Below are 57,547 nucleotides of genomic sequence, written 5' to 3'. Positions count from 1 at the left end.
ACTGACCGGCGAAACCGGTCACTCTGACGATCCCTTTCTTTCGACGCGACCCGGACAGCGACACGCTCGCCGGACGGGTCCGGGCGTGCGACGCACACGCCGCTCACACGGCCGACTGCCGGTACGGTTCACCGCTGCCGTGGTGTCCGTCGGCCCGCGCCCGTATCACGGCCGTCGACCCGCCGACGGCTGTCCGGCGTCGTCTCCAGAGACGACAAGAGCTATTGCCGTTCACGAGTACGTTCGACCGTGCCCGGGACACTCACCGACCTGTTCGCGTGGGGCGTGGTCGCGCTGTTCCTCCTCGCCGCCGTCGTCGAGTGGGTCGGCCGGAGCCGTGGCGGCCGCCGCGAACTGGCGCGTCGCCTCGCGGCCGCCGCGTGGGTCGGCTTCGGTGGGTTCTGGTTGGTCCTGTTCCCGCACTTCGCGTTCACACAGAAGAGCTACGTCGAGGGCGTACTCTCGGCGGTCGCGGTCCCGGCGTGTGTGTACGTCGGCTACCTGCTGTGGCAGGGCCGCGACTCACTGTTCGTGCTCTCGCGTGCCGTCGCGGTGATGGGACTCGTCTACCTGCCGTTCGAGACGATCCCGGCGATCACCCTGCTGGGACTCGACCTCCCGGCACCGCGACGGGTGTTGATCGAGGTCGTCGCCGCACAGACGGGTGCGGCGATGGGGTGGCTCGGCTACCACCCGGAACTGCTCCGCGGACCCGAGGGCTACTGGAGCACCTACCAGTTCGTCACCGACGGGGGCCACCAACTGCGGTTCACCGTCCTCTTGGCGTGTACGGGCCTCGGGAGTATGGCGATCTTCGTCGGGCTCGCGGCCGCGGTGCGGGCGCCACTGCGGCGGAAACTGACGGCCGTCGCGATCGCGGTGCCGATCATCTGGGCGCTCAACATCGTCCGGACGACGTTCATCGGGATCGCGTTCGGGAAACAGTACCTCCACGTGTTCCCGGACGTGGTGTTGCTGCTGTTCGGTGCCTCCGACCCGTACAAGGTGTCGTTCTTCCTGTCGGACCGGGTGATCAGTCAGGTGCTGGCCGTGGTCGCGTTGATCGGCGTGACGTACCTCGTCGTCAGACGACTGCCGGAGCTACTCACCGTGATCGAGGACGTGCTGTACGTCGTCACCAACGAAGAGTACGACCTGCGCCGCGAGTTGGACCTACCGCGTGACCCGGCGACGGAGCCGCCCGGGCGTGGATCGGCGGACGACTGACTCGCGTTGCGTCAGTGGACGACTGACCCACGTCGAGAACCGGCGGACGACGAGCTTCCGTCGCGTTCCGGCGGATCACGACGGTCGTCCGCTCGGAGTCTCCCGACGACCTAGCGTTCGCGTCGCGCGACCGCGTCGGCGGGGGCGTCGGCGAGTGTCCGGAGTGCGTCCGCCTCGACGGCGTGGAGGTCGCCGGGAACGACCAGCGCGTGTAGCGGTGGCCCGAACTCGCGATCGGCGAGTCCGGCGAGCGTGTCGGCGACGACGACGGGGTCGGGCCCGCCGGCACGGGCGACGGCGACGGCGAGCGTGTCCGCGTTCCAGTCGTCGACGAGGAGTCCGGCGGCGGTGTCCGCGGTCATGAACTGGTCGCCGTCCGGCCCGGCCGGCGAGGAGCCGGCGGCCTTGATGTCGAGGAAGACGAGCGTGTGGAGCCCACGCTCGCGGTTGTCCTCGATCCCCTCGACCACGCTGTCCGGGACGCCGTCGGCGCCGTGTGCGTACGGGAACGGGAGCGTCACCGACCGTCCGAAGCGGTAGTTCTGGAGGCCGGTGAGCGACGCGACCGCGGCGGCCGCGGTGACGCCGTGGACCACGTGGGTGTCGATCCCGCGATCTTCGGCGCGGAGCCGGAGGTCCGTGTGGGTGGTGGCGATCAGCGGGTCGCCGGGGGTACAGAAGACGACGTCGTCCGACTCGGCGGCCGCGAGGATCGGCTCCGGGTCGCGTTCGACGCCGGCGCGGTCGCGTGTCTCGATCTCGACGCCGTGAGCGTCGGCCACCTCGTCGAGCGTCGCGCCGACGAGACGGCTGGTGTACGTCTCGGCGAAGACGCGATCCGCCTCGCGGAGCCGGTCGCGGCCTTCGACGGTGATCGACCGCTCGTCGTACAGTCCGAGTCCGACGAAAGTGAGCACGCTCCGTCTCGCCGCCGCCGGCAGTTAGCGGTGTCGTTCGGCGTCGGGCGCCGACGACGGAGGGAGTCGACGACGCCGACTACGGGGCGACGGTCTTCGACACCCAGCCGGTCGCGCCGCTCGGGAACGGGCCGGTCCGTTCCTTCGTCTGCAGGTTCCCGTTCTGGTCGGTCGCACGGATGACGACCTCGTGTTCGACGCCGGGGCTGTCGTAGGTGTACTCCCACTGTCGCCACACGTCGTCGCCCGGCAACTGCTCGCTGAGACGCGCGTCCGTCCACGAGTCGCCGCCGTCGGTCGACACCTCGACGCGCGAGATCCCGCGTGTGCCAGCGTAGGCGTGGCCGCCGACCTGGATTCGACCGTCGCCGGGACGGTTCACCGTCTTCAGTTTGGCGACGGTGTTGACCGGCCCGGTTCCCTGCCAGTTGCGCTTCTCCCAGTACCCCGGCTTCTCCGTGTTCATGAACTCGATCTCGTCGATCCACTTCACGTTCACCTCGCCCCAGTGCCCGGGGACGAGGATACGGACGGGGTAGCCGTGCCGGCGCGGCAACACCTCGCCGTTCATCCCGTACGCCAACAGCCCACCGCGGATCTCGTCCAGCTCGATCTCCTCGTAGAACCCGTCCGTCGACCGCAGCATCACGCAGTCGCAGTCGCCGTCCGGATCGACCTCGGCGAGTACGTCGTCGACCGGTACGCCGGTCCACAGGGCGGTGTCCATCTTCTTGCCGTTGCGGCCCTCGCCGACACACCGCAGCGTGACGAACCGGTGGTCGACGGCCATCGACGTGAGGTCCTCGTAGGAGAAGGTGACCGTCTCGTCGACCTGTCCGGTGAGCGAGAGGCTCCACTCGTTCGCCGAGAGGTCCGGGTCCACGCCCGCGGTGTCGACGACGTAGTGTTTCTGCGAGACGAGCGGCTCGATGCCGTCTACGTCGAGCGTCTTTCGGTCGGCCTCGTTCAACAGCCGCGTGATCTCCGAGGTCGGTGTGGGTGTCGCGGTCGGCGTCGCCGTCTCGGCGCTCTCACCGGCGTCGCTGCCCGCGTCTGCGTCGCCGCTCTCACCACCGCCGGCACCACCCGCCGCGGTTCCAGCCGCGCCGGTCCCGGGTGCGGGCGTCCGCGTCGTCTCCGTCGGTGTGTGGGTCTTCGTCGCGGCGGAGCCACCGCCACCGTTCGCGTCCCGGCCACCCGCGAGGGCGTCCGGTTCGGCGGGTTCGGTGCTGCCACCGCCGCCGCTGCGCGCCGCGACCGTCGCCGCCGCGCCGACGCCGACGAGTCCCGGGAGCCCCCCGAGCACCCGTCGCCGTCCGGTGTCGGTCGCGTCCGTCGTGTCGGCCGCTCGCCCCCCGAGGTCCCCACCCAGGAGCACCGCCGCGACGCCGGCACCGGTCGCCAGACTCGGGAGCCCGACGCCGACGAGGCCGACGGAGGCGAGCGTCCCGAGGACGCCGCCGACGACGGCACCCGCGCCGGGTACGTCGAGTTCCGCGCCGATCTGGTCGGCCAGCAGTGCGAGGCCGGCGAGTCCCGCCGCCGCGAGTCCGGCTGCACTGAGCACGTTGAGCTGCTGCCCAAGATCGCCCAACACGAGGATGGCGAAGGTGATGATCTCACCCGGGAGGATCACCGCCATCGTGTTCGCGATGGGCGCGGCGACGAACCCGGGTGTCACCCCGGCGACTGCGAACGAGCCCGTCAGCCCGGCGAGACCCGCGACCGCGGCGAGCAGGATGTCCGACGGCCGGAGGCCGGCCGGGAGCGACGGGAGCGTGTCTCTGAGCACACGTCGACGGAGGGACCTGTGCTCGTTAAGTGTTGGCCGGAGACTCACCCAAATTCGTTCCAACTGTCTCGGCGATACGGTCGACACTCACCGTGTTGGGGTGGCTCGGCGCCCCGCGACGACGGCCGACTCGCGGAACCACAGCCTACAGGTGAGACGCCGCCTACGAACGACACGTGAAGGGACTCCAGTCTGCCGCCCCGGACGCGCCGGCGGTGTATGGCGTCGGCTCCCCACAGTGGGTGTTCCGCACTGCGGCCGACCCCGTCGCCCGGTGGTGTGACGCCGTCGCGGACCACGGGATCGACCGAGTGTGTTGTCTCCTGAGCGAGCGCCAGGTCGCCGCCTACGACGGACTGCTCGACCGGTACCGCGAGCGGTTCGGTGCCGACGCGGTCCGGCACGCCCCGGTGACGGACCACGAACTCCCGTCCGTCGACACGCTCGTCGACGAGGTGCTCCCGTTCCTCGCAGAGGCGAGTGCCGACAGCCCGGCGGTCGTCCACTGCCACGCCGGGATCGGCCGCACCGGCGTCGCGCTGGCGGCGTACCTCGTCGCCGAGTGTGACTACACCGTCGACGACGCCGTGGTGACCGTCTCTGACCGCGGCCGCGACCCGGCCGACGCCGTCCGCTCTGGCAACGCGACGAGCGAAGAGTTGGACGCGACGCTGGCGGCCGTTGGGCGGGAGTGGTGAATCAGCCTGGCTCGTCGCCCACCACGAGGATCACGACCCGTCCCCACTCACGAGGGTCACGACCCGTCCCCAGTCACGACCCACTCGCGTGCGGCCGCGACGCCCGCGTCCACGTCCGTCTCGACGCCCACCTGATCGAGCGCCTCGCCGACGGCACGCACCCCGCGCACCACGGCCTCGCCCGCGAGCGACCCCATGTTGGAGACGCGGAAGATCTGGCCGCCGAGGTGCGCCTGTCCGCCGGAGATGGAGACGTTCCGTTCCTCGACGGCGGCGAAGAAGTCGGCGGCGTCCTCGTAGATCGGGTCCGGCAACTGGATCGCCGTGACGGTGTTCGAGCGGACCGTGTGGTCCGTCGCGTCCGGGAACGGCTCCAGTCCCAGCGCGTCGAAGCCGGCGCGGAACGCCCGCGCCTGGCGGTAGTGGCGCGCGATCCGGGCGGGCATCCCCTCCGCCTCGATCGCCGCGACCGCCTCGGCCATCGCCCGGAACAGCGGTACCGCGGAGGTGAACGGCGTCTGGTGGCTCTCGGCCTTCCGGAGGTGCCAGTCGAGGTCCTCGTAGAACGGCGCCGACTCCCCGTCGAAGGCGTCGCGAACGTCGTCGGTCACGTACACCGCCGAGATCCCCGGCGGTGTCTCCAGCGCCTTCTGGGCGTCCGTGATCGCCACGTCGACGTGCCAGTCGTCGACACAGAACACGTCGCCGCCGACACTGGTGACGCCGTCGACGACGAACCGCGCGTCGTGGTCCGCCAGCAGGTCCCCGACACCCCAGACGGGGTTCTGGAGCCCGGTCGAGGTCTCGTTGTGGACCATCGTCACCAGTGCGGTGTCGGGTTCGATCGCCGCCTCGACGGCCGACAGCGGGATCGACTCTCCCCACGGCACGTCGACGCGAGTCACGTCCTCGGAGTGGCGTTCCGCGATCCGAGCGAACCGCCGGCCGAACTTCCCGTTGACGAGTGCGACGACGTGGTCCTCTGGACCGACGAGGTTGGCGACGGCCGCCTCCATCCCCATCGTCGCCGTCCCGTTGAGCAGGAGTGCCGTCCCGCCGTCGCTCGTGGCCGCGCCGGCGGGTGTCGACCGCTCGAACACGTACTCGACGCCGGCCTGTGCGCGCTCGTAGACGGCCTCGAAGTCCGCAGACCGGTGGGACACCATCGGCTCGTTCATCGCGTCGAGCACCGACTGGCGCACCGGCACCGGACCGGGGTTCAACAGGAGGAAGTCGTCGTCGGTCACGTCACCGGTCACGCGCGGCGGAGAGATAAACTCGGCGGGGGGCGCGATTCTCGCGATCTCCCCACGTCGCCGTCACCTCGTCGCACCGGACCGGTCGGCCGCGCCGCGCGAGGAGTCAGTCGTCGACGGCCGCCGCACGGATCAGCGCCGCGAGCCCCTCCTCGTCGGCGAGTCGGCGGTACTCGTCGGTGAGCAGGAGCCGCTGGCGCGGTCGCCCCGTCTCGACGGGCACCTTCTCCGTCTCGATCACGCCGCGTTCCTCCAGCGTCGACTTGTGTCGCGAGAACGAGGCCGTCGACGCGACCCCGGTCCGATCTCCCCACCGACTCACGTCGTAGTGGAGCAGTTCGTGCCGCGCCGCGATCGCCAACCCGGCCCGTACCGGGTGGTACGTGGAGGCGTCGTCCAACGCCGCGGCGACGGTGAGACTCTCCGCGAAGTCCGCACGGAACGCCTCGCCCAAGGTGCGCTCGCCAGTCGCCAGCGTCTCGCTCAACGGCGGGGTCCGCAGGGAGAACGACTCCGCGTCGGCCCACAACTGCTCGGCGCGCTCGTACACCTCGCCCGGCACGTCCGTCTCCGTCGTGCGCAGGGTCGCCGCCGCGTCTCCGACGAGCACCAGCGCCGAGAGCCGATTCGGCCCGACCAGCGCCGGCGTCTCGTCGGCCAACGGCGTCTCGCGGAGCCGCACCACGTCGTCTGCGATCAGATCCGCCACGCGGGTGGCGACGTGGTGACGCGTCCGGAGCCACACCAGCGTGTCGTGGGGTGCGAGGAGCCGCAGTGTGGGTGGGTTCTCGACCTGGTCGACGGCCGCCTCCAGCGCCTCGAGGAACGCCGGCGGCGGGTCCAGCAGGTACTGACGACCGCCCTCGGCCGACGCCAACAGCTCACGGAGCGTCTCCACGACCGACGCCGTCGTCGTCGCCGTCGCGGCGTGGTGACCCTCGCCTCCGTCCGCACGACGGCTCTCGCTCCCCGTCCGACTCGGTCGTTCCGGTGTCTCCTCGTGTCCGTCCGCACCGCCGCTCGTCGTCGTCTCTGTCATCTCGACACCCACTAGCGGTCACCCGATCAAAATTACGCCAGAAAGAGACAGTTCCGATACCGGTGTCGTTAAATCACGTGCGGCCCTCGGTGGTGTCGAACGGAGCGACGACCGTGAAGGTGACACCCGACGAGGACGGCGTGACGGCGATCGATCGCGCGCGGCGGTCCGTCTGTGTGGAGACGGGTCACGAGCCGACGCTGGAGCGTGGCGGCTACCTGTTCGCGGACAGGGAGACCGTGGCCTACGAGGCCGACGAGACCGTGCGCGTCGAGACGGACGGGCTCCGCACGTCGCCGGTGGGCGTCACGGTGATCGACCCGGACAGCGGCGAGCACAGTCGCCTGACCGACGACGAGCCGATGGCCGTCGGGCCGGACACGCTGGTGGTCGTCCGCACGCCGGTGTTGGTGCTCGTCCGGCCGGGCGCCTCGGGGACGGTCCGTCGCGACGCGGAGACAGTACTCGACCTCTCGGAGACGGCGACGGTGACGCTGGGGTTCCGGACGAAGGCGGACTTCCCGGAGGGGGAGATGTCGGTCCACCGCTCGCCGGCGGGTGTCGCGAACGCGATCACCGCCGCGGGGTGTGCGATCCCGGTCACGTCGCCGGACCGCACCTGGCCGAACGTCCGCAACTACCCGCCGGCCATCGAGTTGTGTGACGACCCGGCCGCGGACACGACCAACGAGTTCGACCCGCCGGAGACGGACGTGTCGCTGGTCGTCCCCGAACGGGACGCGCTGGCGTACCTGTTGCCGACCGCGCCGCTGGCGTACTACCTCGGCGCGTCGGTCCGCGTCGCCCCCGACGCCACGGCGCACCTCCGGGCCGGCGACCGACGGGTGTCGTTGGGAGGCAATCCCGAGACGGCGGACCACGAGGCGTCGCGGCTCCTGCGACGACTCTTCTACCTCGACTGTCTCGCGCGGAGTGCGGGGCCGCACGGCGAGCAGTTGGCGGAACACCACCTGTTGGTCGAGGCGGGGTTGGACGCGGCGTCGCTGTACGAGGCGCCCATCGCGGAGCGCGTCCGCCGGTACCTCGCGCTCTCGGCGGCGGACACGGAGCGACTCGACGCGGAACTGCCGACGTGGCACCTCGGCGTCCACGTCCAGCCGTCGATGGAGAACGTGCCGGCGCTGTCGCACCACCTCGCGGGGTTGAGCGACGTGTACTCCCCGGAGGCGGCGACGCTGGAGACGGTGAGCGAGCAGTTCGAGTGGGCCGAGGAGCGGAAGCTCCGCAGTTCCGCGCCGCGAGCGACGGACGACGAGGTGTGGGTCTCGCCGGCGGAACGCGCCGCCACCGTCGGCTGGCAGGCCCCGCGCCGTGCGCTCGGGGCGTTCAACCTCGTGGACGCGCCACGGCCCCGGCCGCGCGAGGAGGACGAGTTGTCGATCCGCGTGGCGTTGACGGCGCGGGACATGCCCGGTCGCGAGGTGGTCGAGCAGTACGGCGAGCGGGACCTCCCGCTGTCGGTGGAGCTGTTGGCGCGGCCGACGACGGCGGATCTCGCGCGACTGTTCGAGGCGGACCACGACCTGGTCCACGTCGTCGGCCACCACGAGCAGGGCCGGGGGATCGAGTGTCGCGACGGGTTCCTCTCGCACGGGTCGGTCGACGCGTGCGGTGCGGAGACGTTCTTCCTGAACGCCTGCGGCTCCTTCGAGTTCGGCGAGCGGCTGGTGCGCCGCGGTGCGGTCGCCGGCGCGGTGACGACCCGCGCCGTCAGCGACGAGAAGGCCGCCTCCGTCGGCCAGAACTGGGCGCGGCTGATCTCGCTGGGGTGGAGTGTCGAACGGGCGCTGTCGTTCGCGCGGCAGATCGATGATCCGAGTGGGTACGTGGCTGTGGGAGACGGGACGCACGCTGTCGCACAGTCAAATGCAAATATACCTCCAATGTATAAGATAGTGGAAGAAGAGTATCTGATAACAAATTATACAGGGCTGAATGACATTGGAGGGGTAGTTGAGGACCATGTTGCATCGAAGCGTCAAATGAGGCAGAATCCAATAAAGAAAAATATTGACAATAGCAAAGCTAGAAGAGAGCTAAGAATCCACCAGAGTCCAGTTATGTATAAAGGGGAGTTTTTGTGGGATGCCTACGATCGACTTTACTCAGACGACGGATCGGTTGGTCCGTCGTAGGAGTTCCCAGATTCCTCTGTTGTGAACTCTATTGCGGATTCTACTGACCTTACTACTGACTCACTCTCCACCGCAGCGGCGGTCCCGCTCGCGAGCAGGAACGTGGTCACGACGAGCAACGACACGACGAGGCGCGGGTGCGCCGCGGCGGCACACCGAACGCGCGTCAACAGTGAGCGCATACTCCGATACATTGCCTCTGACAACTTGATTTTAACGGGCTAGATAGTAAGAGACAACCTAATTTTTTGTGTCGTCATCCGGTTTCGGCGTCGGAGGCGAACGAATCCGACGCTCGACGACGGAATAGACGATCACGACGACGGAATCTGCTCCGCCGCCGCCACAGACTCGTGTGTAGATACTGCCACGTCGTGTGAAGAAACGTTCACGAGCCGCGGAACCTGTGGTTGCGGGCGAGGAACCCGAGACCACCCAGATTAGAAAATTATAACCCTTCTCGAATATTGGGTACACCCGATATGGATTCCATCGAGGGGCAAGCTAACAAAGTCTTCGCGGCTCTCCTCGACCGCGTGTCCGAACCGGTGGTGACACTGCCTGCGCGCGACGAGACGCGGGCGTTCCTGGCCGCGCTGGCGGACCGCGAGGGGAGTCGTGTGGACCTGGTGTTGGCGGAGGGCGTGCCCGACCGCCTGCGGTGGACGACGCGGATCCGCGCCGCGGCGTTGGTCGAGCAGGGGCGACTGTCCGTGCGTGTGGGGCCCGCCGCCGACGTGGTCGTCGTCGACCCGGAGACCGTCGGGACGTTCGACCCCTCCGTCGAACCGCCGGTGGGACTCGTCGGCGCGGCGGACGTGTACGACCGCTACCGCGAGCGGTTCGACCGCAGCGAGCCCGTGGACCTGGAGACGCCGGGGCGCGACACCGTGCTCGCGCGGACCCGCGAGACGCTGGGCGCGTCCGCCGCCGAGACGGTCGCCGTCGAGACCACCCGCGAGTCGCTCGGCTCGCTCGACCCCGTCTCGCTGTTGGTGTGGGCCGGCGCCGAGGGGGAAGCCCGCGTCGGTGAGGTGATCGACACCGTCCGCGACCTCGACGTGGCCGCCCCGCGGACGGTCCAACGCCGGATCGACTCGCTGGCCGACGAGGGGTTGATCACCGCCGTGCCCGTGAACGACGGCGGCCTCGGCCGCCCGGAGCGGCGGCTGCGCGTCGCGGTCGACTTCGACACCGACGGCTCGCTCCCGGAGCCCATCCGCGCCGCGCTGGTGCGGTGACGCGCTCGACGATACCCGGCTCTCTGTCTCGCTTCCTCCGCACTCGTCTCTGCCCGTCTCGGTACGGCCTCGGACCCGTCGTCGTGACCGACGAGTCACACAGATCGGTGAGAACGGCGCCGACGGAACCGCTTCCGCGTCGGCCGGTCGACGCTCACCCGCTGGAGTCTCGACCGGTGGGCACACGACGCTTCAGAGACGGGTGGTGAGACGACGTTCTCAGTCGTCGTCTTCGGTGACGATCTCGGCGGAGAGGCCCTGTGCCATCTCGATGTCGTCGCCGTTGTTGAGCGTCCAGGCGGTGCGGTCGGTGACGGCCTCGATCGCCTCGCGGGCGCTCGGGGCACCCTTCCCGGAGCGTTTCACGCCGCCGAACGGGAGCTGGACCTCCGCGCCGATACACGGGAGGTTCCCGTAGGCGAGCCCGACCTCGGCGTTGTCGCGGTAGTAGTTGATCTGCCGGTAGTCCTCGGAGATGATGGCACCTGCGAGCCCGTAGTCCACGTCGTTGTGGATCGCGACGGCCTCCTCGATGTCGCCGGAGTACTCCAACAGCGCCACGTGCGGACCGAACACCTCCTCGTGGGTACACCGGAGGTCGGCGTGGGCGTCCGCCTCGTAGACGAACGGGCCGACCCACGACCCCTCCTCGTGGCCGTCGGGGATCTCGTCGTCGGCCAACTCCTCGCGGTCGACCAGGACGGTCACGTCCTCGTCGCGGGCGAGCTGGTTGTACTTCTTCACCTTCTCGACGTGCTCGTCCTCGATCAGCGGCCCCATGAACGTGTCCTCGTCGAGGGGATCGCCGACGGCGACGTTCTCGGCGATCTCGACGAACCGCGACTTGAACTCGCCGTACACGTCCTCGTGGACGATCAGTCGCTCGGAGGAGACACACCGCTGGCCGGTGGTCTTGAACGACGACATCACCGCGGAGTGGACCGCCACGTCGAGGTCCGCCTCCTCGGTGATCACGATGCCGTTCTTGCCGCCCATCTCCAGAGACACCTCGCGGCCGGCCTGCCCGCCGAGTTCGTCGGCGATCTGGTGGCCCACCTCCGCCGACCCGGTGAACAGGACGGTGTCCACGCGGTCGTCTTGGACGATGGCGTTGCCGGCGTCACCGAAGCCCTGCACCATGTTGAACACGCCGTCCGGGATGCCGGCGTCGACGAACATCTCGGCGATGATCTGCCCACACCACGGAGTCTGCTCGGCGGGCTTCCAGACGACCGTGTTCCCCTCGACGAGGGCGATGGCCATGTGCCAGAACGGGATGGCGACTGGGAAGTTCCACGGCGTGATACAGCCGATCGTGCCGCGCGGCTTCCGGCGCATGTAGGCGTCCTTCGAGGCGATCTCGGAGGGCACCACGTCGCCGTGTGGGTGGCGGGCGTTGCCGGCGGCCCACTCGACCATGTGCCAGGCCTCCGTCACGTCGGCCTTCCCCTCGCTGATCTCCTTGCCGCACTCTTTGGTGACGACCTCGCCGAGTTCCTCGTGGCGTTCCTTGAGTTCGTGGTAGATGTCCCACAGGTACTCCGCGCGATCCGTGTACGACATGGCCTGCCACTCCTCTTCGGCGGCGTTCGCGGCGTCGACCGCCCGCTCGACGTCCGCCTCCGTCCCGCGGTGGAACGTGCCGAGCGTCTCCCCGTTGGCGGGGTTGCGACTCTCGAACGTCTCGGTTCCCTCGCCGTCGATCCACTCGCCGTCGACGTAGTGCTGGTACGCGCCGGATGGGTCCGGACTCATGTGCAAAACTTGCCCGAGGGGTGTGAAATAGCTGCGGGAATCCGGACGACGCCAGTTCCGGTCGCGAGGCGGTCCCCGTCTCTCGTACCTACCGACGGCGTCGATCAGCACGTCTCCGGCGTCGTCGGGGCCAAGACTATTAGGCCGGGAGCGCCTCACTGAAGCCACGTACGACCGTGACCGGCGAGTCACAGACCGGGGACGACACTCGCCACCGGAGACGACACGGCTCCTCGACACTACCGATGGTACTCACACGACCTTCGCGTCCGCACGCCACCGACGGATCGCCCCCGCGTACTCACACACGTCACCGTGGGAGGTGCTGGAGACTGTGAGCGAGAGTCACTCCGCCGACGAGCGGCCAGAGACGACGGCGGAGGAGAGACGGGAGTCGCTGGACATCGCCGCAGCGCGCGAGCAGTTGTACGAGCTGTTCGACGACGAGTCGTTGGACCTCCCGGCACTCCAGCGGCGGGCGGTGACACTCACCTGTCGGTACCTCGACCTCCCCGAGGGCCACGTCAAACGGATCGACGACCCGGAGCAGGGGGCGACGGTCACCGTCACCAACGAGACCGCGGACCTCGTCCCGGAGGGCGCCCAGGTGGACCACCCAGGGTACTGTAAGACGGTGATCCAACGCGAGGAGTCGCTGGCGGTCGCCGACGCCGTCGCGGAGGGGTACGAGACGAACCCCGGCTACGCGGACCACGGCGTCGCCTGTTACCTGGGCGCGAAGATCACCGTCGACGGAGAGGTGTACGGGACGGTGTGTTTCGGGGCGGAGACGCCACGCGACCGCGAGTTCACCCCCGTCGAGCAGACGTTCGTCGAACTGCTCTCGGAGGCGTTGGGTCGGCGGTTCACGGAGGCGGAGATGGGCGCCGAACTCGACCGGACGCGCCGGAAGTACGAGAGTCTCGTCTCGTCGGCGACGGACGCGGTCGTGTTGTTGGAACGCGACTCAGGCGAGATCGTCGAGGCGAACGACGCCGCGGCGGATCTGGCCGACGCCGCCGACCCGGAGGCGCTGGTCGGCCGCGAGTACCTGGTCCTGTTCCCCGACGGCGAACGCGAGCGGTACACGACCCACTGGGACTGGATCGTCGACATCGACGGCAGCCGCGAGTGGTTCCCGGACGGGGAGCCGATCGTCGTCGAGACGGCGGACGGCGAGACGGTGCCGGTCTCGATCGAGGCGGACCGAGTCTCGTTGGACGGCCGCGAACACGCACAGGTGACGATCCGTGACATCGCCGACCGGCGGCGGCGCGAACGGCGCGCGGAGGCCATCTTCGACCAGACGCACCAGTTCACCGGGCTGCTCGCGCCCGACGGCACGCTGTTGGAGGCCAACCAGACGGCGTTGGACTTCGCCGGCGTCACGCGCGAGCAGGCCGTCGGCGAACACTTCACGGACGCGCCGTGGTGGGATGTCGACGAGGAGTACCGCGAGCGACTCGCCGACGCGCTCGACCGCGCGGCCGACGGGGAGTTCGTCCGCTACGAGACGCCGGTCTCGGGCGTCGACGGCGAACAGATCATCGACTTCTCCGTGCGTCCGATCACCGACGAGACGGGCGAGGTGGAACTACTGATCCCAGAGGGCCGGGACGTGACCGCTCGCGTCGAGCGCGACCGGCAACTGGCGGTACTCTCGCGGGTGTTGCGCCACAACTTCCGCAACGACGTGGGCGTGATCGGCGGCTTCGCGGAGGGGATCGCGGAGGGTGTCGTCGACGACGAGCAGTCGATGGCCGCACGGATCCACCGGCGTGCGACGCAGTTGTCGAAGCTCGTCGCGCGCTACCGCGAGGCGGTCGACCTACTGACGGACCCGCCGACACCGGGGGCCGTCCCCGCCGCCGACACCGTCCGCGAGGTCGTCGCGGACGTGACGGAGTCCGCCGAGGACGCGACCGTCGAGACGGACCTCCCGGCGTCGTGTACCGTCGAGGCGGTGCCGGCCTTCCGGCGCGCCGTCGAGGAACTACTCGACAACGCCGTCGAACACACCGGGCCCGAGCCGACGGTGACGGTCTCGGTGGCACGCACCGAGTCGGCTCCCGAGGTCGCGAAGGGTGCCGACGGCGAGGCGGTGCGGCTGCGGATCGCGGACGACGGCCCGGGGCTGCCAGAGGCGGAACGAGAGGTGTTGACCGGCGACGGGACGGTCGGCGTGCTGGACCACGCCGACGGCGTGGACCTGTGGCTCGTCTACTGGATCGTCGACCTCTCGGACGGCCGGATCGACGTGACGGTCGACGACGGGACGGAGATCACCGTCACGCTCCCCGCGAGCGACCGGTAGTCGACGCGACACGCTCGTCTCGACGGCGTCGTTCCCTGACGGCAGTCACGTCGCGGGATCGGTGTCGAAGACGAACCGGGCGCCGCCGTCGGCAGCGGTCTCGGCGTCGACGGTCCACCCGTGAGCGTCTGCGACTTGGCGAACGATGCTCAGCCCGAAGCCGGTGCCGTCGTCGCTGGTCGTCGTCCCGGGGTCGAAGAGGTCCCGATCGGGGAGCGACGGGAGACCGACGCCGTCGTCCACGACCGCGAATCCGTCGTCGGTCGCCGTCACGCGAACCGTGACCGGCCGGTCGTTGTGCTCGACCGCGTTCCGGAACAGGTTCTCCAGCAGCCGCTGGAGCCGTCGCTCGTCCGCTCGGACGCGCGCGTCCGTCTCGCAGACCAGTGTCGCCGCGCCGACTGCGACCGACTCCTCGCTCCCACTCGCCGCCGCCTCGTCTGCGCCGTCGTTCGCCGACGCCTCCGTGTCGGTCTCGGTCGACCCGTCCGCGCCGTCGTTTACGGACGCCTCCGTGTCGGTCCCGCTCGACTCGCCCGCACCGTTCGCCGCGGGTTCGTCGCCCTCGCCGTCCGCCTGCCGGCCGCTCTCGTGTCCCTCGACGTGGACGGACTCCCAGGCGTCGCGGGCCACCCGCCGGAGTGCGACGGGCGAGACGTCGCCGACGTGGGTCCCCTGGCGGGCGAACGACAGCGTGTCGTCGACGAGTCGATTCGCACGGTCGAGTGCGTCGAGTACGTCGTCGAGTCGGTCGAGATCACCCTCGATCTGTGCGAGTTCGGCGTTGCCGCGTGCGACCTCCAGCGGCGAGCGGAGGTCGTGGCTCACCACCGAGGCGAACCGTTCGAGCCGCTCGTTCTGGCGTGTCAGTTGCGCCTCGCGACGGCGCAGCACCCGCTCGTCGGCGAGACTGTCGAGCACCGTCTCGACGTTACTCGCCAACACCCGGCCGAGATGTCGCACGCGGGTGTCGACCGCGTCGCTCGCGTCGGCGTACACCGACAGGACGCCGTGGTCACCGAGCGGGTACGCGACGACGGTCTCTGCGCCCGGTGGCGGTGTCGGCTCGTCTCCCGATCGGTCGGCGTGGTCCGACGAGCCGCCCCGCCCCGGGCCTCCGCCACCCGCCGGCGTCTCGTCGCGTCTCCCGTCGACCCCGACGGCCCGCTCGCTCCCGGTCTCGTAGGCGACGCCGACGACACCCTCACCGGGGTCGCGCGGGACGGCGGAGACGGTCGAAGTGTCGCGACTCGCGGCGACGCGGAGTCGCTCTGCCCCCGAGTCGTACCGGTGGACTGCACAGCCGGGCGTCTCCAGGAGGTCGGCGGCCACGTCCACCGCGCGCGTCGTCGCCGCGTGCTCGTCGCTCGCGTCCACGAGTTCCCGTGTCGCCTCGTGGAGCCGGTCGAGTCGCCGCCGGTGGAGCCGACTCGACTGCTCGCGGTCGACACGCGACAGCGCCGCGGCGGCGTGGGCACCGAGCGTGTACACCAGGTCTCGCTGGAACGCGTCGACAGCACCGGACTCGGCGGCGACGACACGGACGACCCCCCACTCACCCACCGGCACGGCCACCACCGTCCCGTCCGTCTCGACGGCCGTCTCGTCGGCGTCGGGGTCGTCGACGACGGTCACGGAGCCGCTGGCGTGTGCCCGGCCGACGGCGCCCGTCCCCGTCTCGTGAGAGCGACACGCTCGCAGCGAGGTCGCGCCCGCCGTCGCGACCGGCTCCAACACCCCGTCGCGCTCGTGGAACACCGCACACCGCTCCCCCGCGGCGAGCTCGTCGGTTGCGCTGGCGACCGTCTCGTGGACCGCGGCTGGCGTCCCCGCGCTCGCCAGCGAGAGGGCGGCGTCGTGGAGCGCCGCCACCCGACGCCGGTCGACCGCGTGGTCCGTCACGTCGACGTACGACGCCCACACGAACGCGCCGGTGGCCTCGTGCTCCGTGGCGTCGCCCTCGTCCGTGTCGGCGGCGGGAATCACAGTCACTCGGAACGACGTCTCGTCGGCGCCCGTCGGGAGACGCGTCGCCAACGTCGTCGGCTCTCCCGTCGCCGTCGCCCTCGCGAGCGCCTCGTCGTACGGCCGCGACGAACGCGACCGGGTGTCGGGTGTCCCCGTCGACTCGGCCGCCGACCCCGGCGCGTCGGCGTCGGGTGCCTCGCCGGGGCGATCGGCGACGGGCGTCGGCTCGGGGAAGTCGACGAGCGTGACACCGCGGACGGCCTCGCGGCTCGTGTCGAACGTCGCGGCGTACGCCTCGTTGGCGTCCCAGACGAGGAGCGAGGGGCGGGTCTCCGCACGGAGCCACCCGGCCACGACGGGGAACGGGGCCCGCCGCGGGAACGCGCCGAGTCGGTCGGCGTCCGGGTACGCGGCCGCGACACCGGCGACGGTCGCGGCCAACTCGTCGGGACGCTCCGGCGCCGAGACCAGAACCTGTTCCGACACACCGCGTGGGACGTGCCGCGTCGCTGTTCTGGGCTCGTCTCTCGGGGGGTGTTCGTCGTCGACACCCTCGTCGACGACGGCGTAGCCGACCGTCGGGACGGTCGGGGGAACGACCGCGACGGGAGTCGCGTCGTCGTCGGTTCCCTGGTCGTCCTCTGGCGAGACGCGCCACACGACGCAGGCGACGGTCTCTGCCGCGAGTCGTTCCGCGAGACCGGCCGGCGTCGCCCGCACGAGCGGACGGTTGAGTCGTGCGGCGAGTGCGTCGGCGACGGTCGCGTCACCCACCGGCGGCTCCGTCACGTGTACCACCCGTCCCCTTGTCATCTGTTACCACGCCCTCTCCACTCCGGACACTTCTGTCTAGCCCCAGCGGCGAGGGAGACGACTCTCGAGGCTGCGGCTCGCTCCGTCCACCGTCCGCTACGTCATCTCGGCGGTCGCCGCGTGGTCGACCACCGTTCGGGTCGTGTCGCCGAGCAGCGCCGGTGAGAGCGGTTCGACGGCACCCGACTCAGCCATCGTCGCGGGGTGTGTACGGGCAGTCGGCGACGACACGCTCGTGGATCTCGACAGGGAGTGTGTCCGTGTCGACGGTCGGATCGGCCCCCCGACGACGGCGACGATCCCCTCGACCGCCTGCGAGACGGCGACTCCCTCCGTCGCCGGGACGCCGAGTTCCGCCGCGACGCCGCGCCGTGTTCGCTCGCCACGGAGGTACGCGAGTGTCTCGGTGACGGCCGGCGCTCGTCCCGTGGCGGTCGCGGAACAACTCCAGATCGTCGTCGCGTGTACTCGCGCCGTAGACGGCGATCAACGTCGGCGAGACGCCGAACGTCTCGACCCCCTGCCACGTGCCGACCACCGGCTCCGTCCGCCACAGTGCGGCACCGTCGACCCGATCGTCGGTCTCTCGTGCGACGCCGAGCTCCGCGAGCCGGTTCGCGTACTTGTACGCCGTACTCCGTTCGGTTCCCGTCCGTTCGCGTGCGGCAGTGACGGTGGTCGGCGAGTGAACCAACAGGTCCGTGTACAGGAAGGCCAGCCGCGGCGTCGACAGCAGCGTCTGCGCGGCGAAGAAGTCCCGCGCCGCCGCCCCGGTGTCCGTGTCACCCGGACGCTCCGGTGCCCGTGACATGTCGGTCTACAGTCTATGGACTACGGACTAACTCCTCCCGGCCCTCGTGGCGTCGTGTGTCTCCACCCAGCGACGCCAGCAGATTCAACTGGTGGCAGCGCGTCGGTGGAGCCGACTACGGCTGTCCGGCCGCTCGGGGGGTGCGTGCCGGGTGCCGCCGTCGCCGCCGACGTGCCGTCTACCACACCGTGCCGTGGTCGTGGCGGACCTGCCCGTCGCCCCACGGCCGTCCACGACGACACCCGCGACCCCCCGGGGACGACACCCGCGACACCAGGGAACGACACCCGACCCGTCCCGACGCCACCCGCGACGCCCGAGGACGACACCCGCGACGCCCGAGGACGACACCCGACCCGTCCCGACGCCACCCGCGACGCCAGCAACGACACATGACCCCGAACCTCGTGACACTGTACGTGTTCGTCGTCGGGCCTCTGCTGGCGCTCGTCGTCTCCGTCATCGGCTCGATCCCGGTGCTCCGAGACGTGGAACGCCGGTGGCCGCTGTTGCTCGTCGCGGTTCCCGTCGGGATGATCGCCACACAGGTGCTGCAGTTGGTCACCGCGCTGGAGACCGGCACCGTCCCCGGGACGCCGGGCGAACAGGCGGTCGAGACGGCCGTGAACCTGCTCACCGCCGGGGCGGTCTACTACGGGTTGTCGGTGACACGAGACCGCGACGCGCTGTCGGATCGCCTCGCCGTCCAACAGCGCCGCCACGAGACGCTCGTCGCGGAGGCGCCCTCGCCGATCCTCGTCGTCCGTGGCGGTCACGTCACCGACGCGAACCCCGCCGCGGTGCGGTACTTCGCCGCCGACTCCGTCGCCACGGTCGGCGACGACGACGGCTCGGACGGCGGATCTGCGAGAGACGCACCCGTCGCCGGCGAGGTTGCGGGGAGACGCACGACCGACGGGACGCCGAGCGGGGCGAGTGAGGAGGCGGGGGAGACGACCCGGCCGCGGGACGCGAGCGAGACGGACGGCGGTGACAGCCGCCTCGCCGACCCCGCTGCGGGAGACGACGAGCGGGCCGAGACTGGCGCGGAGACGCTCGTCGGCCGGCCGATCACGGACCTCGTCGCCCCGGCGGACCACGCGACGCTCCACGAGCGACTCGACCGGGTCGCGGACGACGAGGAGGCGGAGCACGCCGCCGAGGTGCAGTTCCGGACGCTTGACGGGGAGCGGCGACTCGCCGCGACCGTCGTCGGCCCGGCGGAGTTCGCCGACGACGCCGTCCAGTTGACGCTGCGGGACCTCACGGAACACCGCGCCGTCACCGCGGAGCTGGCGCGCGTCCGCGACCGGTTGACGGAGACGTTCCGCAACACGAACGACGCGATCCTCCTCGTCGACCCCGACGCCGGGCGCGTGCTGGAGTGTAACCGCACGGCGTGCTCGCTGCTGGGGTACGACCGCGAGACGCTGTTGGGGAGCGACGCCGCGACGGTGTACGACCCGACACGGCTCGCACAGTTCGCCGAGCGCGTCGCCGCCGAGGACGGGTACGTCACGGAGTCGTTGTCTCCCCAGACCGCCGACGGGGAGTCGATCCCCGCCGAGGTGTCGGGATCGCTCACCACCGTCGGCGACCGCGAGGCGCTGCTCACCATCGTCCGGGACGTGAGCGACCGGCGACGCCGGGAGCGACGGATCGGCGTGATGAGTCGGCTCCTCCGGCACAACCTCCGCAACGATATGAACGTCGTGTTGGGCTACCTCGAACGACTGCGCGAGGCAGTCCCCGCGGACGCACGGCGGCACGCCGACCAGATCGAGGCGGTCGTCGAGGACCTGCTGTCGTTGAGCGGCGAGGTACAGATCGCCCGCGACACCCTCGAGGACCGCTCGGAGACGGTGTTGGACGCGCGAACTCTACTGGAGAACGCCGTGAGTGGGCGTCGAGCGGAGGCCGACACCGATCCCGAGATCACCGTCGACGCGCCGACGGGGTTGGCGGTGCGGGCCGACAGGCTACTGGAGGTGGCGCTGCGACACCTCGTCGACAACGCCGTCGAGCACAACGACCGGGAGCGCCCGACGGTCCGGGTGGCCGTCGAGCGCGACGGCGACGCGGCGGTGTTCACGGTGGCCGACGACGGCCCGGGACTGCCGGACGTAGACAGACGCGTGGTGACCGGCGACACGCCGATCACGGACGCCGAACACGTCGACGGGTTCGGGCTCTGGGTCGTCACGTGGGTGACCGACACGCTCGACGGGACTGTCAGCTTCCGCGAGAACGACCCGCGTGGCACCGTCGTCGAGGTGCGCGTCCCGGACGCGGTGGTCACGCCGACGGGGGGTGCGCCGGCACCGGTCGACGAGCGTGACGACGGTCGATCGAGCGCCGTCGAGACGGCGGGCAGCCGACGAGGGAGACTCGGCGACGGTGGCGGTGACGACCGCGTCGACGGGAACTAGTCTCGAGACTGACCGCCGGGTCACTCCGAGACCGGACTCGGAGTCGGGTCGCCGACCGTGTTCAATCGCTCGTCGAGTCCGACGGTCACGCACAGGTCGTCGGCGGTGAACGTGACCTCGGCTCGCGGCGGGTCCCGCGCCGTCGTGTCCGTGTCGACCGCCAACCCGTCTCGACCAGAGGAGACGGCGAACCCACTCGCGGCGTACCCGGCGGTCAGACACAGTACGCGTGCCGCCGGGTGCCCCGGGCACAGTTCCTGCACCGGCGTGGTGCCGTCGAGCCAACAACCTCGGCAGTCGTACGTCGCCCACGGTATCCCCGTGTACCGATCCGTGTCCGACGGCGGATCCGGCGAGAGTCGGGTCGTGACCGGCGCGCCACAGACCGGACAGGTCCCACTCCTGATCGACTCCACCCGGCGAGCGATGGTGTCCCGGAGTCGACGGAACAGTTCGTCTGCGTCTCGTCCTCGGACCGCCGTCGGCGGTGCCGGGACGCCGGCCACCGTCCCGTGGTCGGGACAGTCGACAGAGAGCACCGTCCCGTCGTAGTCCAGTTCCGACTCGCGGTCACAGTCCGGACACGACGGGGCGACGGACGCCTCGACCGAGACGGTGTCGTCCGCGAACGCACCGGCCGCGACCCGCCCGGCCAGCTGTGCGCCGATCCACGTCGCCGCGTACTGCCCGTCGTCCGCCTCGCGGACGAAGGTGCCGGTGAGACTGTCGAGGTGGTAGTTGAACCGGCCAGAGTCGTCGACCCCGACCGCGTGTCGGAGTTCCGAGAACGACAGCGACGCGTCGCCCCCACGCCCGCTGGTCTCGGTGACGAGCGTCACGAGGATCTCCAGCCGCGTCTCGTCGGCAACAAGCGAGAACGCCGTCGTCGACGCCGCCAGCGTCTCCGGGTCGACCGGCTCCTCGGTCCGTGTCGGTGTGTCGTCCACGGGGGTCGGAACGGACCGAACCCACCTGAGCGTTCCGGCGCGACCGGCGACACGGCTGGCACGACCGACGCCACGACCGGCGGGAGCCGATTCGCGGGCGACCCCGTCGCCCGACGAGACGCGGGCGCTGGCGCCCGCCGCTCAGAACTCTTCGACGAGTTGTGCGACTTCGTCGGGGGTGTCGCCGACCGGCACGCCGGCGTCGTTCAACGCGTCGATCTTCGACTGTGCGGTACCGGTACCGGAGCCGGAGACGATGGCGCCGGCGTGGCCCATCCGCTTGCCCGGCGGCGCGGTTCGCCCGGCGATGAAGCCGGCGACCGGCGTGTCGACGTGCTCGGCGATGAACTCGGCGGCACGCTCCTCGTCCTCGCCGCCGATCTCGCCACACATCACGATGGCGTCCGTGTTGGGGTCCGCCTCGAAGGCCGCCAGCGCGTCGACGAAGGAGGTGCCGATGATCGGGTCGCCACCGATCCCGACGGCGGTCGACTGCCCCAGCCCGCGGTCGGTGAGGTTCGAGACCACCTGGTAGGTGAGCGTCCCCGAGCGGGAGACGAGCCCGACGTTGCCGGACTCGAAGATGTTGCCCGGGAGGATCCCCAGCTTCGCCTCACCCGGCGTGATGATCCCCGGACAGTTCGGCCCGATCAGCGTCGTGTCCGTGTCGGCGAGTTCGGCCTTCACCTCGGCCATGTCCTGGGTCGGGATGCCCTCGGTGATCGCGACCGCCACGTCCACCGGCGCGTCCAGCGACTCGAAGATCGCGTCGGCGGCGAACGCCGGCGGGACGAAGATCACGGAGGCGTCCGCGTCCTCCGCCTCGGCCGCACGGGTCACGGTGTCGTACACCGGGACACCGTGGACCTCCTGGCCGCCACGCCCCGGCACCGCGCCGGCGACGACGTTCGTGCCGTACTCGATCATCTGTTCGGTGTGGAACTTCCCCTCCCCGCCGGTGATCCCCTGGACCACCACGCGGGTGTCGTCGTCGACGAATACACTCATGCGTCCACCTCCTGTGCGTTCTCGACTGCACGCTGTACCGCGTCTTCGAGAGTCCCCTCGACCTGCACGAGGTCCGTGTTCAGGATCTCCATCCCCTCCTCGGCGTTCGTCCCGGCGAGTCGGACGACGACCGGTTTCGGGATCTCGTCGAACTGTTCGAGTGCCGCGTTGATCCCCTCGGCGACCTCGTCGCCGCGGGTGATCCCGCCGAAGATGTTGAACACGACACTGTCGACGTTCTCGTCGGAGAACACCATGTCGAGTGCGTTCGCGACGCGTTCGGCCTTCGCCCCGCCGCCGATGTCGAGGAAGTTGGCGGGCGAGCCGCCGAAGTAGTCGACCAAATCCAGCGTCGTCATCACCAGGCCGGCGCCGTTGCCGATGATGCCGACGTTCCCGTCCAGCCGGACGTAGTCGAAGCCGTACTCGCCGGCCTTCCGTTCGAGGTCGTCGGTGTACGACTCCTCTTCGAGCGCCGCGAGGTCCTCGTGACGGAACAGGGCGTCGTCGTCGACGTTCATCACGGCGTCGGCGGCGACGACCTCGCGGTCGCTCGTCACCATCACCGGGTTGATCTCGATCTCGGAGGCGTCCTTCTCGTCGAACAGCTCGTACAGTGTCGAGAGGATACTCGCCACGTCGAGTGCCACGTCGTCCGGGACACCCGCCTCGTAGACGGCCTTGCGCGCCTGGAACGGGCGCAGCCCCGCGACGGGGTCGACGTGGACCCGCGCGATGGCCTCCGGCGTCTCCTCGGCGACCTGCTCGATGTCGACGCCACCCTCCGTCGACACCATCAGGACCGGCTTCCCCTCGCCGCGGTCCATCGTGATGCCGACGTACAGTTCGTTCACGAAGTCGACGGCGGCCTCGACGAGGACCTTCTCGACGGTGTACCCCTTGAGGTCCATCCCGAGGATGCGGTCGGCGGCCGCGCGTGCCTCGTCGACGCTCTCGACGATCTCGATCCCGCCGGCCTTCCCCCGCCCGCCGACGTGGACCTGTGCCTTCACCGCGGCCGGGAAGCCGATCTCCTCGACGGCGGCGACGACCTCCTCGGTCGTCGTCGCGAGCGTCGAGTCCGGGATCGGGATCCCCGCCTCGGAGAAGACGTCCTTCGCCTGGTGCTCGTGGAGTCGCATGCGTCTCGAAGTGGTGTCACCGCGCGCTTAAATCCAGTCGATTCGACTCGTCCGGGCTCGCGGGGCGACGCGACCCGTCTGCCGTCGAGCGGCAACCCACGGCCCGCCGCGTCCCGCTCGTCGACACGACCCCGTCTGCCGTCGACCGACGACCGACGACGTGTCGGGTCCCACTCCTCGCCACGCCCCGGCGTCAGACACCTCTCGCTCGTCTGTCAGGTACGGGGGCTCGTCGCCGGCCGGGATTTCTACACGCCAATTCCTCACAGACGAATGACTAGTTCGCCGAGTCGCGACACCCGGAGAGACGGGCGGGTGGTGGCCGCTCGCGGTGACACCGTCGGTATACTTATTTCTGTTCGACACGAAGTGTAGAACAGACATCACCGATGTACGACCTGACAGGCTTCCAGCGTGACCTGTTGTACGTGATCGCGGGGCTGGACGACCCACACGGACTGGCGATCAAAGAGGAGCTGGAGGACTACTACGAGAAGGAGATCCACCACGGCCGACTGTACCCCAATCTCGACACGCTCGTCGACAAGGGGCTCGTCGAGAAGGGGGAGCGGGACCGACGGACGAACTTCTACACGCTGACGCGGCGTGGGCAACGCGAACTGGACGCCCGTCGCGAGTGGGAGCGGGAGTACGTCGAGAGCGACGAGTGAGTTCGGGACGTCGTCCGCCTCGTGCCGTCGGTCGCGGATCGTCGCCGTGGTGGGCCGTCGGACTGCTGGCACGTCACACTGCCTGACTCGTCGGACTGCTGGCACGTCGTACCGCTGGCACGTCGGGCGAGAACACGCGGTGGTCCCCGTCGCACTCGCCGGTCGACTGCCGGACGCCGTCCGCATCGAACCGGTCGACTCGTCGTTCTATCGACCGCTACCGTCGCCACTGTCGGCCGTGTCGTCACCGTCGTCGAGTGTGTCGTCGTCGACCTCGGGGCCGTCACCGCCCTCGTCCGTGCCCCTGCGATCACCGCCGTCGGTCACTTCCCCGCCGCCGAGTCCCTCGGCGTCGCCCGTCGGTTCACCGAGAGAGGGTGACACCCCGCCCGTCCGTCCGTCCGGTGTCGGGTCGGTGTCGACGTAGCCCGGATCGACACTGTACGGCTGGAGTTCGCGCCCGGCGATCAGCTCCGGGAGGACGATCCGGACGAACTGGACCGCCAACACCAGCAGCATCGGGAGCAGGAAGATCCCGTACCACCCGAACAACAGCGGCCCGAGCGTGTACGCGAGCATCACCGACCCGACGTGGAGTGACCGGCCGGAGACGTACGGTCGCAACACCAGGTCCGGGATAGTGTCCACGACCACGAACGAGACGCCGACGAAGACCGCGACGAACCACAGCGTCGGCGTCGCACCCGTGGCGACGGCTCTGAGGCTCATCCCCGCCGCGACCGGGACGTAGACGAGTTTCATCCCCACGACCGGGATCAGACTGGCGACACCCGCGAGCAACCCGACCAGCGCCGCCGCCGGGATACTCGCACCTCCCGGCGCGAACAGGTTCAGCAACGAGTACGCGAGGACGCCGATCGCCCCCGTCAGCGCCGCGTTGAGGATGTTCCCGAAGAAGACGTTCCGGTAGTCCCGGTCGACGCGCTCGGCGTACGCGAGAACCACGCCTCTGTCGTCGGTGTACCGGGCCAGCCAGCGTCTGAGTCTGTCGCCGTCGCGCAGGAGGTAGAACGCGATCGCGAGCATCACGAACAGGTGAACCAACCCCGTCCCGAAGAACGCGACCGTCTCGACGGCGTCGGTCGCCGACGAGAGCACGCTCGCGACGGCGTCCGTCGAGACGTACTGGGCCCAGTCGAGTGACGCCAGTGCCTGCGGATCCGACAACAGCGCGAGGGTCTCCTCGTCGACACCGGGGATCTGCGTCGGGTCGACCGCGTCGAACTGCCCGACGAGTCGGTCCAACTCCGTGGCGACCACGACCAGGGCGTACCCGACGAGGAGCAGCGCCGGGGTGGTGAGCGCGAGCAGCGACACCCCGGCCGCGACTGTCGGACGGCCGATCCGCCGTCTGATCCGGCGGTACACCGGCCGCGTCGCGTAGTAGAGGAAGATCCCGAACACGACGGTTCCGACGAACGAGTAGACGACGAAGGCGAGCGCGAGCGCGAGGACGGCTCCGAACACCCCCCACGCGAGGCGCGACCGGTCTGCGTCGAGCGACACCATACGGTCGCTCGGGACAGCCGTGTGCAAAAAGCTACCCCAGTCGGCGGTGGCTCGCAGTGTTATCGGGACTGATACCGGAACCACGAGGTTTATCGGGAGCGGCAGCCCACCACAGAATCGACACGGGCCCGTCGCCGGCCGGCACTCGTGCGGCGACGGGCGTACGCCCACACATGTCTCGTGATCGCCTCCACCTCCCGTCGGCCGTCTCGCTCGTCGTCTGTCTCCTCCTCGTCGTCGCCCCCGTCGGGGCAGCGGGACCAGTCGACACCGGGTCGGGAGCAGCGACACCGGACCGCTCGACGCCGGAGGCGTCGGCGGTCACGAGCGTCCCCACCGTCACCGCAGCCGACGGTCTCGTCGACGAGAGCGCCGACACCACCGTCGACGAGGCCGCCCACGACTCGATCGACGCCGGCGCCCTCGACACCGCCGGTCGAGCGACGACTCGAACGACACGAGCCAGTTTCTCGAAGGCTCGGTACACGGTGAAACGTGGCGGGATCGTCGCGATCACCGCCGCGGGGAGTGAGAGCGAGGTGACGATCAAGATCGGCGACCTCGAACGTGCGGGCTACGAGGCGAACGTGACGGTGTCGAGTGGGACGACCCTGTACTTCAACACGTACCGAGCGAACCAGGGTGACGACGCGTTCAGTACGGAGAACGGGCAGGTTCCGGCTGCGGACGTGACGGTCCGACCGGCGAGTAACCCGACGAGTGGGCGTGTGTTCGCCGAGGGACGGTACCGGATCGAGGCGACGGCGGGTCCGGCCGCTGCGGAGGTTCCGGACGCGACCGCGCTCCTCACCGTCACGTCACCGTCGACGAACTCGTCCGAGCTAGACGTGTTCACCGCACCGGGCGAGGCGCCTCTCGGGTCCGTCGAGGATGTCGAGACGACCGGTAGCCCGACGAACCTGACCGCGTCGAGTGACACCGTGGTCCTCAGGCTGACCAACGCGACGTGGCTCCAAGGGCTGTTGCGGGCCCCGACAGGTGGGGAAGTCACCGGGCGGATCGCACCACTGGCACAGGAGCCGTCACCACCGATCGAACTTGGGATGGTACAGCGGGACCCGCTCCCGAACCGGGACCCGGTGCGAATCCTAGACACAGGCGAGTCGGCCGACGGGGTGCGGGCCTTCTTCGACACGACCGACGGAGAGTTGTACGTCCTGATCAACACGACGGCGCTGTCGGACCCCCCGACTGGGTTCGTGTACGACACGACGCTGACCGTGCGAGGCAATGTCGAGAACCCGATCTCGACGATGCTCAAGGACGACGTCGAGCGGTCCGTCGGCGTCGAACTCGTCGAGCCCGCGACGACGATCGACACGGACACGCTGATCACCGGACCGGACCAGCGGGTGTCGGGATCGACCACACTCGCACCGGGAACCGAGCTACAGGTCGGCACGAAGGGGACGGGAACCGTACTGCTGTTCTCGAAGAGCCAGACGGTGATCGTTGACGACGACCGGACGTTCTCGGCTACCTTCGACTTCCGCGATCAGGACGCGGTCGACGAGGAGCTCCCACGAGAGTTCGAGGCGAGCGTCCGCCCGACGAATCTGTCCGTCCCGAGGGTGGGGAGCGCGAGGGCCAAACGGTCGGTGACGCTCCGTGCACGGATCACGCCGACACCGCTCCCGTCGCTGGGTCCCAACGAGACGCGTTCGGTAGACACGCTCACTGACTCGCCGACACCGACAAGCACGCCAGACCTGACACAGACACGCTCAAGTACCCCGGTCACGACGACGGCTCCCAGTCCGGCACCGACGATGTCACCACCGTCCACGGCGACCCCGACCGCGGTCACACCGACGGTCGGTCGAGAAGTGACGGCGCGGACGGCCGTACAGACCGGTAGCAACACGTTCGCACCTGGGTTCAGTGGACCGGTGTCCGTGCTCGCGCTCCTGACAGTGGTCCTGGTTCTACACAGACGAACGGACGACTGAGGGTCGTCCGGTCACTCTTCGCAACGCCGACGGAGCGACGTTCGCCGTCGTCCGTTCGTCTACTCGATCTCTACGCCGGTACTCCCGTTCCTCTGACGGCGGGTCGACGGCACTCGATCGACTTGGTGTCGGTCGTCTCGCCCGCCTCGGAGCCGGCGGACGAAAGTGACACGAAGCCAGCACGGACACAGGCGGTTCTCTCCGTCGGTGAAGACGACCGGATCGTGACGGTCAATCGGGGACGTGTGAACGAGTGGATGGAGGGAACCGAACGTGGCGGCCACAACCGACGACGTTCCATTCGAGACGGACTCTGGACTTTGCCGTCGGCCATACATCCGAAGGGTGGTATTCGGACGAGCCGACGGCTGCGGACGGCACCCAAGAAACGCTAGAGGCTTCCCCGACGGAGTGGGAATCTCTCAGAGCTTGCTCCTCCTCCGTTGGCGCGAGCGAAGCACGCGAGGTGTGGACGGTGCCATGCCTCGACTGCAACTGTGGTGAGACCGGCGGTCTCGCTACGTGCCGGGTGTGGTGAGAGTCACGCGTGGGATCGCCGCACGGTACCGGGAACCGCTTGACGGCACCTCGGGGCCTTCCAAGCAGTAGTCTTCCTCGACGACTCGGCCGTACCTGCACACTATCGTCCCAAGACGAGGGGTACCGTCATGGACGGACGTGGTGAGCGTTGCGGACGAACGTAGTCCGTCGCAACCGTACTCGCCGGTACGGTAGTGTGCGGAACGACCGTAGAGCGTTCCCGAGTATCGAGTGGTCCGAGACACCGAAGGTGTCCCGTCATCACGAGAGGGAGACTGTCGCTCGAAAGATCCCGAGACATTCGTCCCGTCCCTCTATCGCGGTATCCCCCTAATGGACACGACGGATTACAGATCCCTCGGGGCCTACCGGCCAAGCCACACTGTCTCTTCCTGTCGTCCGATCCCGTGGCGAGAGAACATCTTCAAACGGAACGCGGTCGGACGAGAGAGCGTCGCAACTGGAGGTGCCTTGTCGCGTCTTCAAAAAACGGAGTCGACCGGTTCGTCCGTTTATAAAAGGACGGAGCTCTTGTCTTCGAGCGACTCGGGGACGGTGAACCGGACCGTCGTGATGCCGCCGGCCTGCGTGTTCAGCTTCAGCGTCACCGACTCACCCTCCGCGATCGAGTTCGGGCCGTTGTCCTGCTTCAATTTGAACGCGAGGTTGAATCGGTCGTCGGCGTCGTTCAACACCGTGGCGTCGGTGGCGGAGTCGCCCTCGTTGCGGATCACTTCGATGTCGAACAGCGCGTCCGCGCCACCCGTCGACGCACCACTGCCGATCGAGTTACTGTCGGCACCCTCGTAGACGTACACGTACGACTGCTGTTCACCGACCCAATTGACGGTGAGGTTCTCAAGGTCGATTTCACCGGCACCCGGTGCCTGCGTCACCGTCACGTTCACACCGTTGACTTCATTGCTGCCAGAGGCGACGTTCCCTGTCGTGACGACTTCCTGGACCCGGTCGGAGACCTGTTTCGTCGACTGTTCACCCGTGGTCTGTGCCTTCGACTGGAGGAAGCCAGCGGTGTTGATCAGGACGCCGGCAGCGATCGCCGCCACCAGCACCATCGCGATGAACACGATGAGCGTCCCGATTCCTACCTGACCCCGCTCCGTTTCTGTGTCCTTGAACATGTGTCGTGGTCCCCGAGTGGGGATGGAGGCAGATAGTAATGTCCGAGTAATAAACCACACCCACCAGTTATTTATCTTGATAATGGGTCCGGGGTTGTCATAGGGCGGTGTTCGGATACGCTGACCGCTGTGGGTGGTGCGCGAGAAACATGCAGGGACCTCGCGAGCGGAGTGATCCCTCGTCAGAGCGTGCCCCGACGGAGGAGAAGCGAGGGAAACGTGTGAGGCGCGCCAGTGTCGGGCGTCGACGGGAGACCGTGTGACCGGCGGTCTTGCCGTGTGTCGGGTGCGGGAGGCTTTTCGCTCAACAGCCGTCCGGCGGCAGATCGAGACTCTCTGAGTGCTAATTTCGTCCGACGATCTGGTCGTATCTGTACACCACCGGTTGTGGACGGGACTGCGACCCACACACCACAGATGCCCGACTCGTACCGCTCGTATGTGTCGGCGAAAACAAAAGGAGAGCTGTCCTACAGGAGGACGGAGCTCTTGTCCTCAAGCGACTCAGGGACAGTGAACCGGATCGTCGTCGTCCCGCCAGCCTGCGTGTTCAGCTTCAGCGTCACCGACTCCCCCTCGCCGAGGGGGTTGGCCGCGAAAGTGGTCTCCAGGTTGAACACGAGGTTGAAACGGTCGTCGGGATCGTTTAGTACCGTCGCTCCACTGGAGTCGCCCTCGTTACGGACGACCTCGACGGTGAAGCTGTCGTCCGCACCGCTCGCACCGTCACTATTCTGGACGTAGACATAGGAATTATCTTCCCCAACCCAGTTGACCGTGAGGTTCTCAAGGTCGATTTCACCGGCACCCGGTGCCTGCGTCACCGTCACGGAGACATCTGTGACCGTGTTGTTGTCCGCGACCGTCCCCGTCGTGACGACTTCCTGGACCCGGTCGGAGACCTGTTTCGTCGACTGTTCACCCGTGGTCTGTGCCTTCGACTGGAGGAAGCCAGCGGTGTTGATCAGGACGCCGGCAGCGATCGCCGCCACCAGCACCATCGCGATGAACACGATGAGCGTCCCGATTCCTACCTGACCCCGCTCCGTTTCTGTGTCCTTGAACATGTGTCGTGGTCCCCGTTCTATCAGGGTGTACCCTGTTCTTCTGGCACGCCAATAAAAAATCCACTGTACTAATTATCTCGTTCGATACTCGGGCTCTCTACCGCATACGGACACTGGCGTATCGCCGCTGTCCGGTAGTTTGACAGTCTGCATTCCGAGCTTGGTGGGCGTCGGAAAGACCGACCGTCACTGGTGGGGAGTGTACGAGAGTCGTGAGTAGGGATTCGACGAGTCGGCGTCTACAGACCGAGCGGGCGGAGTCTCTCGGGACCGTTTGGACATCGAAGACCTTCGTGACGACGAGGCGCCTCCCGTTTTGAACTACTCGACCTCGGGGCAAACCATACCGAAGCATCTATGACTACACACAGGAAAATGGCCAGAACAGCGTCGCCGAACGCCTCGATGTGAAGCGATCGCTCGGAGGTTTGGAAGTGCGACACAAATTTACCACTGGCGGTGATACGAGTGTCGTTAGGCGGGGTGAAGATGCCGACTCTCACAGACACCAGTGAGGTGTTCGAATGCGAATTCCAGCGAACCTCCAACACAAAAGGTCGGGAGGGATTCAATCCGTCTGCTACAGTGCGAGCCCGAACAACCTCGGGTCATTCGGAAATCGATGATTGCCGCGACGACGAGGCGCGAGATGTCTCAAACCACTCGCCCCGAAACACTTCACAACAGGACAGACTGCTTCCCACCGAGTGCCTCGGGGACTGTGAAGCGAATCGTCGTCGTCGCACCGGACTGTGTGTTCAGTTTCAACGTCACCGACTCACCCGCCCCGATCTCGTTCGCTCCACCGTCGCTGACTGCGTCGAGATCGAAGAACAGGTTGAATCGATCGTCAGGGTCGTTCAATACCGTGACTCCACTCTCGGTCTCTCCCTCGTTACGCACCACAGAGACACCGAACGTCTCGTCGGCACCGGTGTTGATACCGCTCGTCTCCCCGGCAGAGTCACCATACACGTAGACGTACGCGTCGTCCTCGCCGATCCATGTCACGGAGAGGTTCGTGAGATCGATCTCGCCGGCACCCGGCGCTTGTGTCACCGTCACCTCAACTTCGTCGATCTCGTCGTTCGAGTCGACCTTTCCGGTGGTGACGACCTCTTGCAGGCGGTCCGTGACCTGCCGTGTCGACTGTTCACCGGTCACCTGCGCTTTCGACTGGAGGAAGCCGGCGGTGTTGATCAGGACGCCGGCAGCGATCGCCGCCACCAGCACCATCGCGATGAACACGATGAGCGTCCCGATCCCTACCTGACCCCGCTCCGCCTCTGTGTCCTTGAGCATGATTAGTGGACCCCTGATAGCTGAACGGTTGGTCCAGTTGCCAATAACATTTGTGGCTCTGTATCAGGTCCGATAATCGGACGAGACTGCACGACGGTAGTGGGTAGACAGCCTCGACACTTCCGACGGAGTGGGTCGTCCGGCCGACCGATCCAGACCACGACCGTTATGTTCGACTGTGTCCAAACCTAGGTATGGAGTTCGACACGACGACGACGGCGGTGGTGTTCTTCGTGATCGTCGGCGCGAGCGTCGGTGGGCTGTTGGCCGCACCGATGATGACTCCGACTACCGTGTTGACGATGGTGCTCCCCTCGGTCGTGATCTTCGGACTGATCACGCTCGCACTCGGTGTCCAGTACGGCGAGTATCGCGCACGGCGCTGAACGCGAGCCGTCGCGTACCACACAGCGGCCGGACGCGACCCGTTCTCCGACAACTCGATTCCGAGTTACTCTCGGCGTCAAGTACCCGCTCGACGGCGGCTCGGCACCGTTCTCGGCCGGCAGCAATTCCTGCCAGTTTATACCTCGCCGGCCGAACCGTGGGGTACGATGGTCGTCGGAGACATCTCCACGGGAACGGACGTGGCCGTGATCGGTGGCGGACCGGGCGGGTACGTCGCCGCGATCCGGGCGGCACAGCACGGACTCGACACGACGCTGATCGAGCGCGACGCGTACGGCGGCACCTGTCTGAACTACGGGTGTATCCCCTCGAAGGCGCTCATCCACGGCGCGAGTCTCGCCTGGGAGGTCGAACACGCCGAGGAGCTGGGGATCCACGCCGATCCGGCCGTCGACGTGGCCCAGATGCAGTCGTGGAAGAACGACGTCGTCGACCGACTCACCGGCGGCGTCGAGAAGCTGTGTAAGGCCAACGGCGTCAACCTCATGCAGGGGACGGCGAAGTTCGCCGGCGAGAACACGCTCCGCGTCGAACACGGTGGGGACGGGCAGGGCTCCGAGACCCTGGAGTTCGAACGCGCCATCGTCGCGACCGGGTCGCGACCGATCCAGGTCCCGGGGTTCGCGTTCGACGGCGAGCGCGTCCTCTCCTCGCGTGACGCACTCGCGCTCGACTCGCTCCCGGACCGGTTGGTCGTCGTCGGCGCGGGGTACATCGGCATGGAGCTGTCGACCACCTTCGCCAAACTCGGCGCCGACGTGACGGTCGTGGAGATGCTCGACGACGTGTTGCCGGCCTACGAGCCGGACGTGCGCCGGGTGATCCGCGAGCGCGCCGAGGCGATCGGCGTCGAGTTCTCCTTCGGCGAGGGGGCCTCGGAGTGGTACGAGCGCGGCGGTGGGATCGTCGTCGAGACGGAGACGGAGGACGGCGAGGTCGCCGAGTACGAGACGGACCAGGTGCTCGTCGCCGTCGGGCGCTCGCCCGTCACGGACACGCTCGACCTCGCGGAGGCCGGGCTGGAGCCGAACGAGGACGGGTTCGTAGAGACGGACGACCGCGCACGCACGGACCAGGAGCACATCTTCGCGGTCGGCGACGTGGCCGGCGAGCCGATGCTCGCACACAAGGCGAGCAAGGAGGGGATCGTCGCGGCGGAGGTCGCCGCCGGGGAGCCCGCGGCACTCGACTACCAGGCGATCCCCGCGGCGGTGTTCACCGACCCCGAGATCGGGACGGTCGGGATGACCGCCGAGGAGGCCGAGGAGGCCGGCTTCGATCCGGTCGTCGGGGAGATGCCGTTCAACGCCTCCGGGCGTGCGCTGACGGCCAACGAGACGGAGGGGTTCACGAAGGTCGTCGCGGACGCGGAGAGCGGCTTCGTGCTCGGCGGCACGGTTGTCGGGCCGGAGGCGTCCGAGCTGATCGCCGAGATCGCCCTCGCCGTCGAGATGGGGGCGACGCTGGAGGATCTGGGCTCGACGATCCACACCCACCCGACGTTGTCGGAGACGGTGATGGAGGCCGCCGAGAACGCCGAAGAGCAGGCAATCCACACGCTGAATCGGTGAGGCGACCACGCGGCGTCCGAGTCAGTACGGGTCGTGTGGACTGTCGAGCCGCGTGATCTCCGCCACCGCGTCGAAGTCGTCGTCGAACGAGTAGAGGAACTCGATGTCGTTCCGTTCCATCCACGCAGTGACGACCGCGTCGGTGAGCGAGAGGTGTTCGTACCGACGGAACCGACGCCGTCCGTCGGCGAGGTCTTCGCCCGTCGTGTGGGTGGTCTCGAACCCGTCGCTCGACCCCAGTGCGTCGAGGAGACGGAGTGCGGTGCGGTGAGACGTGTCGACGTGGAGGAGGTTCACCGCCTCCTCCAAGACGCTACTCACGACGACGCCGCGCGGGAGTGCGCCGTGGTCGAACGCCGACAGTAGTTCGGACGCCTCGTCGTGGTGTTGATCCCGACGGACGAGCCCACCGTAGAGCACGTTCGCGTCGACGGCGGCCCGTCTCACTGCTCGAACTCCGGTGTCCTGTCCGTGTCGATCACTGCGTCGACGCGGTCCCGATCCGGCCCCTCGACCGGGTCCACGTCGTCGAACGCCCCGTACGTCCCCTCGAGTACCTCCAGGGTCACCGTTCCGTCCTCGCCGACGGTCCACCGAACGTCGTCGCCCGGGGAGATGCCGGCCGCCTCGCGAACCGGCTCTGGAATCGACACCGACCCGCGGTCGTCGACCGTCGTCTTCGATCCGTCGAACTGTGACATACGACAGACTCGCTCGTAATCGTACTTGTAGGTTCGTCCGAAGTCGGCCGCGACGGTCGAGCCGACACTCCGTCGGGAGAGCGACGGGTCTGAGGGAGACGGATCGGTGGCTCGTCGAACGATCACACCGGTCCCGTGCGTCACCACTATCTCCCCGCCGACCCCACACACGGCTCGTGACAGACACACCGGACACGCGGGAGGCGGCGTTGGTCGACGCCTTCACGGACGAACCGCTCGCCGGCAACGCGGCCGGGGTGGTCCCGGACGCGACCGGCCTCTCGGAGACACAGATGCAGGCGGTGGCACGCGAACTGGCGGTCAGCGAGACGGCGTTTCTCACCCCCGCCGACGACGCCGACCGCCGCGTGCGCTACTTCACGCCCACGACGGAGGTCGACCTGTGTGGGCACGCCACCGTGGCGGCCCACGCGTACCTCCACGAGACGGAGCGTCTCGACCCCGGCACACACACGCTGGCGACGAACGTCGGCACGCTCTCCATCGAGGTGCACGAGGACGGCACGGTGTGGATGACACAGAACCCGCCGACGGTGTACGAGGTCGACGCCGACTACGACGTGATCGCGGCGGCACTCGGCTGCGAGACGGCCGCGTTGACGGGTGTCGGCGACGCCCTCCCGGTCGCGTACGCCTCCACGGGGCTACCGTTCCTCGTCGTCCCCGTCGACTTCCTCGACGCGCTCGGGGGACTCGACCCGGACTTCCCCGCCGTCGAACGACTCGCCGAGGCGCACGACGCCGCCGGGGTGTACGCGTTCACCTTCGACACGCTGTCGGCCGAGTCGACCCTCCACGGGCGGTGTCTCGTCCCCGGCGCGGGGGTCCCCGAGGACCCCGTCACCGGCACCGCCTCGGGCGCGTGCGGGGCGTACCTGGACCACTTCGGCGCGTTCCGCGAGAACGGGAGCGACCGCGCGCCCGGCGACCGCGCGGGCCTCGGCGAGTCCTCGACCGCCACGGACGTGTCGACGACGGTCGGCACCCCCGAGGAGATGGTGTTCGAACAGGGCCACTACCTCGACAGACCGGGTCGTGTCCACGTGCGCGCCAGCGGGAGCGACGCGCCGACCGTCGGCGGCACCGCCGTCACGAGTTTCGAGGGCCAGATCCGCGTCCCCGACGAGGCCGACGACGAGATCATCGAGGCCTGAGGCGGGCGGCCACCGACACGTGTTCGGGGCGTCGACGGCTGCGGACACGCCTCGACCGACGAATTCGGAGTCGAGTAATTTTTCGGCGCGTTGGCGGCTCTCCGGAGTGTTCGGAAGCTTCTTTGTCGCGTCCGGTGTGTGGTCCGACACGAGATGGCTGTACTCTGGCTGGACGAGATCGGCGCGACCGACCTGAAGACGGTCGGCGGGAAGGCGGCCTCGCTGGGCGAGTTGACGGGGGCCGACCTCCCGGTGCCGCCGGGGTTCGTCGTGACCGCGGGCACGTACCGCCGCTTCATCGAGGAGGCGGGCATCGACGAGGAACTGTTCGCGGCCGTCGACATCGACCACGAGGACAACGAGGCGCTCCAGACCGCCCACGAGCGGGCTCGGGAGTTGATCCTCGGGGAGCCGTTCCCGGAGTCCGTCCGCGAGGAGATCCTCTCGGCGTACCGCTCGCTGGGTGACGGCGCGTCGTTCGTCGCCGTCCGGTCGTCCGCGACCGCCGAGGACCTGCCGGACGCCTCCTTCGCGGGCCAACAGGAGACGTTCCTCAACGTCCGCGAGGAGACGTTGCTCGAACGTGTCAAGGAGTGTTGGGCCTCGCTGTTCTCCCAGCGGGCGATCTACTACCGCCAGCGACAGGGGTTCCCCCACGACGAGGTGGACATCGCCGTCGTCGTCCAGCGGATGGTCGACGCCGAGAAGTCCGGGGTCATGTTCACCAGCCACCCGTCGACGGGCGACCCGCGGATCATCCTCGAGGCGGCGTGGGGACTCGGGGAGGCGGTCGTCTCGGGCTCCGTCTCGCCGGACAACTACGAGGTGGACCGCGAGACGGCGACCGTCCAGCAGGTGACCGTCGCGGACAAGAAGACGATGATGGAGAAGGATCCGGAGACGGGGGAGACGGTCGAACGCGAGGTCGCCCCCGAGCGCCGCGAGGAACGCGTGTTGACCGACGCCGAAATCGAACGCCTGGTGGAGTTGGGCCGGACCGTCGAGGACCACTACGGTGAGCCCCAGGACGTGGAGTGGGCGGTGTACGACGGCGAGGTGTACATGCTCCAGTCGCGCCCGATCACGACGATCGACGACGGCGCGAGCGCGGCCGCCGATCCCGGCGAACGCGAACGCGACGCGGCCGACACGGCCGGCGGGGCGGGCGAGACCGCCGGAGCAGGTCCCGACGGCACGGACCCCGAGGCGACCCGTGCCAACGGTGCGGGCGCAGACGGCACCGCGAGCGCCGACGGCGGCACCGGCGAGACCGCCGCGGAGGGGGACGTCCTCGTCTCCGGGTTGGGTGCCTCTCCCGGCACCGTCGCGGGCGAGGTGCGGATCGTCACCAAACTCGACCAACTCGACAAGGTCGCGGAGGGTGACGTGATCGTGACGGAGATGACGATGCCGGACATGGTGCCCGCGATGAAACGCGCCGCCGGGATCGTCACCGACGAGGGCGGGATGACCTCCCACGCCGCCATCGTCTCCCGAGAGTTGGGTGTCCCGGCGGTCGTCGGGACGAGTTCGGCCACGCGGGAGTTGACGGACGGCGAGACGATCACCATCGACGGCGACAAGGGCACCGTCCGCGCCGGCAGCCCCGACGCCGACGAGGCGGACGACCACGAGCCGGTGGAGGCGGTCCGCCCGGACACACCGGTGAAGCCGATGACGGCGACGGAGGTGAAGGTGAACGTCTCGATCCCGGAGGCGGCGGAACGCGCCGCGGCGACCGGTGCCGACGGGGTCGGGCTGCTCCGGATCGAGCACATGGTGTTGTCGACCGGGAAGACGCCGGCACAGTACGTCGCCGACCACGGCGAGGACGCGTACGTCGAGGAGCTCGTCGAGGGGGTCCGCGGCGTCGCCGAGGAGTTCTACCCGCGGCCGGTGCGGGTGCGGACGCTGGACGCCCCGACCGACGAGTTCCGCGAGTTGGAGGGTGGCGACGACGAGCCCGTCGAACACAACCCGATGCTGGGGTGGCGGGGGATCCGGCGCTCGCTGGACAAGCCGGAACTGTTCGCACACGAGTTGGCCGCCTTCGCCGAGTTGTACGAGATGGGGTACGACAACGTGGAGTTGATGTTCCCGCTCGTCAACGACGCCGCCGACGTGACGGCGGCGAAACGCGAGATGCGTGCGGCGGGACTCGACCCGGACGCCATCTCGTGGGGTGTGATGATCGAGACGCCGGCCTCGGCGCTCCAGATCGAGGCGTTGGCCGAAGCCGGGATCGACTTCGCCTCCTTCGGGACGAACGACCTCACCCAGTACACGCTGGCGGTCGACCGGAACAACGGGAAGGTCGCCGACCGGTTCGACGAACTCCACCCGGCCGTCCTGGAGTTGATCGGGGACGTGATCGAGACCTGTCGCGAGCACGACGTGGCGACGAGCATCTGCGGGCAAGCCGGTTCGAAACCGGAGATGGTCGACTTCCTCGTCGACGAGGGTGTCACCTCCATCTCCGCGAACATCGACGCCGTCCGCGACGTGCAACACGAGGTCAAACGCACCGAACAGAAGCTGATCCTCGACTCCGTGCGGTAGTCACGGTCGGTCGTCGCGAGACCGTCCGTCTCGCGGCTCGACTGCGGGCTCGTCGTCAGCCGTCGTCCGAGACGTGACGAGCCACAGCGTCCACGTGATCGCGTGCGACCGGATGTGCATCCCCGTCTGGTCGACTCGGGTCCGTCCGGCGAGCCGCCTCCCGTTCGATCAGGTCGACGAGAGCCTCTGCCGTCGTCTCGGGGTCTGGGACCGGTTTCAGGAGAATACCGGACTCGCCGTCGAGACGTTCGACCTCGACCTCCGTCCCGGGCCCGATGTTCAGTGAGTCCCGGACGACTTCCGGGAGGACGATCCGTCCCTTCGGGTCGACAGTCGGCATACGTTCACCGACGGAACGGGGTCAAATACGCTTTCTGCCGAATGGACCGGCCGCTTCGGTCGAGGGGCGACACCACTCACGCTTCATTCCTCACACGGGGCCGGGGTAGTGATGATCGCTCGCTCTCGGTTGGAGGACTCCTCGACAAGGGGTTCCACACTACGGAGGCAGGTGTCTGTCGTAGACGTTTCGACGGTGACCGACAGCTTCGACACGGAGTGTGTCGGCGCTCCGATTCCAACTGAGGATCACTCTGTAGTCTCCGGCTCGCAACTTGTAGTAAGGATATCCGGAGAGCGGTTCGAGTCTGTGTTCGGTCCACTCGGTCGCCTCGTCCACCTTGTTCATGATTCGATCTGCGACTTGTGGGTCGAGTTGTGACAGGTGGTCGACGGCTTGTTCGGTGTATTCGACCTCAGTCATCCAGATCTAATCGATCCCGAACGTCGTCGGCCGACAGCGTCTCACCGCGGTTCGCCTGCTCTCTGCTCGCCGCCAAGTCGTCCAGTGTCTCGTCGGAGAGTGTCGCGGGAGGGCTCACCCAGTCACGCAGTGCGTCTCTGATCGCCTCGGACTTACTGGAGTACCCACGGCGCTCCCACTCCTCGTCGATCCGCTCCAAGAGCGGTTCTGGGACGCGAACGTTGATCTTCTGCATCTGTCCGTCTCCGGAGTCTGTGTCGGTGCTCACGTTCTGTGATACGACTGTATCACACAAAAGCGTTCGCTCCCTACGACCCTGACGTTCCGCCTCAGATCCCCTGGCCCATCAGGTGACTCCGCAACACGTCTGGGGTCTTGACGCCGGCGTCGGGGTTGACCACGACCACGTCGTCCGTGTCGCCGAGGGTCCCGTCGTCCGCCAGTGCCCACGCACCGGCGAGGGCGACGCCGCCCGCGCCGCCGACCTCCACGACCTCCGTCTGGGCGGCCGTCACGGCACTCTCCAGAGCGTCGTCGTCGGAGACGGTCACGGCGCCGCCCTCGAGCCGCGAGAGCGCGGCGAGGGCGTGGTCGCCGCCGACCGGATCGGGAATCTCCAACTCGCCGACGATCGTGTCGGGGCGGTCCCACGGCTCCGTCGTGTCCTCGCCAGCCGCGGCGGCGCTGGCGATCGGCGCACACCCGGCGGGCTGAACCGCGTACACCGCGGGGACGCTCGCGAGGAGGGCCGCCTCGGACAGCTCCGCGAGGGCGCGCTCGACGGCGACGAGCACCTCGCCGGTGCCGACGGGGACGACCACGGCGTCCGGCGTCGGGAGCGGGGCCGCGTCCGCGACCGCCTCTGGCGTCCGAGCGGGCAGTGCGTCCGTCGCGACGGCGTAGTCCGCACACAGTTCGTACCCGAGCGTCTTCGTCCCCGCGACGCGGTACGGCGTCTCGAAGGCGCTCAGCGAGTAGTAGTCGGCCGCGAGTTGGTCGTCGACCGCCGCGGCGGCGTCGTCGAACCGGCCGCCGACGACGCGCATCTCGCCGCCGTGGACGTTCACCATCGCCTTGTTCGAGAACGCCGTGCGCGAGGGGACGAACGCGTACGACCGCAGATCCGCGCGACCAGCGTACGCGGCGGCCGACTGGCCGGCGTTGCCCGCCGCCGCCAGCGCCAGCGGCTCCACGTCGGTCGTCGCCGCGGCGGTGACGGCCGTCGCCATCCCCCGGTCGTACACGGTCCCCGTCGGGTTGCGCCCCTCGTCTTTGAGGAACACGTCCCCGACCCCCGACTCCTCGGCGAGGCGGTCCGTCCGGAGCAGCGGCGTCCCCCCTTCGCTGGCCGACAGGCGGTCGGCACAAGCGAACGGCAACGGCGCGTCCGCGGGGTCGGCCAGTCCCGCGCGAACGCGTTCTGGGTCGTCGTCGTACCGCGCCGTCAGGAGGCCGTCACAGTCGGGACACCGGCCGTGCGTGTCCGGGTCGAACGTCGCGCCGCAGTCGGAACACCGGAACCCGCGGAACCCGTCTCGTGTGGTCGTCATACGAACGTGTCCGACCCGGATCGGCATAGGGGTTCTTCTCGCCGGACGTGTCGGCCCGCGTGCGGCCGACGCGATCAGCCCGACTGCCCCCGTGTCACCGCTGCGGACCCGAGACCGACGGCACGGTCGACTCCGTTCGACTCGAATCTCCGTGAGACGACCTTCCGCCGATTTTCGAGATCGGCAAACGGGGACAGATTTATATACCAGTTCGGTCCCTCGGACCGAGTACCGATGTCCCGTGCGCCCTCCGACACCGCGGCAGTGCACCGTGCCAGAGAACGCTACGCCGGCGAGACGGACGACGGGCCGACGCTCGACTCCCCGCCGGAGGAGGTCGTCGACCTCCTGACGGACGAGTACGCACGCGAGGTCCTGCGTGCGGTGACGGGCGAGGCAAAGCCCGCCTGCGAGCTGGTGGAGTCACTGGGCGTCTCGCGGCCGACCGTCTACCGGCGCCTGGACGACCTCGAGGAGGCCGGGCTCGTCGAGCCGACGATGTCGTTCGACCCCGACGGCCACCACCGACAGGTGTTCCAGGCCACCTTCGAGGAAGTCACCGTCACGCTGACCCCAGACGGGTTCGGCGTCGAACCCGGTGCCCCCGCGACGAACGCCGACTGATCGACCGGCTCTTCCCCGCGAGGTTCCCCAGCCTCGCTTGACGCGAGGTCTCCCAGCCTCGTTCAGACGGGTGTCACACGCCCGTGTGGTCCCCCAGCCACACGCCGTCCCTTCTCCGAGGCCACGTGCGACGGTGAGACGAGTCGCTCCCAGTCGACACGAGCGACCCCGCCGGCGTGTGGGTCGTCCGTCCCCCACCGGAATCTGTACGCCTTAGTCCCCGGGTGTCGAACGTCGGGGTATGAGCGAGGAAGTCGCCGTCGCCGGAGCCGGGTTGGCGGGGCTCGTCACCGCCGCACGGCTGGCGGAGGCGGGCGTCGACGTGCGGGTGTACGAGTCGCGCGACACGGTCGGCGGCCGCGTCCGGTCGCGCCACCGCGACGGGTTCGTCCTCGACCGCGGGTTCCAGGTGTTGTTCACCGCCTATCCCGCGGTCCAGCGCGAGTTGGACCTCGACGCTCTAGACCTCCGTTCGTTCTCCCCCGGCGCGGTGTTGTGTTCCACGAGCGAGGGGACACGCTCCGTGCTGTCGGACCCGCTGCGCGACCCCGGGGCGCTCGTCGAGTCGGCGTTCAACCGGCAGGTGTCGACCGCCGACAAACTCCGGACGCTGTTGTTGCGCCGGGACCTGACGAGTCGCCCGGAGTCGTCGTTCTTCGCGGGCGACGACCAGAGTATCCGCTCGTACCTCGACGACTGGGGGTTCGCCGAGGGGTACGTCGAGAACTTCGTCGCCCCGTTCTACGGCGGGATCACGCTCGACCGCTCGCTGGCGACCTCGAAGCACGTCTTCGAGTACACGTTCCGGACGCTCTCGCGGGGTCGGATCGCCGTCCCGGCCGACGGGATGGGTGCGATCGCAGAACAGTTGGCCGACCGCGTGCGTGCGGCCGGCGTCGAGATCGTCCGCAACGAGGCCTTGGCGGAGATCGAGACGGAGCGCGGTGGCGGTGCGGTTCGGGGCTCGGGACCGGTCGCCTTCCGCACGACGGAGGCGCGCCGCGAGGCGGAGGCGCTCGTCGTCGCCACGGACCCGAAGCGAGCACGGGAGGTGACCGGCGTCGAGTTGATCCCGACGACGGGGAAGCCGTCGACGACACAGTACTACGCGCTGCCGACGACGGAGCCGCTCGGCACCGGCGAGAAGATCCTGCTGCACACGGACGGGGAGTCGCCGAACGTCGTCGTTCCGCTGTCGGAGGTGGCGCCGGAGTACGCGCCCGACGACCGTGAGTTGTTGTGTGCGACGTTCCTCGGCGAGGACGCGTTGGACCGCGACGAGGCGGCGCTGGCCGCCGACACCCGTGACGCGCTGACGGCGTGGTACCCGGAACGGTCCTTCGACGGGCTGGAGCCGATCCACACGGACCGGCTCCCGTTCGCACAGTTCGCGCAACCACCGGGCGTGTTCGAGACGCTCCCGGCGCCGACGGACCCCAGTGGGTCGGTGTACCTCGCGGGCGACTACACGGAGTGGTCGTCGATCCAGGGGGCGATGGACAGTGGCGCACGCGCCGCGAGTGCCGTCCGCTCGGCAGAGCCGGTGGGCGAGTAGTCGGTCGGCCGAACCGGTTGACGAGTAGTCGACGGCGCTGCCCGGGTCGGAGTGTGTTCTCGTGGGTGTCCAGTCCGGGTGTCGACACACTCAGACGAGACCGACCAGCGTCGGGAGCCACCGGAGTCCGAGCAACACGGCCATGCCGACGACGATCGTCGCCAGCACGTCCTCCGTCCGCCAGGCGACGACGACCGCGGCGGCACCGGCGAGCAGGCGGTCGTTGCCGACGACCGCGACGGTCCCGTCGGGGGCGAGCAGCGCCGGTGCGACGAGTGCCGCGAGGACGGCCGCCGGGACGAGTTCGAGCGCTCGTTCCGCACGCGGTGAGAGGTCGATCCGCTCGTAGAGGTAGAGGAACGACGCCCGGAGACAGAACGTCCCCACGCCGACGGCGACGATGGCGAGCCACGCCGTCACGGCGATCCCTCCGTGTCGGCTCCGGTGTCACTCGCACCGGCGTGCTCCGAGCCGTCGCTGCCGTGTCCCGAGTCGTCGGCCTCGTCGTCGTGTTCCGAGCCGTCGTCGTCACCGCCGCCGTCGAACCCACCGCCGGCCACGCCGTCGACGACCAGCCCGGCGGCGATCCCGGCGGAGGCCCCGAGGAGGAGTCCGAGGTTGAACGGGAGTGTGACGCCGAGCGTGGCGACCGCACCGCCGACGACCGCGGCGACGGTCGAGGGGGTGTCGACGATCGCGGGCGTGAGCACGGCCAGGAACACCAGTGGCACCGCGAACTGCAGGGGGAGTGCCGGCGGGAGGCGCGCGCCGACGACCGCACCGACGGCGGTGGCGGCGACGAAGACGATCCACAGCGGCGCCGCCGTCCCGAGGTAGAACCAGAGCGAGGTGTCGTGCTCGCGGAACCGCGCGATCGACAGCGCGTACGCCTGATCCGTGAGCAGGTACGCGACGAGCGCCTTCCGACCGCGAGAGAGCCGCTCGAAGTACGGCGCGATCGAGGCCGAGTACATCACCAGCCGGGCGTTGATCACCAAGGCGGTGCCGACGACCACCGGGAGCGACGCGTCGGCACCCAACAGGTCGATGGCGGCGAGCTGGGAGGCACCGGCGAAGACGACCGTCGACAGCCCCAGCGCCTGTGCGACGGAGAGGTCAGCCGACACCGCCGCCGCGCCCGCGACCAACCCGAACGGCCCCGCCGCCGCCAACACCGGGGCGACGACGCGGACACCGGCCAGGAACTCGCGACGACGTGACACGTGCTGTCTCTCGGTCACCCGCGTGGTAGCACTGTCGGTCGCGCTCGCGCTCGGACGCCACCGTCGGCACCACCGGACGTGTCGCTCGACGCGTGTCGCCCGACACGTGTCGCCGAGAGCGACTCCGCTGTCGTTTCTGATACTCGCCCCCACAGGCATTTCAACTACCCACCCTACGTCGGTCGTACGGATGGCACGGGGGAGTGGTGTCGTCGTCGGTCTGTTCGACGCCGTGTTCCGACCAGCACGGCTCGTCGCCACACAGACACGCCAGGGCCGCACCTCGCTGCGCGGCCAACTCGGCCAGTTGTCGACGCTGACCGTCGTGTACCTCGCGAACGTCGTCTTGTACGCCGCGCCGTTGACACTCGCCGGCGTCGGGGTGCGGGGTGCGGGGTCGCCGCCGCCGATCCTCGACCGACTCCCGGTCGCGGACCCGGTGACCGTGTGGGAGTTCCTCGTCGGACTGACGGTGAACTCCCTCACGCTGTTGGCGGGGACCGTGTTGACACTGCTGGCGGTCCACGTGGCGCTGGTGGTGACACTCCAGTCGCGTGGGTTCCTCCGGACGGCCTACAGCGTGGTGTACTCGACGAGTGTCTACCTCGCCGGGATGTACACGGTCGTCGTCTTCCTGTCCCAGGCGGGGACACCGGTGGCCGCGGAGATCGTCCTCGACGTTCAGCGCGCGCTGTTCGCGACGGTGTTGGACGCGATGGGGTCGTCGCTGGCACCGCCCGGCGGTCGGCCGGACGGGTTCCAGTTCGCGGGGCTGTCGACGGCCGGCGCGTACGCGCTGTCGGCGCTGGTGTTGTTGGCGTGTTACTACCTCTACTCGCTGTACCTCGGCACGCGGATCAACCACCGCGCGAACAGACTGACCAGCCTCCTCGTCGTGGCCGGCGTCGCCGCCTCCCCGGTTGTGTACGTCGTCGCGACGGTGTTGGCACAGAACCTCCCCTTCGTTCCCAAACTATGAGCGAGACAGACACGACACAGACGGACGCACAGGCGTCGACGGACGGTACGGCGGGCGACGGCGCGTCGACAGGCGACACGGCGGGAGACGGCGCGTCGACCGACCGGACGGCGGCCGACGAGACGGCGACCGGGACGGGCACCGCCGGCAGCGACCGGTACCCGGTGACGGTCAAGCCGACGATTGCTCCGACACTGATCTACCTCGGGCTCGTGATCGTCCTCGGTGGGGCGGCGACGGCGTACGTCGTCACGAACCCCGACTTGGTGGGTGGCTCCAACCAAGCGAACGTCGTCGGGAACGTGTTGCTCGCAGTCACCGTGATCGGGATGCTCCGGTACCTGCTGCGGGTGTACGTGCTCCGCCGGACGGAGTACGTCGTCGACGAGCGCTCGCTGGTCCGGCGGTACGAGCTCCTCTTGCGGACGTGGCGTCGCGAGGTTCCCCTGACGATGGTCCGCAGCCACCAACTCCGCCAGGGACGGATCGAGAAGCTGCTCGGCTACGGCACCATCTCCGTCAACAACGGCCTCGGTGACCTCTCGTTCGTCAACGTCCCGGACCCGCAGGACGTCAACGAGATGGTCGCCGAACAGGTGAGTCAGGCCGCCGGACGCGGGCACGGGTCGAGTTCCTGACCGAGTCAGGTCACGACGAGTTCTCGGTCCGTCTCGGCTCACCTCGTCTGGTCTCTTCCCTTCGACGACGAGCGTGCGGTGTGACGCGACGTGTCAGCGGATTCCATCTACTCTGAAGTACTTCAGTGCCGCCCGTCGCGCCTCGACGATCAGCGTCCCGTCGAACGTCGGCGGCTCCCCGATAGGACGCTCCTCCCGGTCGGCTTGGAGCGTCGGTGACGACTCCGCCCCGCGGATCTGCGAGAGGTACGTGGTCGTTCCGGGTTCGATCGCACGGTCGATCTTCACGTCGTAGCTGAACTCGTCGACGGTACTGTACACGGAGACGACCGTCCCCGGTTCGAGTCGGTTCCCCTCCTCGATCGTCAGCGTCACGAACCGGTCGTCGTCCGTCGAGTCGACCGCCACCCTCGGCCGTCGGTCCAGCGCCGTCTGGACCCAGCTCGGTTCCGACACGGTCGTCGATCCGAGTCCTGAGACGGCGAACCGACTCGTGTAGCGTTGTGTCTCGCCGCGAGCGTCGAGTTCGTAGTTCGCGACGAGCGACCGGACGAAGCCACGCTGGTCGATCCGCATCGTCCCCGACAGCGACCGGATCGTCCCCGAGCCGTACCCCTTCCCCGGAGCGACGTTCGGCTCGCTCACGGTGTCGGTCGTCACCTCCCAGACGGCCGGACGGGAGTCGTTCGCTCTGGTGGGTTCGCTCCACGATCCGGCGCGGATCAGCGGTTCCACCTCGCTCGCCCACGCCGCCTCGGAGAGCTTCGGTTCGGTGTCGTCCCGGCCGTACGTGTAGCCGCTGCCGACCGGTTCGCGCCACACCGTCCCCGTGTCGAGGCTCCGGTACACGTCCACCGGGCCACCCTCCGCACGGACCTGTGCTCGCCCGACCGCACTCGTCGAACCCACCCGGTAGCGTCGTTGCCACTTGAGCGAGGAGTCCTCGCGGCGGAGTTTCGACCACTCCGCCTCGAAGCTCGCCGCGTTCAGCGTCGACTGGTGGACGGAGTAGAGGAACGGTCTGACCCCGTTCTCGGTGAGCCCCGACGGCATCGGTGGCTCCGCCGGTGTCGGTGAGTCGGTCGGACTCTCCGTCGGTGACGCCGTCGGCGAGGGTGTCGTCGTGTCCGTCGCCCCTCGTGTCCGTGTTCGGGTGGCCGTCTCGTCGCCGCCCCCGGTCAGTCTGAGACACCCACCCGCGAACGTCGCCCCGAGTGTCGCCAGCACGCTGCGTCGTCTCACAAGCGTGCCACCGTTCGATTCGTGTTCAACGTTTCGACACTTCTGGACGAGCGTCACCTGTGGAGGCAGTCGACGGTTCGCTCCACTCACCGTCTCTCGTCTCGCGGCTTCGCCGGTGCCGGACGGTCGCGCTGTCCGGCACACAGCGAGACCACCGGTCTCGCCACACTCGACGAACGAGGCGCTCACGGTGTTCGCGCCTCGCACCACACGGGCTGGGAGGGATTCGAACCACGCCCAGACGTGCTCACTCCGTTGTGCGCGTCTGGTCTAGTTCGAATCTCTCCGTCCGGTTCACTCGACGGTTCACTCGCGGGGTCTCGCTCCGCTCGACCCACGCATCGCTCACCGTCTCTTGTCTCGCGGCTTCGCCGCTCGACAGACGAGGCGCTCACGGTGTTCGCACCTCGCAACACGGGCTGGGAGGGATTCGAACCCCCGACCGTCCGGTTAAAAGCCGGACGCTCTCCCTAACTGAGCTACCAGCCCACACGCACCCGTTCGCCACGGTCGTGTTTAAGTGTTTACTCACCGTCTCGGCCACGGTCGCGACGCTGGTCCGTGTAGTAGGCCGCCAACGCCTCCCCGACGACCTCGCCCGGCGACCGGTCTTCCAACGACGCCGTCACGCGCAGCCGTCTGTACGTCTCGAACGGGAGATCCAACGTCACCCGCCCCGGCGTGACGCCGTGGTCTGCCAGCGCCGCCTCCGGGTCGCGCCCGTCGTTGATCGCCGAGGCGAGCCGCCGCACCTCCCGCACGGTCAGGTCGGCGTCGACGACGGCCCACGCGAGCGCGAACCGGGCGTCCCCGTCGACACGTGCGACGTGTTTCGCCGCCGTCGGCGGGATGTTCCCCCGCGCCACGTGTCGTCGGACGGACTCCGGGAGGTCGTGGACGCGTGCCCACTTGCGGACGAACGACACCGTCACGCTGTCGCCGGCCCGCTCCGCGGCCGCCTTGTACGACCCTTCGCCGCGCACGAGTGCCGCGCTGGCTGCCGCACCACGCAACAAGACGACGTTGTCCGCCGCGCCGACGGTCTGTGTCGCGAAGCGTCTGACCGTCTCGGCGGCCGTCGCCAGACTCGCCTCGTCGTCTGGGTCGAACCCGATCGCGTCCGCAGCCGCCGATCCCGTCACGTCCGGATCGCCGCGGACGACCGGGTCGCCGACCGCCGCCGCCCTGTCCGGTGGTTCGTCGACACTCGCGTCGCCCAGTGAGCCGTCGGGTTCGGTCACGCGTTTCACTACGGCCGCAGCGAGAAAAGCGTCTCGGTGGTGGCAGTCGCACACGCCAGACCGCGACCGACGGGTCTAACGGCACCCGCTCCGAGTACCCGAGTGTGCTCAGGTACGTCACGACGAACGAGGGGAAACTCCGCGAGGCGCGCGCGTACCTCGACGACGAGGTGACGCAGTTCGACTTCGACTACCCCGAGGTCCAGGCCGACGACGTGGCGACGGTCGCCGCCCACGGCGCCCGCACGGCGTACCGGCGAGTCGGCGAGCCCGTCCTCGTCGACGACGCCGGGCTGTTCGTCGAGGGGTTCGACGGGTTCCCGGGTCCGTACTCCGCGTTCGTCGAGGACACACTCGGCGTCGAGACGGTGTATCGCCTCGCTGACGCCGAGCTCGAGGACACGAGCGCATCGTTCCGGTGTGTGCTCGCGTACTGTGACGGGGAGCCGTTCGACGCGACCCCGGACCCGGTGGATCGCGAGGACCGCGTCGTCGCGGCCGCGACGGGCGCCGACGGAGCCGAGACGGACGCGGGCGACGGCGGCGACGCGCTCGACGACGATCCGATCCCGGTGAAGCTGTTCGAGGGGGTCGTCCGCGGCGAACTGGTGGCCCCACGCGGCGACGGCGGGTTCGGCTACGACCCGATCTTCGAGTACGACGGAACCACGATGGCGGAGATGGACGCGACGGAGAAGAACGCCGTCTCGCACCGCGGCCGCGCGCTGGAGAAGTTCGCCGAGTGGGTCCAACAGCGGTAGCCGACCCGGAGCCTTATCGGTGATACCGGGACCAGACGCCGTGTGTCCTGACGAGCCGCACGGCGCCGGCCGAGCGGGTGCGCGACACACCGGCGTCGCAGACGGTCGCGGTCGTGTCGCCTGTTCGCTCTCTACTCGCCAGCGCTCCGTGTCGGTTCCCCGTTCACAGACTCGTCGCAGTGGTGTCTCCCGCGCTCCACCGGTGGCTCACCCTCGCGGATCGGTGTCCGGCCCGGGGTACTCACCGCCGACGACCTCCGCGTAGAGACTCGCCGGGTCGAACAGTGTCGCGAACGCCCGGGGTTCGCGGACGCTCACCCGGAAGTGGTCCGCGAGCCCGAGTCCGGCACCCGCGCCGGTGAGCGAGTCGTCGAACGAGAGGACGTGCATCGCCCCGCCGCGGTACGCGGACGCCAGCGCTGGGTGGTCCCCGGCCGGGTGTGTGACCGGTTCGCGCCACGCTTCGACACGATCTCGCCAGGCTGTGGCGAGTGACTCGTCGGTCAGCGACGCGATCACCGCCGCGGCGTCGGCCACCAGTGCGTCGCTGGCGACGAGCGTCGTCCACGAGTGCCGGCGCAGTTCGTCCAGCGCCGCTCTGGCGTCCTCGTCGCCGAGGAGGTCGGCAGCGAGTACGTCCGCGTCTACGACGACGCGCGCCGGCGACGGCTCCACGCGTCCGTCCGTCTCGCCGCCGTCTCCGTCGCCGCCTCCGCTGCCGTCTCCGCCGTCGTCGCTCGCGTCGGTTGGTGGCGTCGTCTCGTCGTCCGTCCGCGTCTCGGATCGCACCGCCGCGAGCCGCTCGGAGGTCTCCGCGACCGTCGGCGACGCGTCGACACGACCGAACAGTCGCTCCCAGTCGTCCATACCGCTCGGAGACGGCGGACGGACAAGTCACTCCCGACCGACGACACCGTGCTCGCTCGATCACTCACGTCCGTGGTGATCGACGAGTGGTCGCTCCCCCTCGGTCGCAGACGGACCGGACGCCCCCGGCGAGAGGCCGACTCGCTCGCCGACTGTGGGTGCCGTCGTGCTCGTCGCCACCACCGAACAGTCCGCGGCGTCGTCGAGCTCGACCGTGACGCGGTACTCCGTCGTCGTCGGGACCACCCGACGCACGCGGCCGGTGACCGGCGCGTCGGTCGGATCGCCGACCGCGACCCGTTCCGGGCGGATCGCACGCCAGTCGTCGGTGGCCTCGTCGCTCGGACCGCCCATCTGCTCGCCGCCGTCTTCCCAGTCGACCGTCGACGGGACGACGTTCGCGCCGACGAACTGCGCGACGAACGGCGTCGCCGGTCGCTCGAACACCGTCGCCGGCGTCCCGACCTGCCGGACGTGCCCGTCGGCGAGCACCGCGACGCGGTCGCCCAGCGCCCGCGCGGTCGTCCGGTCGTGGGTGACACACACCGTCGTCCTGTCGGCGAGCCGCTCGACGAGGTCGCCGCGGAGTCGCTCCCGCGTCGGTACGTCCAGCGCCGCGAGTGGTTCGTCGAGCACCAACACACCCGGATCGACCGCCAGCGCACGCGCCACCGCGATCCGTCGTCGTTCGCCGCCAGACAGCGTCTGTGGGTCTCTGTCGGCGAGCTCGGCGACGCCCAACGTCTCCAAGAGCGCGTCCGGGTCGCCCGTCGTCTCGTGGTAGCGCGCGCCGAAGGAGACGTTCTCGCGGACGGAGAGGTGCGGGAACAGCGCGTCGTCTTGGAACACGACACCCGTGTCGCGCCGTTCTGGCGGCGCGTCGGTCACGTCCCGCCCGTCGATCTCGACGGTTCCCGTGTGCTCGTTGAACCCCGCTATGCACTCCACGAGGAGTGTCTTCCCGCTCCCACTCGGGCCGAGGAGGACCAGTGTCTCCCCGGCGGCGACGTCGAGACTGGCGTCGAGTCGGAACGCCTCCTCCTGCTCGTCCCCGAACGCGGCCGCGACGTCGAACGAGAGGGAGACGGTCACCGAACCACCCCGATGCCGTCGCCGTCGGTGACCCAACGGACCAGGAGGAAGATCCCGGCGCTGACCACCAGCAGGACCGCCGCGACGGCGCCACCCTCGGCGAGCCCACGGCTCGTGTAGGTGGTGTAGACGAACACCGGTGCGTGTTGGGCAGTGACTTGGCCGACCCCGGGAACGAACAGTTGGACGGTGTAGGCGACGACCGCGACGGCACCGAACTCCGAGACGCCGCGCGCCCACGCCAGCACGCCACCGGTGACCACGCCCCGCTTCGCCAGCGGGAGCGTCACGCGACGGAACGTCTCGAACGGACTCGCACCCTGCGACCGTGCGGCACGCCGGAGGTCGTCGTCGACGGCGGCGAACGCGTCCCGCGTGGCGGCGACCACGTACGGCGCACTCACGAACACGAGCGCCAACACTACTCCCGGGAGCGACGAGAGGATCGGGACACTCGGGAACACCCCGCCGCGGCCGAAGCCGAACAGGACCACGATCCCGGCGACGGAGTGGGGGACGACCAGCGGGAGGTCGACCAGACTCTGGACGACGGCTGCGCCGGTGAACCCGCGTGCGAGGAGGTACGCCAGCGGCACCCCGCCGACGGTAGCGACACCGGCGGCGAGCACCGGCGCGTACACCGTCACGAACAGCATCCGGTGGACGGCGGGTCGTCCCGCTGCCGCGGCGACGAGACCGGGGTCCAACTGGAACGCGAACGCGAGCAGCGGCAGCCCCAACGCGAGCACCAACAGCGAGCCGAGCGTCGCCGTCACGACACCGAACCACCCGTCGTCGGTCCGCCACCCGAGCAGTGCCGCCGATCCGACCGCGACCGGCACGTACAGTGTCGGTCGACCGACCGCCGCAACCGCAGCGTACGCGGCGACCTGAACGGCGATCACCGCCGAGACGGCCGTCGCCGGCCCGACGCGGGCGTCGAAACCGCCCCGTTCGCTGGGAGCCGACCGGTGCTCGGTCCGAGACGGCTCGTGGGCCGGTGTCTCGGGGGTGGCCGACCGTTGTTTCGACACGGATACAACGACTCGTCGGTGGCTCATAACGGTTTTGTCCGGGCCACTCGCACCGCGACACGTGAGCGAGGAGACGGCGTCCGACGGCGCACGAGCCCCGACGGCAGCGACGGTGTCGGTCGGACTGAGCGTCGGGGAGACGACGTTCGCGACCGCCGACGCCGCCCTACTGCGCGCGATCGACGACGGCGGCTCCGTCCGGGCGGCGGCGACGACGCTCGGGCGATCGCGGGCACGAGCGCTGGATCGCCTGGAGACACTGGAGGCCGCGTTCGGGGCGCTCGTTGAACGACGACGCGGCGGCGCCGACGGTGGGGGGAGTCGGTTGACGGCCGGCGCGCGCGAGCTCTTGGACCGGTTCGACCGACTCCAGGCTGCGCTCGCCGGCACGGCACGCAACACCGAGTCCGTGGTCCGTGGTCGCGTCACCCGACGCGAGGGGGAACTCGCCGTGGTGGAGACGAGCCTCGGCGCGGTCCGCGCGGTGGCGGTCGACGATCCAGACCCGGGAGAAGCCGTCACCGTGAGCGTCGGGGCCGACGCAGTGACACTCCACGACCCCGACGGTGCGCCGACGCCCGACACCACGAGCGCACGCAACCGGTTCGACGGGGACGTCCGGTCGATCGACCGGGGCGACGCGGTGGTCACCGTCTCCGTGGCAGTCGGCGAGGAGACGGTGACGGCACTCGTGACGGCCGAGAGCGCAGACAGACTCGGCCTGGCCGACGGCGATCCGGTCACGGTCTCGTTCAAGACGACCGCGACGCGTGCGGTCCCGACCGCGTCGGAGTGACCCGGACGGGAGTGATCCGACGGCGACCGCCAGAACCGAGATCAGAGCGCGTCCAACACTGCGTCGGCGTCCGCGTCGGCCGGCACCGGCTCGCCGCCGGCCTCGTAGGCGGCGTCCGGATCCTTCAGCAGGTGCCCAGTGGTGAGACACACCACGTCCTCGTCGGCACCGATCTCGCCGCGCTCGCGGAGCTTCCGCACCCCGGCGACACTGGCCGCGGAGGCGGGCTCGACACCGACACCCTCTCGCGCGAGGGCCCGCTGTGCCGCGGTGATCGCCTCGTCGTCGACGGCGACGGCGGTCCCTCCGGTCCCGTGAACTCCCGGGAGCGCCTTCGGCGCGTTCACCGGGTTGCCGATCCGGATCGCCGTCGCGCGCGTCTCCACGTCCGGCCACCGTCTGATCTCGTCGTTCCCCTCCTCGACGGCTTCGACGAGCGGGGCCGCGCCGGCCGCCTGGACGCCCGTGAGCGCCGGGACTTGCTCTGGTTCCATCGCGTCCGCGGCGACGAGTTCGCGGAACGCCTTGTACAGCGCCGAGGTGTTGCCCGCGTTGCCGACGGGGAGCACGATCCGGTCCGGGAAGGTGCCGTAGTCGGCGTGGAACTGCTCTAAGATCTCGAAGCCGATCGTCTTCTGGCCCTCCAGGCGGAACGGGTTCAGAGAGTTGAGCAGGTACGCCTCCCCGCGGGCGGCCAACTCCTGGACCACGTCGAGACAGTCGTCGAAGTTGCCGTCCAACTCCACGATCCGCGCGTCGTGGAGACTCGCCTGTGCGACCTTCCCGGCGGCGACCTTCCCCTGTGGAAGCAAGACGAGTGTCTCTAGCCCCGCACGAGCACCGTAGGCGGCCAGGGCGGCGCTCGTGTTCCCCGTCGAGGCGCAGGCGAGGCGGTCGACCCCGACCGCCTGTGCCACGCGCACCCCGACCGTCATCCCGCGGTCCTTGAACGAGCCGGTGGGGTTCATCCCCTCGTGTTTCACGCGCAGCCGGTTCACGTCCGCGTCCTCGCGGATCCGCGGAACGCGGTGGAGTGGCGTGTCACCCTCCGGGAGCGACACTCCCTCTTCGAACGGGAGTGCGTCGGCGTACCGCCAGACGCCGCGGTCCGTCGGCGACGCTTCGAAGTCGTCGAAGTCCGGGTGGTCGGCGTACCGAACCTCGAGCAGTCCGTCACAGTCGTCGCAGGTGTACCTGATCGCGTCGAACGGCGGGAACGTCGCGCCGCAGGCGACACAGGCGAGCCACGTCCCGTCGGTCGCCGCCGAGGGAACCGACGGCGTCGACTCCGCACCGCCCACGAGCGGCAGTTCGGCCATACACTCCTCTCGTCGTGCTCGGTGAAAAGTCGGGCGCTCGGTGTCAGACGTGCCGGTCCCCGCGCCGGGGATCGATCGCGGCGCCACTCGGACCGTCGGTCACACGGCCACGGGGGCCGAGAGTCACGAGTTCGCGTCGTGCTCGTCGGACTCGCTCGTCTCGTCCCGTTCGGGCGACTCGTCGGCGACGGCCGCGGCGGCCGCCTCCGGAGCGAACGTCGCCGTCGCGACGGCGTCGTCGGGCACCTCGAACTGCACCGTCTCGATCTCGCCGGCGGCCAGTGCCGGGAGCCGCTCGTTGAACCGTCGGTACGGCTCGCTCGCCTGGTGTGTCTCCGCGGCGTCGGCGCCGGTGTACTGTTCGAAGAAGCGAGCCACCGGGGGGTCGTCGACGCTCAGACTCGCACGGTACCGCACCGTGTTTGGCTCCTCCCGCTCGGCGTGTGCGACCAGTTCGGCCGCGATCCCGCGGAACGCCCCCTCCCGCTCGGGGTCGATCGGAATCTCGGTGTGGACGACGATCACGGGTGAGTCTCCGGCGGCGACGGTGAGTAGCTTGCGGCGGATCTCGCACCGCGAGACGGGCGTGTGGCGGTCACCGGCTCCGACAAGTCGGGACCGGGAGAACGGGGGCGTCGACGGGCACGCGAGACGCGTGCGTCGCGACCGCAAACCACCTTGCCGTCGAACACCGACGAGAGGCCGATGGAGGTCGTCGTCTTCGGCGCGGGGTCGCTGGGGAGTCTCGTCGGGGGGGTGCTCGCTCGCGAGCACGCGGTGACACTCGTCGGCCGCGACCCACACGTCGCCGCCGTCCGCGAGTCCGGACTCCGAGTGACGGGTGCAGTCGAGGCGACGGTCGCGCCCGCGGCGACGACCGACGGGACTGGTCTCGACGCCGACCTCGCCGTCGTGACGGTGAAGGCACGCGACACGCCGACCGCCGCCGCGGCGCTCGCGAGTGGCTCCGTCGAGACGGTCTGGTCGCTGACGAACGGGTTGACCGAGGAGACGCTCCACGGGGAGTTGGGCGATCGGGTGCTGGCCGGGACCGCGACCTACGGCGCAGAACTCGTCGAGCCCGGAGTAGTGCGGTGTACCGGCGTCGGTGAGCTCCACGTCGGCGCGTTGCCGGGACTCGGTGGTGGTGCCTCCGGCGACGACGGCCACGACACGCGGTTCGACGACGACCCCTCCGCACGTGCCGAGCGAGTCGCGGCGGCGTGTCGGGCCGCCGGGCTCCGGTGTACCGCCGACGCGGACATGGCGCGGCGACGCTGGGAGAAGCTCGCGGTCAACGTCGGGATCAACGGCGTCACCGCGCTGGCACGGGTACGCAACGGCGCGGTGCGAGACGACCCCGCGAGCGAGACGGCGGCGCGTGCGGCTCGCGAGACCGCACGGGTGGCGCGTGCCGAGGGTGTCTCGTTGTCGGACGAGGCAGCCGTGACGGCCGTCCGGGAGGTCGCGACGGCGACCGCCGAGAACCGCTCGTCGACGCTCCAGGACGTACGCGCCGGCAGGCAGACGGAGGCGGACGCTATCCTCGGTGCGGTCGTCGAACGCGGCGAGCGGGCCGGGGTGGCGACGCCGACGACGCGGACGCTATGGGAACTGTTGGATGCGTGGGAGGAGCGTCGGACTAGCCAGTAGCAACCTCATCATACCGAACTGCTCCAAAATGTACTTCTATTCTAGAGTCACAACACTGGCCCAGATGGACGACGAGGACGGACTCGTCGCCAAACAACGGCGAGTACTACGACGGGCGTACGACGAGACGCCACAGACAGTTCGCCGTGTCATCGGGCTCGCTCTGTTCGTCGTGCAGGCGTTCGTGTCTGCGACACTCGTGGCGAACGCCTCGTTCCTCTTCGAACACCCGACACTGACGATCGGCGCAGTGAGTCTCGTCGCCGTACTCTTGCTGTTCGCGGTCGTGTATAGCCTCGCCGAGACCGTTGAGGAGGGGGAGCCAGTCACACGGGTTGGGGACGAGCGATCCGAAGAGAGACTACGGACTCTCGAGTCCCGTCTCGCCGGTCTCGAACGTCAATTCGACGAATTCGACTCACGTCTCGATCGTCTGGAGGACCGTACTCCGTCCCCCGACAGAAGCGGAGACAGTTCCTCCACGCACGGATCGAGCCGTGTCGAGGATCGTCTCTCCGAACTTGATCACCGAGTCGCCGAGATGTCCGAGAGACACGGCAGGAGCCTTCGCGACCCGGATATCGAGGAACTAGGGAACCGAGCGGGTAGTGGTGGAAAGAGCCAAGAGCCAGAAGGCAGTAGTGTGCATTCGGACGCAGACGACAGAGAGACAGAGACCGAGTGAGTATGTCACGACAGACCCCGTACGGAAGCCGGTTCAGGTTGTGGCTGGAGAGCACGGCGTTCCAGTACGCGCAAGCCGCAATCGTCGCGCTCACTCTCCTCTGGTCTCTCGTCGCCGTACTGACCCTCCTGACAGCCACCGAGGTGAGTGATATCAGCCCGACACTCCTCGCGATCGTGTGGTCGGCACTGAGCTTCGCGCTGTTTCTTCTGTTCGACTGGCTACGGTGACTCGACCCAGTCGAATCACGCTCCGCTCCGAACGGTACTCTCTCGGGTCGAATTTGGGTCGGATCTCGAAAAACACCCTTTCCACCACGGGACCGACGGTGAGCCGTGAACACGAAACTCCTCGTCGCCGCGGCGGTCCTCGTGGCCGTCGGCGGCGGTGCGGTCGCGGTGATCGGTCCCGGTGACTTCTTCCTCCCCGAGGAGACGACACAGGGGGACGGCACCGTCCTGGCGACGGAGACGCCGAGCACTACCGACGGCGCGACGGGCGACACCGAAGAGACGGCGTCGGGTAGCGACGGGACGCCGTCCGGTGACGGCGGGACGGCGGCGATTGACTCGGGCTCGGACGGTGACGGCTCTGCGACGGTGCTCGCGAGCGGCGAGTTCGTCGGGGTCGACGGCCACGACGTGTCGGGGCGTGTCTCGCTCGTCGAGCGCGACGGGGACCTCTACCTCCAGTTCCGCGACTACCAACAGACCAGCGGCCCCGACGTGTTCGTCTACGTCACCCCCGCAGACGAGCCGACGACGAGCGGCCCGGTGAACGCCGGGACGAAGGTGCGGTTGGACGGCGGCGGGGACGGCGGCGAGGCGACCAAACGCGGGACCTTCGTCCAGAAGCTCCCCGACTCCGTGTCGGCCGACGACGTAGAGGGGATCGCGATCTGGTGTGAGGCGTTCGGCGTCCCGTTCGGGTACGCCGATCTGACGCGGTGACGACGGAGCGGTGTGGTCTTCGGTGTATTCACCCGAGTGACCCACCGCAGTCAGACGCGACGGTTGACGGTCACGCTGCCGAGTCGAGTCGACACCGCCAACTCCGGCCCCCCGTCGCCGACGACCGCCTCTCCACCGATCGATCCGGCACCGGCACCGTACGAGTCGATGGCCGGTGCTCGGAGGGTCCCGAGAGTCGTCGACGCGGAGACGGTCGCGTCCAGGTCGCGTCCGAGTTCGAGCGTGACGCTGCCAGTCCGGGTCCGGACGGTGGTATCGCCGTCGATCGCCGGCACGTGGGCGTCGATCCCTCCCGCGGTCGAGACGAGGCGACCGACCGCGGCCGGCTCGTCGACACTCACCGAGCCGTTCGTCGTCTCCACGTCCACCACGCCGTCGACACGCGCGAGCGTCACCGAGCCGTTC

50 protein-coding genes, 1 tRNA gene and 2 pseudogenes (1 of these 53 running past the window's edge) are annotated in these 57,547 nt (G+C 69.1%); 22 read left to right on the top strand and 31 right to left on the bottom strand.

What is annotated here, in order from left to right:
• Nucleotides 1-249: 249 nt before the first annotated feature.
• Nucleotides 250-1,227: an archaeosortase A gene (artA, locus tag RYH80_RS06840; RefSeq protein WP_370903106.1), complete on the top strand. Its 978-nt coding sequence runs from the start codon at nucleotides 250-252 to the stop codon at nucleotides 1,225-1,227.
• 110 nt (nucleotides 1,228-1,337) lie between these two features.
• On the opposite strand, the gene dph5 is transcribed toward artA, so the two are convergent.
• Together dph5 and RYH80_RS06830 are read right to left on the bottom strand one after the other, a co-directional pair.
• A complete protein-coding gene (dph5, locus tag RYH80_RS06835; RefSeq protein WP_370903105.1) occupies nucleotides 1,338-2,144 on the bottom strand; it encodes a diphthine synthase in 807 nt (268 codons plus the stop codon).
• Between the two features lie 79 nt (nucleotides 2,145-2,223).
• A complete protein-coding gene (locus RYH80_RS06830; protein WP_370903104.1) occupies nucleotides 2,224-3,936 on the bottom strand; it encodes a molybdopterin-dependent oxidoreductase in 1,713 nt (570 codons plus the stop codon).
• 176 nt (nucleotides 3,937-4,112) lie between these two features.
• On the opposite strand from RYH80_RS06830, the gene RYH80_RS06825 reads away from it, so the two are divergent.
• A complete protein-coding gene (locus RYH80_RS06825; protein ID WP_370903103.1) occupies nucleotides 4,113-4,634 on the top strand; it encodes a protein-tyrosine phosphatase family protein in 522 nt (173 codons plus the stop codon).
• 56 nt (nucleotides 4,635-4,690) lie between these two features.
• On the opposite strand, the gene RYH80_RS06820 is transcribed toward RYH80_RS06825, so the two are convergent.
• Both RYH80_RS06820 and RYH80_RS06815 read right to left on the bottom strand, forming a co-directional pair.
• Nucleotides 4,691-5,881, bottom strand: coding sequence for a pyridoxal-phosphate-dependent aminotransferase family protein (locus RYH80_RS06820; RefSeq protein ID WP_370903102.1), 1,191 nt, complete (start codon nucleotides 5,879-5,881; stop codon nucleotides 4,691-4,693).
• 115 nt (nucleotides 5,882-5,996) lie between these two features.
• A complete protein-coding gene (locus RYH80_RS06815; RefSeq protein ID WP_370903101.1) occupies nucleotides 5,997-6,929 on the bottom strand; it encodes a transcriptional regulator TbsP domain-containing protein in 933 nt (310 codons plus the stop codon).
• A 92-nt stretch (nucleotides 6,930-7,021) separates the two neighbouring features.
• On the opposite strand from RYH80_RS06815, the gene RYH80_RS06810 reads away from it, so the two are divergent.
• Both RYH80_RS06810 and RYH80_RS06805 read left to right on the top strand, forming a co-directional pair.
• Complete coding sequence (locus tag RYH80_RS06810) at nucleotides 7,022-9,085, top strand: hypothetical protein (protein ID WP_370903100.1); 2,064 nt, start codon at nucleotides 7,022-7,024, stop codon at nucleotides 9,083-9,085.
• A gap of 482 nt (nucleotides 9,086-9,567) precedes the next feature.
• Nucleotides 9,568-10,326, top strand: coding sequence for a transcriptional regulator TbsP domain-containing protein (locus RYH80_RS06805; RefSeq protein WP_370903099.1), 759 nt, complete (start codon nucleotides 9,568-9,570; stop codon nucleotides 10,324-10,326).
• 219 nt (nucleotides 10,327-10,545) lie between these two features.
• Here RYH80_RS06805 and RYH80_RS06800 read toward each other — a convergent pair whose 3' ends face one another.
• Nucleotides 10,546-12,081, bottom strand: coding sequence for an aldehyde dehydrogenase family protein (locus RYH80_RS06800; RefSeq protein ID WP_370903097.1), 1,536 nt, complete (start codon nucleotides 12,079-12,081; stop codon nucleotides 10,546-10,548).
• A 334-nt stretch (nucleotides 12,082-12,415) separates the two neighbouring features.
• On the opposite strand from RYH80_RS06800, the gene RYH80_RS06795 reads away from it, so the two are divergent.
• Nucleotides 12,416-14,395 (top strand): PAS domain S-box protein, encoded by a 1,980-nt coding sequence (locus RYH80_RS06795; protein WP_370903096.1) that lies wholly within the window; start codon nucleotides 12,416-12,418, stop codon nucleotides 14,393-14,395.
• A 45-nt stretch (nucleotides 14,396-14,440) separates the two neighbouring features.
• On the opposite strand, the gene RYH80_RS06790 is transcribed toward RYH80_RS06795, so the two are convergent.
• A complete protein-coding gene (locus RYH80_RS06790) occupies nucleotides 14,441-17,152 on the bottom strand; it encodes a sensor histidine kinase (protein ID WP_370903095.1) in 2,712 nt (903 codons plus the stop codon).
• A gap of 375 nt (nucleotides 17,153-17,527) precedes the next feature.
• Nucleotides 17,528-17,629: pseudogene (locus RYH80_RS20150) on the bottom strand (hypothetical protein); the annotation flags it as partial.
• Nucleotides 17,630-18,379: 750 nt separating this feature from the next.
• On the opposite strand from RYH80_RS20150, the gene RYH80_RS06780 reads away from it, so the two are divergent.
• Entirely contained in the window at nucleotides 18,380-20,416 is a 2,037-nt protein-coding gene (locus RYH80_RS06780; RefSeq protein ID WP_370903093.1) for a PAS domain S-box protein, read from the top strand.
• Between the two features lie 20 nt (nucleotides 20,417-20,436).
• Here RYH80_RS06780 and RYH80_RS06775 read toward each other — a convergent pair whose 3' ends face one another.
• The 3 genes from RYH80_RS06775 to sucC form a co-directional block, all read right to left on the bottom strand.
• Nucleotides 20,437-21,363, bottom strand: a complete 927-nt coding sequence (locus RYH80_RS06775; RefSeq protein ID WP_370903092.1) for a DUF7351 domain-containing protein — start codon at nucleotides 21,361-21,363, stop codon at nucleotides 20,437-20,439.
• A gap of 141 nt (nucleotides 21,364-21,504) precedes the next feature.
• On the bottom strand, nucleotides 21,505-22,371 hold the full coding sequence (sucD, locus tag RYH80_RS06770) for a succinate--CoA ligase subunit alpha (protein WP_370903091.1): 867 nt from the start codon (nucleotides 22,369-22,371) through the stop codon (nucleotides 21,505-21,507).
• A complete protein-coding gene (sucC, locus tag RYH80_RS06765) occupies nucleotides 22,368-23,513 on the bottom strand; it encodes an ADP-forming succinate--CoA ligase subunit beta (protein ID WP_370903090.1) in 1,146 nt (381 codons plus the stop codon). Before sucC ends, sucD begins: the two co-directional genes overlap by 4 nt.
• A 389-nt stretch (nucleotides 23,514-23,902) precedes the next feature.
• Here sucC and RYH80_RS06760 point away from each other — a divergent pair, with 389 nt between their 5' ends.
• A complete protein-coding gene (locus RYH80_RS06760; RefSeq protein WP_370903089.1) occupies nucleotides 23,903-24,184 on the top strand; it encodes a PadR family transcriptional regulator in 282 nt (93 codons plus the stop codon).
• A 207-nt stretch (nucleotides 24,185-24,391) separates the two neighbouring features.
• Here RYH80_RS06760 and RYH80_RS06755 read toward each other — a convergent pair whose 3' ends face one another.
• Nucleotides 24,392-25,714 carry an AI-2E family transporter gene (locus RYH80_RS06755; RefSeq protein WP_370903088.1) on the bottom strand — a complete coding sequence of 441 codons (1,323 nt, stop codon included), beginning with the start codon at nucleotides 25,712-25,714 and terminating at the stop codon, nucleotides 24,392-24,394.
• 173 nt (nucleotides 25,715-25,887) lie between these two features.
• On the opposite strand from RYH80_RS06755, the gene RYH80_RS06750 reads away from it, so the two are divergent.
• Complete coding sequence (locus RYH80_RS06750; protein WP_370903087.1) at nucleotides 25,888-27,684, top strand: BGTF surface domain-containing protein; 1,797 nt, start codon at nucleotides 25,888-25,890, stop codon at nucleotides 27,682-27,684.
• A 1,052-nt stretch (nucleotides 27,685-28,736) separates the two neighbouring features.
• Here RYH80_RS06750 and RYH80_RS06745 read toward each other — a convergent pair.
• From RYH80_RS06745 to RYH80_RS06735, 3 genes are all read right to left on the bottom strand, one after another.
• Nucleotides 28,737-29,366, bottom strand: a complete 630-nt coding sequence (locus tag RYH80_RS06745) for a flagellin (RefSeq protein ID WP_370903086.1) — start codon at nucleotides 29,364-29,366, stop codon at nucleotides 28,737-28,739.
• Nucleotides 29,367-29,836: 470 nt separating this feature from the next.
• Nucleotides 29,837-30,433, bottom strand: coding sequence for a flagellin (locus RYH80_RS06740; protein ID WP_370903085.1), 597 nt, complete (start codon nucleotides 30,431-30,433; stop codon nucleotides 29,837-29,839).
• A 678-nt stretch (nucleotides 30,434-31,111) separates the two neighbouring features.
• On the bottom strand, nucleotides 31,112-31,735 hold the full coding sequence (locus RYH80_RS06735; RefSeq protein ID WP_370903083.1) for a flagellin: 624 nt from the start codon (nucleotides 31,733-31,735) through the stop codon (nucleotides 31,112-31,114).
• A gap of 194 nt (nucleotides 31,736-31,929) precedes the next feature.
• Between RYH80_RS06735 and RYH80_RS06730 the strand changes: the two genes are divergently transcribed.
• On the top strand, nucleotides 31,930-32,121 hold the full coding sequence (locus RYH80_RS06730) for a DUF7333 family protein (RefSeq protein ID WP_370903082.1): 192 nt from the start codon (nucleotides 31,930-31,932) through the stop codon (nucleotides 32,119-32,121).
• Between the two features lie 168 nt (nucleotides 32,122-32,289).
• A complete protein-coding gene (gene lpdA / locus RYH80_RS06725) occupies nucleotides 32,290-33,714 on the top strand; it encodes a dihydrolipoyl dehydrogenase (RefSeq protein WP_370903081.1) in 1,425 nt (474 codons plus the stop codon).
• A gap of 21 nt (nucleotides 33,715-33,735) precedes the next feature.
• Here lpdA and RYH80_RS06720 read toward each other — a convergent pair whose 3' ends face one another.
• Nucleotides 33,736-34,161, bottom strand: coding sequence for a type II toxin-antitoxin system VapC family toxin (locus RYH80_RS06720; RefSeq protein ID WP_370903080.1), 426 nt, complete (start codon nucleotides 34,159-34,161; stop codon nucleotides 33,736-33,738).
• Nucleotides 34,158-34,415: an AbrB/MazE/SpoVT family DNA-binding domain-containing protein gene (locus RYH80_RS06715; protein WP_370903079.1), complete on the bottom strand. Its 258-nt coding sequence runs from the start codon at nucleotides 34,413-34,415 to the stop codon at nucleotides 34,158-34,160. The genes RYH80_RS06720 and RYH80_RS06715 overlap by 4 nt, the downstream gene beginning before the upstream one ends.
• A gap of 176 nt (nucleotides 34,416-34,591) precedes the next feature.
• On the opposite strand from RYH80_RS06715, the gene RYH80_RS06710 reads away from it, so the two are divergent.
• Nucleotides 34,592-35,590, top strand: coding sequence for a PhzF family phenazine biosynthesis protein (locus tag RYH80_RS06710; protein WP_370903078.1), 999 nt, complete (start codon nucleotides 34,592-34,594; stop codon nucleotides 35,588-35,590).
• A 153-nt stretch (nucleotides 35,591-35,743) separates the two neighbouring features.
• A complete protein-coding gene (gene ppsA / locus RYH80_RS06705; protein WP_370903077.1) occupies nucleotides 35,744-38,149 on the top strand; it encodes a phosphoenolpyruvate synthase in 2,406 nt (801 codons plus the stop codon).
• 55 nt (nucleotides 38,150-38,204) lie between these two features.
• Here the strand turns inward: ppsA and RYH80_RS06700 are convergent, their stop codons facing one another.
• The 4 genes from RYH80_RS06700 to RYH80_RS06685 form a co-directional block, all read right to left on the bottom strand.
• Nucleotides 38,205-38,489 carry an AbrB/MazE/SpoVT family DNA-binding domain-containing protein gene (locus RYH80_RS06700; protein WP_370903076.1) on the bottom strand — a complete coding sequence of 95 codons (285 nt, stop codon included), beginning with the start codon at nucleotides 38,487-38,489 and terminating at the stop codon, nucleotides 38,205-38,207.
• Between the two features lie 159 nt (nucleotides 38,490-38,648).
• Complete coding sequence (locus RYH80_RS06695) at nucleotides 38,649-38,912, bottom strand: type II toxin-antitoxin system RelE family toxin (protein WP_370903075.1); 264 nt, start codon at nucleotides 38,910-38,912, stop codon at nucleotides 38,649-38,651.
• On the bottom strand, nucleotides 38,905-39,180 hold the full coding sequence (locus RYH80_RS06690; RefSeq protein WP_370903074.1) for a ribbon-helix-helix domain-containing protein: 276 nt from the start codon (nucleotides 39,178-39,180) through the stop codon (nucleotides 38,905-38,907). Before RYH80_RS06690 ends, RYH80_RS06695 begins: the two co-directional genes overlap by 8 nt.
• A 61-nt stretch (nucleotides 39,181-39,241) precedes the next feature.
• Nucleotides 39,242-40,462 carry a pyridoxal-phosphate dependent enzyme gene (locus RYH80_RS06685; protein WP_370903073.1) on the bottom strand — a complete coding sequence of 407 codons (1,221 nt, stop codon included), beginning with the start codon at nucleotides 40,460-40,462 and terminating at the stop codon, nucleotides 39,242-39,244.
• Nucleotides 40,463-40,696: 234 nt separating this feature from the next.
• Here RYH80_RS06685 and RYH80_RS06680 point away from each other — a divergent pair, with 234 nt between their 5' ends.
• Together RYH80_RS06680 and RYH80_RS06675 are read left to right on the top strand one after the other, a co-directional pair.
• On the top strand, nucleotides 40,697-41,086 hold the full coding sequence (locus RYH80_RS06680) for an ArsR/SmtB family transcription factor (RefSeq protein WP_370903072.1): 390 nt from the start codon (nucleotides 40,697-40,699) through the stop codon (nucleotides 41,084-41,086).
• 241 nt (nucleotides 41,087-41,327) lie between these two features.
• Nucleotides 41,328-42,641 (top strand): NAD(P)/FAD-dependent oxidoreductase, encoded by a 1,314-nt coding sequence (locus tag RYH80_RS06675; protein WP_370903070.1) that lies wholly within the window; start codon nucleotides 41,328-41,330, stop codon nucleotides 42,639-42,641.
• A gap of 90 nt (nucleotides 42,642-42,731) precedes the next feature.
• Here the strand turns inward: RYH80_RS06675 and RYH80_RS06670 are convergent, their stop codons facing one another.
• Nucleotides 42,732-43,067 (bottom strand): AzlD domain-containing protein, encoded by a 336-nt coding sequence (locus RYH80_RS06670; RefSeq protein ID WP_370904672.1) that lies wholly within the window; start codon nucleotides 43,065-43,067, stop codon nucleotides 42,732-42,734.
• Between the two features lie 128 nt (nucleotides 43,068-43,195).
• Nucleotides 43,196-43,864, bottom strand: a pseudogene (locus tag RYH80_RS06665) (AzlC family ABC transporter permease); the annotation flags it as partial.
• Nucleotides 43,865-44,054: 190 nt separating this feature from the next.
• Here RYH80_RS06665 and RYH80_RS06660 point away from each other — a divergent pair.
• Entirely contained in the window at nucleotides 44,055-44,843 is a 789-nt protein-coding gene (locus RYH80_RS06660; protein ID WP_370903068.1) for a hypothetical protein, read from the top strand.
• Nucleotides 44,840-45,481 (top strand): PH domain-containing protein, encoded by a 642-nt coding sequence (locus tag RYH80_RS06655; protein WP_370903067.1) that lies wholly within the window; start codon nucleotides 44,840-44,842, stop codon nucleotides 45,479-45,481. The genes RYH80_RS06660 and RYH80_RS06655 overlap by 4 nt, the downstream gene beginning before the upstream one ends.
• 93 nt (nucleotides 45,482-45,574) lie before the next feature.
• Here the strand turns inward: RYH80_RS06655 and RYH80_RS06650 are convergent, their stop codons facing one another.
• The 3 genes from RYH80_RS06650 to RYH80_RS06640 form a co-directional block, all read right to left on the bottom strand.
• Nucleotides 45,575-46,723: a hypothetical protein gene (locus tag RYH80_RS06650; protein WP_370903066.1), complete on the bottom strand. Its 1,149-nt coding sequence runs from the start codon at nucleotides 46,721-46,723 to the stop codon at nucleotides 45,575-45,577.
• Nucleotides 46,724-47,138: 415 nt separating this feature from the next.
• A tRNA-Lys gene (locus tag RYH80_RS06645) sits at nucleotides 47,139-47,212 on the bottom strand.
• Between the two features lie 35 nt (nucleotides 47,213-47,247).
• Complete coding sequence (locus RYH80_RS06640; RefSeq protein WP_370903064.1) at nucleotides 47,248-47,964, bottom strand: DUF7119 family protein; 717 nt, start codon at nucleotides 47,962-47,964, stop codon at nucleotides 47,248-47,250.
• Nucleotides 47,965-48,068: 104 nt separating this feature from the next.
• On the opposite strand from RYH80_RS06640, the gene RYH80_RS06635 reads away from it, so the two are divergent.
• Nucleotides 48,069-48,725, top strand: coding sequence for a non-canonical purine NTP pyrophosphatase (locus RYH80_RS06635; RefSeq protein ID WP_370903063.1), 657 nt, complete (start codon nucleotides 48,069-48,071; stop codon nucleotides 48,723-48,725).
• Between the two features lie 207 nt (nucleotides 48,726-48,932).
• Here RYH80_RS06635 and RYH80_RS06630 read toward each other — a convergent pair whose 3' ends face one another.
• The 3 genes from RYH80_RS06630 to RYH80_RS06620 are packed head-to-tail and all read right to left on the bottom strand — an operon-like array spanning nucleotide 48,933 to nucleotide 51,718.
• The gene (locus RYH80_RS06630; RefSeq protein WP_370903062.1) at nucleotides 48,933-49,592 is read right to left on the bottom strand and encodes a DUF7384 family protein; all 660 of its coding nucleotides are present in this window, start codon (nucleotides 49,590-49,592) and stop codon (nucleotides 48,933-48,935) included.
• A 60-nt stretch (nucleotides 49,593-49,652) separates the two neighbouring features.
• A complete protein-coding gene (locus RYH80_RS06625) occupies nucleotides 49,653-50,684 on the bottom strand; it encodes an ABC transporter ATP-binding protein (protein ID WP_370903061.1) in 1,032 nt (343 codons plus the stop codon).
• Complete coding sequence (locus RYH80_RS06620) at nucleotides 50,681-51,718, bottom strand: ABC transporter permease (protein WP_370903060.1); 1,038 nt, start codon at nucleotides 51,716-51,718, stop codon at nucleotides 50,681-50,683. The genes RYH80_RS06625 and RYH80_RS06620 overlap by 4 nt, the downstream gene beginning before the upstream one ends.
• 61 nt (nucleotides 51,719-51,779) lie before the next feature.
• On the opposite strand from RYH80_RS06620, the gene RYH80_RS06615 reads away from it, so the two are divergent.
• Complete coding sequence (locus RYH80_RS06615) at nucleotides 51,780-52,514, top strand: TOBE domain-containing protein (protein WP_370903059.1); 735 nt, start codon at nucleotides 51,780-51,782, stop codon at nucleotides 52,512-52,514.
• 41 nt (nucleotides 52,515-52,555) lie between these two features.
• Here the strand turns inward: RYH80_RS06615 and thrC are convergent, their stop codons facing one another.
• Both thrC and RYH80_RS06605 read right to left on the bottom strand, forming a co-directional pair.
• Nucleotides 52,556-53,833: a threonine synthase gene (thrC, locus tag RYH80_RS06610; protein WP_370903058.1), complete on the bottom strand. Its 1,278-nt coding sequence runs from the start codon at nucleotides 53,831-53,833 to the stop codon at nucleotides 52,556-52,558.
• A gap of 123 nt (nucleotides 53,834-53,956) precedes the next feature.
• A complete protein-coding gene (locus RYH80_RS06605; RefSeq protein ID WP_370903057.1) occupies nucleotides 53,957-54,358 on the bottom strand; it encodes a putative quinol monooxygenase in 402 nt (133 codons plus the stop codon).
• Nucleotides 54,359-54,538: 180 nt separating this feature from the next.
• Between RYH80_RS06605 and RYH80_RS06600 the strand changes: the two genes are divergently transcribed.
• The 4 genes from RYH80_RS06600 (at nucleotide 54,539) to RYH80_RS06585 (ending at nucleotide 57,121) form a co-directional block, all read left to right on the top strand.
• Entirely contained in the window at nucleotides 54,539-55,486 is a 948-nt protein-coding gene (locus RYH80_RS06600) for a ketopantoate reductase family protein (protein ID WP_370903056.1), read from the top strand.
• A 250-nt stretch (nucleotides 55,487-55,736) separates the two neighbouring features.
• Nucleotides 55,737-56,171, top strand: coding sequence for a hypothetical protein (locus RYH80_RS06595; RefSeq protein WP_370903055.1), 435 nt, complete (start codon nucleotides 55,737-55,739; stop codon nucleotides 56,169-56,171).
• Between the two features lie 2 nt (nucleotides 56,172-56,173).
• Nucleotides 56,174-56,401: a hypothetical protein gene (locus RYH80_RS06590; RefSeq protein ID WP_370903054.1), complete on the top strand. Its 228-nt coding sequence runs from the start codon at nucleotides 56,174-56,176 to the stop codon at nucleotides 56,399-56,401.
• A 105-nt stretch (nucleotides 56,402-56,506) separates the two neighbouring features.
• Nucleotides 56,507-57,121, top strand: a complete 615-nt coding sequence (locus RYH80_RS06585; protein ID WP_370903053.1) for a DM13 domain-containing protein — start codon at nucleotides 56,507-56,509, stop codon at nucleotides 57,119-57,121.
• A gap of 50 nt (nucleotides 57,122-57,171) precedes the next feature.
• Here the strand turns inward: RYH80_RS06585 and RYH80_RS06580 are convergent, their stop codons facing one another.
• Nucleotides 57,172-57,547, bottom strand: the end of a protein-coding gene (locus tag RYH80_RS06580) for a DUF4097 family beta strand repeat-containing protein (protein WP_370903052.1). Its footprint extends 584 nt past the window's final position; only the last 376 of its 960 coding nucleotides appear in the window; the start codon falls outside the window, past its right edge; its stop codon occupies nucleotides 57,172-57,174.

The organism is Halobaculum sp. MBLA0147 (assembly GCF_041361345.1).
In the GTDB taxonomy this organism is placed as follows: Archaea; Halobacteriota; Halobacteria; order Halobacteriales; family Haloferacaceae; genus JAHENP01.
This window is presented reverse-complemented; position numbering and strand designations above follow the sequence as displayed.

Excerpts from the sequence above, each read along its gene's own strand:
- RYH80_RS06815 (WP_370903101.1), bottom strand. The coding sequence starts at position 6,929 with ATGACAGAGACGACGACGAGCGGCGGTGCGGACGGACACGAGGAGACA.
- RYH80_RS06805 (WP_370903099.1), top strand. The coding sequence starts at position 9,568 with ATGGATTCCATCGAGGGGCAAGCTAACAAAGTCTTCGCGGCTCTCCTC.
- RYH80_RS06800 (WP_370903097.1), bottom strand. The coding sequence starts at position 12,081 with ATGAGTCCGGACCCATCCGGCGCGTACCAGCACTACGTCGACGGCGAG.
- RYH80_RS06780 (WP_370903093.1), top strand. The coding sequence starts at position 18,380 with ATGACCCCGAACCTCGTGACACTGTACGTGTTCGTCGTCGGGCCTCTG.
- sucD (WP_370903091.1), bottom strand. The coding sequence starts at position 22,371 with ATGAGTGTATTCGTCGACGACGACACCCGCGTGGTGGTCCAGGGGATC.
- sucC (WP_370903090.1), bottom strand. The coding sequence starts at position 23,513 with ATGCGACTCCACGAGCACCAGGCGAAGGACGTCTTCTCCGAGGCGGGG.
- RYH80_RS06760 (WP_370903089.1), top strand. The coding sequence starts at position 23,903 with ATGTACGACCTGACAGGCTTCCAGCGTGACCTGTTGTACGTGATCGCG.
- RYH80_RS06755 (WP_370903088.1), bottom strand. The coding sequence starts at position 25,714 with ATGGTGTCGCTCGACGCAGACCGGTCGCGCCTCGCGTGGGGGGTGTTC.
- RYH80_RS06750 (WP_370903087.1), top strand. The coding sequence starts at position 25,888 with ATGTCTCGTGATCGCCTCCACCTCCCGTCGGCCGTCTCGCTCGTCGTC.
- RYH80_RS06745 (WP_370903086.1), bottom strand. The coding sequence starts at position 29,366 with ATGTTCAAGGACACAGAAACGGAGCGGGGTCAGGTAGGAATCGGGACG.
- RYH80_RS06740 (WP_370903085.1), bottom strand. The coding sequence starts at position 30,433 with ATGTTCAAGGACACAGAAACGGAGCGGGGTCAGGTAGGAATCGGGACG.
- RYH80_RS06735 (WP_370903083.1), bottom strand. The coding sequence starts at position 31,735 with ATGCTCAAGGACACAGAGGCGGAGCGGGGTCAGGTAGGGATCGGGACG.
- RYH80_RS06730 (WP_370903082.1), top strand. The coding sequence starts at position 31,930 with ATGGAGTTCGACACGACGACGACGGCGGTGGTGTTCTTCGTGATCGTC.
- lpdA (WP_370903081.1), top strand. The coding sequence starts at position 32,290 with ATGGTCGTCGGAGACATCTCCACGGGAACGGACGTGGCCGTGATCGGT.
- RYH80_RS06715 (WP_370903079.1), bottom strand. The coding sequence starts at position 34,415 with ATGTCACAGTTCGACGGATCGAAGACGACGGTCGACGACCGCGGGTCG.
- ppsA (WP_370903077.1), top strand. The coding sequence starts at position 35,744 with ATGGCTGTACTCTGGCTGGACGAGATCGGCGCGACCGACCTGAAGACG.
- RYH80_RS06700 (WP_370903076.1), bottom strand. The coding sequence starts at position 38,489 with ATGCCGACTGTCGACCCGAAGGGACGGATCGTCCTCCCGGAAGTCGTC.
- RYH80_RS06695 (WP_370903075.1), bottom strand. The coding sequence starts at position 38,912 with ATGACTGAGGTCGAATACACCGAACAAGCCGTCGACCACCTGTCACAA.
- RYH80_RS06685 (WP_370903073.1), bottom strand. The coding sequence starts at position 40,462 with ATGACGACCACACGAGACGGGTTCCGCGGGTTCCGGTGTTCCGACTGC.
- RYH80_RS06680 (WP_370903072.1), top strand. The coding sequence starts at position 40,697 with ATGTCCCGTGCGCCCTCCGACACCGCGGCAGTGCACCGTGCCAGAGAA.
- RYH80_RS06675 (WP_370903070.1), top strand. The coding sequence starts at position 41,328 with ATGAGCGAGGAAGTCGCCGTCGCCGGAGCCGGGTTGGCGGGGCTCGTC.
- RYH80_RS06660 (WP_370903068.1), top strand. The coding sequence starts at position 44,055 with ATGGCACGGGGGAGTGGTGTCGTCGTCGGTCTGTTCGACGCCGTGTTC.
- RYH80_RS06655 (WP_370903067.1), top strand. The coding sequence starts at position 44,840 with ATGAGCGAGACAGACACGACACAGACGGACGCACAGGCGTCGACGGAC.
- RYH80_RS06630 (WP_370903062.1), bottom strand. The coding sequence starts at position 49,592 with ATGGACGACTGGGAGCGACTGTTCGGTCGTGTCGACGCGTCGCCGACG.
- thrC (WP_370903058.1), bottom strand. The coding sequence starts at position 53,833 with ATGGCCGAACTGCCGCTCGTGGGCGGTGCGGAGTCGACGCCGTCGGTT.
- RYH80_RS06600 (WP_370903056.1), top strand. The coding sequence starts at position 54,539 with ATGGAGGTCGTCGTCTTCGGCGCGGGGTCGCTGGGGAGTCTCGTCGGG.
- RYH80_RS06590 (WP_370903054.1), top strand. The coding sequence starts at position 56,174 with ATGTCACGACAGACCCCGTACGGAAGCCGGTTCAGGTTGTGGCTGGAG.